This window comes from Saccharothrix sp. NBAS 001, from assembly GCF_056640475.1.
Genome location: NZ_CM153251.1, coordinates 171,481 through 226,904, shown reverse-complemented (window position 1 = coordinate 226,904; position 55,424 = coordinate 171,481). Strand labels below are relative to the sequence as shown.

General features: G+C 73.1%; 61 protein-coding genes (1 of these 61 running past the window's edge). 27 read left to right on the top strand and 34 right to left on the bottom strand.

Going from position 1 to position 55,424, the window contains the following annotated elements; genetic code table 11:
• The 5 genes from AC0HI0_RS01115 to AC0HI0_RS01095 all read right to left on the bottom strand — a co-directional run.
• A protein-coding gene (locus AC0HI0_RS01115) for a substrate-binding domain-containing protein (protein ID WP_480930333.1) crosses the window boundary here: on the bottom strand, positions 1 to 1,240 show its 5' portion. It extends 350 nt beyond the left edge of the window; the window shows 1,240 of its 1,590 coding nt (coding positions 1–1,240); it begins with the start codon at positions 1,238 to 1,240; its stop codon lies beyond the left edge, outside the window.
• On the bottom strand, positions 1,237 to 2,346 hold the full coding sequence (gene pstA / locus AC0HI0_RS01110; protein ID WP_480930332.1) for a phosphate ABC transporter permease PstA: 1,110 nt from the start codon (positions 2,344 to 2,346) through the stop codon (positions 1,237 to 1,239). The genes AC0HI0_RS01115 and pstA overlap by 4 nt, the downstream gene beginning before the upstream one ends.
• Before the next feature lie 10 nt (positions 2,347 to 2,356).
• A complete protein-coding gene (gene pstC / locus AC0HI0_RS01105) occupies positions 2,357 to 3,343 on the bottom strand; it encodes a phosphate ABC transporter permease subunit PstC (RefSeq protein ID WP_480930331.1) in 987 nt (328 codons plus the stop codon).
• Between the two features lie 98 nt (positions 3,344 to 3,441).
• A complete protein-coding gene (locus tag AC0HI0_RS01100; protein ID WP_480930330.1) occupies positions 3,442 to 3,834 on the bottom strand; it encodes a YegP family protein in 393 nt (130 codons plus the stop codon).
• A gap of 408 nt (positions 3,835 to 4,242) precedes the next feature.
• Positions 4,243 to 4,830 carry a LysE/ArgO family amino acid transporter gene (locus AC0HI0_RS01095; protein ID WP_480934229.1) on the bottom strand — a complete coding sequence of 196 codons (588 nt, stop codon included), beginning with the start codon at positions 4,828 to 4,830 and terminating at the stop codon, positions 4,243 to 4,245.
• A gap of 71 nt (positions 4,831 to 4,901) precedes the next feature.
• On the opposite strand from AC0HI0_RS01095, the gene AC0HI0_RS01090 reads away from it, so the two are divergent.
• Positions 4,902 to 5,762, top strand: coding sequence for a LysR family transcriptional regulator ArgP (locus AC0HI0_RS01090; protein WP_480934228.1), 861 nt, complete (start codon positions 4,902 to 4,904; stop codon positions 5,760 to 5,762).
• Here AC0HI0_RS01090 and AC0HI0_RS01085 read toward each other — a convergent pair whose 3' ends face one another.
• Positions 5,763 to 6,926 (bottom strand): saccharopine dehydrogenase family protein, encoded by a 1,164-nt coding sequence (locus AC0HI0_RS01085; RefSeq protein WP_480930329.1) that lies wholly within the window; start codon positions 6,924 to 6,926, stop codon positions 5,763 to 5,765.
• A 184-nt stretch (positions 6,927 to 7,110) separates the two neighbouring features.
• Here AC0HI0_RS01085 and AC0HI0_RS01080 point away from each other — a divergent pair, with 184 nt between their 5' ends.
• The 3 genes from AC0HI0_RS01080 to AC0HI0_RS01070 all read left to right on the top strand — a co-directional run bounded on the left by AC0HI0_RS01080 (position 7,111) and on the right by AC0HI0_RS01070 (position 10,752).
• Positions 7,111 to 8,511, top strand: coding sequence for a CBM96 family carbohydrate-binding protein (locus tag AC0HI0_RS01080; protein WP_480930328.1), 1,401 nt, complete (start codon positions 7,111 to 7,113; stop codon positions 8,509 to 8,511).
• 70 nt (positions 8,512 to 8,581) lie between these two features.
• A complete protein-coding gene (locus AC0HI0_RS01075) occupies positions 8,582 to 9,793 on the top strand; it encodes an MFS transporter (RefSeq protein ID WP_480930327.1) in 1,212 nt (403 codons plus the stop codon).
• Positions 9,790 to 10,752: a hypothetical protein gene (locus AC0HI0_RS01070; RefSeq protein ID WP_480930326.1), complete on the top strand. Its 963-nt coding sequence runs from the start codon at positions 9,790 to 9,792 to the stop codon at positions 10,750 to 10,752. The genes AC0HI0_RS01075 and AC0HI0_RS01070 overlap by 4 nt, the downstream gene beginning before the upstream one ends.
• A 26-nt stretch (positions 10,753 to 10,778) precedes the next feature.
• On the opposite strand, the gene AC0HI0_RS01065 is transcribed toward AC0HI0_RS01070, so the two are convergent.
• The 8 genes from AC0HI0_RS01065 to AC0HI0_RS01030 form a co-directional block, all read right to left on the bottom strand.
• Positions 10,779 to 11,180: a hypothetical protein gene (locus tag AC0HI0_RS01065; RefSeq protein WP_480930325.1), complete on the bottom strand. Its 402-nt coding sequence runs from the start codon at positions 11,178 to 11,180 to the stop codon at positions 10,779 to 10,781.
• Positions 11,180 to 11,719 carry an RNA polymerase sigma factor gene (locus AC0HI0_RS01060; RefSeq protein WP_480930324.1) on the bottom strand — a complete coding sequence of 180 codons (540 nt, stop codon included), beginning with the start codon at positions 11,717 to 11,719 and terminating at the stop codon, positions 11,180 to 11,182. The genes AC0HI0_RS01065 and AC0HI0_RS01060 overlap by 1 nt, the downstream gene beginning before the upstream one ends.
• A gap of 83 nt (positions 11,720 to 11,802) precedes the next feature.
• Positions 11,803 to 13,560, bottom strand: coding sequence for a DUF5107 domain-containing protein (locus tag AC0HI0_RS01055; protein ID WP_480930323.1), 1,758 nt, complete (start codon positions 13,558 to 13,560; stop codon positions 11,803 to 11,805).
• A gap of 63 nt (positions 13,561 to 13,623) precedes the next feature.
• The gene (locus AC0HI0_RS01050) at positions 13,624 to 14,409 is read right to left on the bottom strand and encodes a DeoR/GlpR family DNA-binding transcription regulator (RefSeq protein ID WP_480930322.1); all 786 of its coding nucleotides are present in this window, start codon (positions 14,407 to 14,409) and stop codon (positions 13,624 to 13,626) included.
• A 70-nt stretch (positions 14,410 to 14,479) separates the two neighbouring features.
• Positions 14,480 to 15,388: a 1-phosphofructokinase family hexose kinase gene (locus AC0HI0_RS01045; protein ID WP_480930321.1), complete on the bottom strand. Its 909-nt coding sequence runs from the start codon at positions 15,386 to 15,388 to the stop codon at positions 14,480 to 14,482.
• Entirely contained in the window at positions 15,385 to 16,233 is an 849-nt protein-coding gene (locus AC0HI0_RS01040) for a class II fructose-bisphosphate aldolase (protein ID WP_480930320.1), read from the bottom strand. The genes AC0HI0_RS01045 and AC0HI0_RS01040 overlap by 4 nt, the downstream gene beginning before the upstream one ends.
• On the bottom strand, positions 16,227 to 17,153 hold the full coding sequence (locus AC0HI0_RS01035; protein ID WP_480930319.1) for an ROK family protein: 927 nt from the start codon (positions 17,151 to 17,153) through the stop codon (positions 16,227 to 16,229). The genes AC0HI0_RS01040 and AC0HI0_RS01035 overlap by 7 nt, the downstream gene beginning before the upstream one ends.
• Positions 17,154 to 17,507: 354 nt before the next feature.
• Positions 17,508 to 18,677, bottom strand: a complete 1,170-nt coding sequence (locus AC0HI0_RS01030; RefSeq protein ID WP_480930318.1) for an NAD(P)/FAD-dependent oxidoreductase — start codon at positions 18,675 to 18,677, stop codon at positions 17,508 to 17,510.
• A gap of 78 nt (positions 18,678 to 18,755) precedes the next feature.
• Between AC0HI0_RS01030 and AC0HI0_RS01025 the strand changes: the two genes are divergently transcribed.
• The 3 genes from AC0HI0_RS01025 to AC0HI0_RS01015 are packed head-to-tail and all read left to right on the top strand — an operon-like array spanning position 18,756 to position 21,630.
• Entirely contained in the window at positions 18,756 to 19,520 is a 765-nt protein-coding gene (locus AC0HI0_RS01025; RefSeq protein WP_480930317.1) for a GntR family transcriptional regulator, read from the top strand.
• Positions 19,521 to 19,570: 50 nt separating this feature from the next.
• Positions 19,571 to 20,881, top strand: coding sequence for an MBL fold metallo-hydrolase (locus AC0HI0_RS01020; protein ID WP_480930316.1), 1,311 nt, complete (start codon positions 19,571 to 19,573; stop codon positions 20,879 to 20,881).
• Complete coding sequence (locus AC0HI0_RS01015) at positions 20,878 to 21,630, top strand: sulfite exporter TauE/SafE family protein (RefSeq protein WP_480930315.1); 753 nt, start codon at positions 20,878 to 20,880, stop codon at positions 21,628 to 21,630. Before AC0HI0_RS01020 ends, AC0HI0_RS01015 begins: the two co-directional genes overlap by 4 nt.
• A 4-nt stretch (positions 21,631 to 21,634) precedes the next feature.
• Here AC0HI0_RS01015 and AC0HI0_RS01010 read toward each other — a convergent pair whose 3' ends face one another.
• Positions 21,635 to 22,582 (bottom strand): NsdA family TPR-like regulatory protein, encoded by a 948-nt coding sequence (locus AC0HI0_RS01010; protein WP_480930314.1) that lies wholly within the window; start codon positions 22,580 to 22,582, stop codon positions 21,635 to 21,637.
• Between the two features lie 352 nt (positions 22,583 to 22,934).
• Here AC0HI0_RS01010 and AC0HI0_RS01005 point away from each other — a divergent pair, with 352 nt between their 5' ends.
• Positions 22,935 to 23,363, top strand: coding sequence for a nuclear transport factor 2 family protein (locus tag AC0HI0_RS01005; protein WP_480930313.1), 429 nt, complete (start codon positions 22,935 to 22,937; stop codon positions 23,361 to 23,363).
• Between the two features lie 74 nt (positions 23,364 to 23,437).
• Positions 23,438 to 23,698: a helix-turn-helix transcriptional regulator gene (locus tag AC0HI0_RS01000; protein WP_480930312.1), complete on the top strand. Its 261-nt coding sequence runs from the start codon at positions 23,438 to 23,440 to the stop codon at positions 23,696 to 23,698.
• An 86-nt stretch (positions 23,699 to 23,784) separates the two neighbouring features.
• Here the strand turns inward: AC0HI0_RS01000 and AC0HI0_RS00995 are convergent, their stop codons facing one another.
• Both AC0HI0_RS00995 and AC0HI0_RS00990 read right to left on the bottom strand, forming a co-directional pair.
• Complete coding sequence (locus AC0HI0_RS00995) at positions 23,785 to 23,991, bottom strand: ANTAR domain-containing protein (protein WP_480934227.1); 207 nt, start codon at positions 23,989 to 23,991, stop codon at positions 23,785 to 23,787.
• Between the two features lie 90 nt (positions 23,992 to 24,081).
• Positions 24,082 to 24,846, bottom strand: a complete 765-nt coding sequence (locus tag AC0HI0_RS00990; protein ID WP_480930311.1) for a GAF and ANTAR domain-containing protein — start codon at positions 24,844 to 24,846, stop codon at positions 24,082 to 24,084.
• Positions 24,847 to 24,906: 60 nt separating this feature from the next.
• Between AC0HI0_RS00990 and AC0HI0_RS00985 the strand changes: the two genes are divergently transcribed.
• Positions 24,907 to 25,503, top strand: coding sequence for a TetR family transcriptional regulator (locus tag AC0HI0_RS00985; protein WP_480930310.1), 597 nt, complete (start codon positions 24,907 to 24,909; stop codon positions 25,501 to 25,503).
• A 6-nt stretch (positions 25,504 to 25,509) separates the two neighbouring features.
• On the opposite strand, the gene AC0HI0_RS00980 is transcribed toward AC0HI0_RS00985, so the two are convergent.
• On the bottom strand, positions 25,510 to 26,130 hold the full coding sequence (locus AC0HI0_RS00980) for a hypothetical protein (RefSeq protein ID WP_480930309.1): 621 nt from the start codon (positions 26,128 to 26,130) through the stop codon (positions 25,510 to 25,512).
• Positions 26,131 to 26,271: 141 nt separating this feature from the next.
• Here AC0HI0_RS00980 and AC0HI0_RS00975 point away from each other — a divergent pair, with 141 nt between their 5' ends.
• Entirely contained in the window at positions 26,272 to 26,967 is a 696-nt protein-coding gene (locus tag AC0HI0_RS00975) for a TetR family transcriptional regulator (RefSeq protein ID WP_480930308.1), read from the top strand.
• Here AC0HI0_RS00975 and AC0HI0_RS00970 read toward each other — a convergent pair.
• The 4 genes from AC0HI0_RS00970 to AC0HI0_RS00955 are packed head-to-tail and all read right to left on the bottom strand — an operon-like array spanning position 26,888 to position 31,927.
• On the bottom strand, positions 26,888 to 28,132 hold the full coding sequence (locus tag AC0HI0_RS00970) for a cation:proton antiporter (protein WP_480930307.1): 1,245 nt from the start codon (positions 28,130 to 28,132) through the stop codon (positions 26,888 to 26,890). The genes AC0HI0_RS00975 and AC0HI0_RS00970 overlap by 80 nt on opposite strands.
• Entirely contained in the window at positions 28,123 to 29,385 is a 1,263-nt protein-coding gene (locus tag AC0HI0_RS00965) for a cytochrome P450 family protein (protein WP_480930306.1), read from the bottom strand. Before AC0HI0_RS00965 ends, AC0HI0_RS00970 begins: the two co-directional genes overlap by 10 nt.
• A complete protein-coding gene (locus tag AC0HI0_RS00960) occupies positions 29,379 to 30,404 on the bottom strand; it encodes an alpha-hydroxy acid oxidase (protein WP_480930305.1) in 1,026 nt (341 codons plus the stop codon). The genes AC0HI0_RS00965 and AC0HI0_RS00960 overlap by 7 nt, the downstream gene beginning before the upstream one ends.
• A complete protein-coding gene (locus AC0HI0_RS00955) occupies positions 30,401 to 31,927 on the bottom strand; it encodes an NAD(P)-binding domain-containing protein (RefSeq protein WP_480930304.1) in 1,527 nt (508 codons plus the stop codon). The genes AC0HI0_RS00960 and AC0HI0_RS00955 overlap by 4 nt, the downstream gene beginning before the upstream one ends.
• 85 nt (positions 31,928 to 32,012) lie before the next feature.
• Here AC0HI0_RS00955 and AC0HI0_RS00950 point away from each other — a divergent pair, with 85 nt between their 5' ends.
• Complete coding sequence (locus AC0HI0_RS00950) at positions 32,013 to 32,480, top strand: N-acetyltransferase family protein (RefSeq protein ID WP_480930303.1); 468 nt, start codon at positions 32,013 to 32,015, stop codon at positions 32,478 to 32,480.
• 30 nt (positions 32,481 to 32,510) lie between these two features.
• On the opposite strand, the gene AC0HI0_RS00945 is transcribed toward AC0HI0_RS00950, so the two are convergent.
• Both AC0HI0_RS00945 and AC0HI0_RS00940 read right to left on the bottom strand, forming a co-directional pair.
• Entirely contained in the window at positions 32,511 to 33,416 is a 906-nt protein-coding gene (locus AC0HI0_RS00945; protein ID WP_480930302.1) for a Scr1 family TA system antitoxin-like transcriptional regulator, read from the bottom strand.
• Entirely contained in the window at positions 33,413 to 33,655 is a 243-nt protein-coding gene (locus AC0HI0_RS00940) for an HC3 family zinc finger protein (RefSeq protein WP_480930301.1), read from the bottom strand. The genes AC0HI0_RS00945 and AC0HI0_RS00940 overlap by 4 nt, the downstream gene beginning before the upstream one ends.
• A gap of 147 nt (positions 33,656 to 33,802) precedes the next feature.
• Here AC0HI0_RS00940 and AC0HI0_RS00935 point away from each other — a divergent pair, with 147 nt between their 5' ends.
• Positions 33,803 to 34,654, top strand: a complete 852-nt coding sequence (locus AC0HI0_RS00935; RefSeq protein ID WP_480930300.1) for a helix-turn-helix domain-containing protein — start codon at positions 33,803 to 33,805, stop codon at positions 34,652 to 34,654.
• A gap of 24 nt (positions 34,655 to 34,678) precedes the next feature.
• Complete coding sequence (locus tag AC0HI0_RS00930) at positions 34,679 to 34,882, top strand: DUF397 domain-containing protein (RefSeq protein WP_480930299.1); 204 nt, start codon at positions 34,679 to 34,681, stop codon at positions 34,880 to 34,882.
• A 144-nt stretch (positions 34,883 to 35,026) separates the two neighbouring features.
• On the opposite strand, the gene AC0HI0_RS00925 is transcribed toward AC0HI0_RS00930, so the two are convergent.
• From AC0HI0_RS00925 to AC0HI0_RS00910, 4 genes are all read right to left on the bottom strand, one after another.
• A complete protein-coding gene (locus tag AC0HI0_RS00925; protein ID WP_480930298.1) occupies positions 35,027 to 35,446 on the bottom strand; it encodes a DnaJ family domain-containing protein in 420 nt (139 codons plus the stop codon).
• Between the two features lie 309 nt (positions 35,447 to 35,755).
• Positions 35,756 to 35,947 carry an nSTAND1 domain-containing NTPase gene (locus AC0HI0_RS00920; protein ID WP_480930297.1) on the bottom strand — a complete coding sequence of 64 codons (192 nt, stop codon included), beginning with the start codon at positions 35,945 to 35,947 and terminating at the stop codon, positions 35,756 to 35,758.
• A gap of 542 nt (positions 35,948 to 36,489) precedes the next feature.
• On the bottom strand, positions 36,490 to 37,692 hold the full coding sequence (locus AC0HI0_RS00915) for an RNA polymerase sigma factor (RefSeq protein WP_480930296.1): 1,203 nt from the start codon (positions 37,690 to 37,692) through the stop codon (positions 36,490 to 36,492).
• A complete protein-coding gene (locus AC0HI0_RS00910) occupies positions 37,689 to 38,093 on the bottom strand; it encodes a YciI family protein (protein WP_480930295.1) in 405 nt (134 codons plus the stop codon). Before AC0HI0_RS00910 ends, AC0HI0_RS00915 begins: the two co-directional genes overlap by 4 nt.
• 171 nt (positions 38,094 to 38,264) lie before the next feature.
• On the opposite strand from AC0HI0_RS00910, the gene AC0HI0_RS00905 reads away from it, so the two are divergent.
• The 5 genes from AC0HI0_RS00905 to AC0HI0_RS00885 all read left to right on the top strand — a co-directional run bounded on the left by AC0HI0_RS00905 (position 38,265) and on the right by AC0HI0_RS00885 (position 41,703).
• On the top strand, positions 38,265 to 38,594 hold the full coding sequence (locus AC0HI0_RS00905; RefSeq protein WP_480930294.1) for a hypothetical protein: 330 nt from the start codon (positions 38,265 to 38,267) through the stop codon (positions 38,592 to 38,594).
• 52 nt (positions 38,595 to 38,646) lie between these two features.
• Positions 38,647 to 39,171 (top strand): DUF305 domain-containing protein, encoded by a 525-nt coding sequence (locus tag AC0HI0_RS00900; RefSeq protein ID WP_480930293.1) that lies wholly within the window; start codon positions 38,647 to 38,649, stop codon positions 39,169 to 39,171.
• Positions 39,172 to 39,286: 115 nt separating this feature from the next.
• Entirely contained in the window at positions 39,287 to 40,285 is a 999-nt protein-coding gene (locus AC0HI0_RS00895) for a C40 family peptidase (protein WP_480930292.1), read from the top strand.
• A 67-nt stretch (positions 40,286 to 40,352) separates the two neighbouring features.
• Entirely contained in the window at positions 40,353 to 41,366 is a 1,014-nt protein-coding gene (locus tag AC0HI0_RS00890; protein WP_480930291.1) for a MerR family transcriptional regulator, read from the top strand.
• 49 nt (positions 41,367 to 41,415) lie between these two features.
• Positions 41,416 to 41,703: a WhiB family transcriptional regulator gene (locus tag AC0HI0_RS00885; RefSeq protein WP_480930290.1), complete on the top strand. Its 288-nt coding sequence runs from the start codon at positions 41,416 to 41,418 to the stop codon at positions 41,701 to 41,703.
• 82 nt (positions 41,704 to 41,785) lie between these two features.
• On the opposite strand, the gene AC0HI0_RS00880 is transcribed toward AC0HI0_RS00885, so the two are convergent.
• The 3 genes from AC0HI0_RS00880 to AC0HI0_RS00870 form a co-directional block, all read right to left on the bottom strand.
• A complete protein-coding gene (locus tag AC0HI0_RS00880) occupies positions 41,786 to 42,325 on the bottom strand; it encodes a sunset domain-containing protein (RefSeq protein ID WP_480930289.1) in 540 nt (179 codons plus the stop codon).
• 8 nt (positions 42,326 to 42,333) lie between these two features.
• Positions 42,334 to 43,116, bottom strand: coding sequence for an OmpA family protein (locus tag AC0HI0_RS00875; protein ID WP_480930288.1), 783 nt, complete (start codon positions 43,114 to 43,116; stop codon positions 42,334 to 42,336).
• Positions 43,117 to 43,626: 510 nt separating this feature from the next.
• Positions 43,627 to 44,277 (bottom strand): hypothetical protein, encoded by a 651-nt coding sequence (locus AC0HI0_RS00870; protein WP_480930287.1) that lies wholly within the window; start codon positions 44,275 to 44,277, stop codon positions 43,627 to 43,629.
• 117 nt (positions 44,278 to 44,394) lie between these two features.
• On the opposite strand from AC0HI0_RS00870, the gene AC0HI0_RS00865 reads away from it, so the two are divergent.
• The 3 genes from AC0HI0_RS00865 (at position 44,395) to AC0HI0_RS00855 (ending at position 45,766) form a co-directional block, all read left to right on the top strand.
• A complete protein-coding gene (locus AC0HI0_RS00865) occupies positions 44,395 to 44,739 on the top strand; it encodes an ArsR/SmtB family transcription factor (RefSeq protein ID WP_480934226.1) in 345 nt (114 codons plus the stop codon).
• On the top strand, positions 44,736 to 45,338 hold the full coding sequence (locus AC0HI0_RS00860; RefSeq protein WP_480930286.1) for an SRPBCC family protein: 603 nt from the start codon (positions 44,736 to 44,738) through the stop codon (positions 45,336 to 45,338). The genes AC0HI0_RS00865 and AC0HI0_RS00860 overlap by 4 nt, the downstream gene beginning before the upstream one ends.
• A 107-nt stretch (positions 45,339 to 45,445) precedes the next feature.
• Complete coding sequence (locus AC0HI0_RS00855) at positions 45,446 to 45,766, top strand: DUF3140 domain-containing protein (RefSeq protein ID WP_480930285.1); 321 nt, start codon at positions 45,446 to 45,448, stop codon at positions 45,764 to 45,766.
• A 49-nt stretch (positions 45,767 to 45,815) separates the two neighbouring features.
• On the opposite strand, the gene AC0HI0_RS00850 is transcribed toward AC0HI0_RS00855, so the two are convergent.
• Entirely contained in the window at positions 45,816 to 47,105 is a 1,290-nt protein-coding gene (locus AC0HI0_RS00850; RefSeq protein ID WP_480930284.1) for an NAD(P)/FAD-dependent oxidoreductase, read from the bottom strand.
• A 59-nt stretch (positions 47,106 to 47,164) separates the two neighbouring features.
• Between AC0HI0_RS00850 and AC0HI0_RS00845 the strand changes: the two genes are divergently transcribed.
• Together AC0HI0_RS00845 and AC0HI0_RS00840 are read left to right on the top strand one after the other, a co-directional pair.
• On the top strand, positions 47,165 to 47,878 hold the full coding sequence (locus tag AC0HI0_RS00845; RefSeq protein WP_480930283.1) for an HAD family hydrolase: 714 nt from the start codon (positions 47,165 to 47,167) through the stop codon (positions 47,876 to 47,878).
• A complete protein-coding gene (locus AC0HI0_RS00840) occupies positions 47,875 to 50,211 on the top strand; it encodes a glycoside hydrolase family 65 protein (RefSeq protein ID WP_480930282.1) in 2,337 nt (778 codons plus the stop codon). Before AC0HI0_RS00845 ends, AC0HI0_RS00840 begins: the two co-directional genes overlap by 4 nt.
• Positions 50,212 to 50,414: 203 nt before the next feature.
• On the opposite strand, the gene AC0HI0_RS00835 is transcribed toward AC0HI0_RS00840, so the two are convergent.
• Positions 50,415 to 52,397 carry an APC family permease gene (locus AC0HI0_RS00835; RefSeq protein ID WP_480930281.1) on the bottom strand — a complete coding sequence of 661 codons (1,983 nt, stop codon included), beginning with the start codon at positions 52,395 to 52,397 and terminating at the stop codon, positions 50,415 to 50,417.
• 175 nt (positions 52,398 to 52,572) lie between these two features.
• On the opposite strand from AC0HI0_RS00835, the gene AC0HI0_RS00830 reads away from it, so the two are divergent.
• From AC0HI0_RS00830 to AC0HI0_RS00820, 3 genes are all read left to right on the top strand, one after another.
• Positions 52,573 to 52,728, top strand: coding sequence for a hypothetical protein (locus AC0HI0_RS00830; RefSeq protein ID WP_480930280.1), 156 nt, complete (start codon positions 52,573 to 52,575; stop codon positions 52,726 to 52,728).
• 75 nt (positions 52,729 to 52,803) lie between these two features.
• Positions 52,804 to 54,036: an ABC transporter substrate-binding protein gene (locus tag AC0HI0_RS00825; RefSeq protein ID WP_480930279.1), complete on the top strand. Its 1,233-nt coding sequence runs from the start codon at positions 52,804 to 52,806 to the stop codon at positions 54,034 to 54,036.
• 318 nt (positions 54,037 to 54,354) lie between these two features.
• Positions 54,355 to 54,720, top strand: coding sequence for a hypothetical protein (locus AC0HI0_RS00820; protein WP_480930278.1), 366 nt, complete (start codon positions 54,355 to 54,357; stop codon positions 54,718 to 54,720).
• On the opposite strand, the gene AC0HI0_RS00815 is transcribed toward AC0HI0_RS00820, so the two are convergent.
• Complete coding sequence (locus AC0HI0_RS00815) at positions 54,630 to 55,388, bottom strand: hypothetical protein (protein WP_480930277.1); 759 nt, start codon at positions 55,386 to 55,388, stop codon at positions 54,630 to 54,632. The two genes, AC0HI0_RS00820 and AC0HI0_RS00815, sit on opposite strands and share 91 nt — an antisense overlap.
• Positions 55,389 to 55,424 lie beyond the last annotated feature (36 nt).

Sequence of the window (55,424 nt, the reverse complement as noted above, 5' to 3'; positions counted from 1 at the left end):
GGCCCTGGCCCGCCTTGTCGCAGTCCTTGGGCATCGGCGCGATCTTGGCCAGCCGGTTGCTGTCCGGGTCGTTCGGGTCGAAGGTCGGGTTGTTGCAGTCCTTCGGGGTCAGCGTGGCCTGTTCGGCGCCCGGCACCTTGGCCACCTGCTCGAAACCGGCGCGGACCAGGTTCAGCGGCAGCGGCGAGTAGCCGAGCTTGCCCATGTGCTGCTGGCCGCCGCAGAGGAAGTCGCGGGCGAACTTCGCCAGCGACCGGCCGGACTGCCGGGTGACCTTCCCGTCCTCGGAGGTCGGCAGGATCATGTACGAGTACGACGACAGCGGGTAGGTGCGGGCGTCGGCGCTGTTGTAGACGTCGTCCAGGATCTGGGTCAGGTAGGTCTGCTTGGTGGGGTCCTGCTCGATCCGGGCGTACTGGAGGGCGACCGCGACGTTGGTGTCGGTCGGCTCGGTGAAGAAGTCCGCGTTGTTCTTGATCTTCGCCACCGGGTAGTTGAGCGCGCGCGGGTAGGAGTACTCGACGTACCCGATCGCGCCCTCGCCGTACTCGGCGGAGATGTAGCCCGCCATCTGCGACGAGCCGACCTGGGCGACCGCGTTGCCGAACGTCGGGTAGTACGACGTGAGGCCGCACGGCTTGTTCGCGTCGACGTACTGCGCGAAGAACGGGCAGTACTGGCCGGAGTGCTGCTTGGACATCCACAGCGTGAACTGCGCGGTGGTGCCCGAGCCGTCCGACCGCACCACCGGCACGATCCGCTTGCCGGGCAGCCGGCGGCCGTTGTTGTCGGCGGTGATCTGGTCGTCGGACCAGTCGGTGATCGCGCCGGTGAAGATCTTGGCCACCGTCTCGCCGCGCAGCCGCAGGTTGCGCACCAGCTGGCCGTTGATCGTGATCTTGTACATGAACGAGGTGCCGCCGGCGACGATCGGCATGTAGGCGAACGGCCGGCCGCCGGAGTCGTCGGCGTTGCCGGTCGTCGGGTCGGTGCCCTGGAACGGGATCTCGGACACCGCGAAGTCGTTCATCTTCTGCGCGAAGTCCAGCCGGCCCGCGCTGGAACCCGAACCCGAGTAGCTGACCGGCAGACCGATCGTGCTGGCGTCGGCGATCCACTGCTTGATCGCGTTCTCGCTCCACGACGAACCCGATCCCCGGATCGGGTAATAGGATTCGGCCGCCTCGGCCGGCGCGGCCGACACCAACAGCACCAGCACCACGAGCAGCAGGCGCTTCACCGACGTCCCCCCTTGGTCGACCGCTGCGCGACCACGCGCGCGGTCACGAACAGCAGCAGCACGAGCGCGAGCAGGATCGACGCCGCGCCGAACGCGCGGATCTGGTCGACCTTCTCCGACGACCGGGCCAGCGTGTAGGTCACCAGCGGCAGCGAGACCATCGGACCGGATGTCGGGTCGGCGTTCAGGTAGGTGGTGTACCCGGCGGTGAGCAGCACCGGCGAGGTCTCCCCGACCCCGCGCGCGATGCCCAGGATCAGCGCGGTCGCCAGCGACGGCCGCGCGGTGGGCAGCACCACCCGCCACACCGTGCGCCACTGCGACGCGCCCAGCGCCAGGCTGGCCTCGCGCAACCCGTTGGGCACCACCCGGAGCACGACCTCGGCGGCGCGGGCGATGATCGGCAGCATCATCACGCTGATCGCCAGCGCGGCGGCCAGGCCGCTGCGCTGGAAGCCCGCGAACACCAGGACCGTGACGTAGATGAACAGGCCGGCCACGATGGACGGCAGGGCGGTCATCGCCTCCACGACCGTGCGCACCGGGCGGGCGAGCCGGCCGCCGACCTCGTTGAGGAACACCGCGCAGGCCACGCCCAGCGGCAGCGTGATGGCGGTGGCGATGGTGATCTGCACCAGCGACCCGATCAGGGCGTGCAGCACACCGCCCTCGGTCAGCGGGTCCAGCGGCCCGGCCCCGCTCAGGTCGGACACCCAGAAGTTGCTGTGCCCCAGGGCTTCCGCCCCGCGCACGAAGGTGAACCCGACCACCAGCACCAGGCCGAGGCCGAGCAGCCCGGCCAGCGCGTGCACCACCGCCGCGCCCAGCCGGTCGGCGATCACCGTGCGCGGGTGGCGCAGCGCCGTGACCCCGGCGTAGAACAGCAGGAACACCAGGTACCAGGACACCACGAAGCCGAGTTTCCCCGACGTGGGCAGCAGGTTCTCGTAGAGCACCCAGACCATGGCCAGCGCGCCGAACGCCGAGCCGGCCGCGGCCAGCACGTCGTCCAGGGTGCGTCCGCCGATCCGGCGCGGCACCTGCTCGGGCACCGGGTCCCGCCGGTCGGCCGTCACGGCGGGTTCGGGCTCGGCGAGCGTTGTCATCGACAAGTCCTCAGATCTCCGTCGAGGCGCCACTGCGGCTGCGCGCCACGACCGTCGAAGCCAGCACGTTGATCAGCAACGTGAACAGGAACAGCACCAGACCCGCGGCCAGCAGTGCGGAAAGCTGGAACGGGCTGGACTCACCGAACCGCAACGCGATCAGCTCGGAGATGGTGTTGCCGCCCTTCTCCAGGACGCGGAACTTCACGTCGAAGGCGGGCGAGATGATCAGCGCCACGGCGATGGTCTCGCCCAGCGCGCGCCCCAGGCCGAGCATGGTGCCGCCGATGATGCCGCCGCGCCCGAACGGCAGCACCACCGAGCGGACCACGCCCCAGCGGGTGGAACCCAGCGCCAGCGCGGCTTCCCGCTCGCCGGGCGGCGCGGAGGAGAACACCTCGCGCATCACCGACGCGGTGATCGGGACGACCATCATCGACACCACGACACCGCAGATGAACACCGACGAGGTGTAGGCGGACTTCTCCCACACCGCGGCGTCCAGGTTGGTGCGCACCTCGAAGAACGGCAGGAAGCCGAGGTAGGTCGACAACCACCGGGCGAGGTAGATGATCTCCTCCTGGAGGAAGAAGAACCCCCAGAGGCCGTACACGACGCTGGGCACCGCCGCCATCAGGTCCAGCAGGGCGACCAGCGTGCGCTTGAGCCTCAGCGGCGCGTACTCGGAGATGTAGAGCGCGGTGCCCAGGGCCACCGGCACCGCGATCACGATCGCCACCGTCGCCACCTGCAACGTGCCCAGCGCGATGGACAGGATGCCCAGCCGGTTGGACTCGGGCCGCCACAGGTTCTCGGTGAAGAAGCTCCAGCCCAGCACGCGCAGGGTCGGGATCGACTGGTAGGCCAGGAAGACGCCGATCCCGCCCATGATCAGCAGGACCAGCACGCCGCTGAACCGCACCGCGCCCCGGAACACCTTGTCGCCGACCGGCGTCGCGGGTGTGATGACGCGAGGCCGGTCGGGTGCGGCCGTCATGGGTCGGTTCTCCTTCGATCGCGGCGGAGGATCGCGTTCATCAAGCAGGGCAAGGGAAAACCCGCGCGATGACAGCGGTCCACCAGATGGGTGAACACTCAACCAACAGGTCGCTGCGGCCACACGTCCGCTCGACCCCGGCTGGACCGACCCCGCTTCCCGGGCTGGAACACGGCCAGCACCGGGTCGAGTTCGGCCAGCGCCACCCGGCCCCGGAACCGGCCGGCGGCCAGTTCCGCGTCCACCCGGCGGGCGAAGCCCTGCGCCGACCGGGCCAGCCCGGACAACCGCCACCACCACGACCCGTTGTCGGCGTGCTCGATCACGAACGCCGCCGAGGTCGCGCCGGCGCGGACCAGCTCGATCTCGGTCAGCGCGTCGAGGTGCTCGGGGTGCAGGCGGACCCCGACCCCGAGCACTCTGTTGTTACCGCCCAGCAAACGCCACCGGACACCGCTTTCCCCGGTGCGGTAGCACTGAAAACGCGCCACGAACGTCCTCCCAGTCGGACCCGGTCGCGACGGATGGACCGGTCCCCGTTCGGGACGAACCGCCCCCTCAAGCGGCTGCCCCTGAGGGGGGACCATCACGGCGTCAGAGCACGGAACGAAGGACGGGAGGTGAGCGCCACATGGTCGCTCGGTTAACGCCTGGCACATAGAGATTCTTGATCGGCAAACTGTCCACCGACCGGCGCAACGGTAGGTACTTTTGGTGCCGATACTTTCCGCCGCCTGCCGCACAGGCCGCAAAAAGGGCGACCAGGCCCGAATCCGGCGCTGTTCGTGATCCCCTGCGCGGCAAGGATTCCCGCCGACCAGGCCCGCCCGACGCGGGACGCCGCGCGATGCGCAGAAGTACACGCAGTCCTCCCGGACGCACGGCTCCGGCCGGTGCCCTCACGCGCCGAGCAGGAGGGACACCCCGGTCGCCGTCACGACGAGCGCCACCGCGCCGTCCAGCACCCGCCACGCGGACGGCCGCGCGAACACCCCGGACAGCCACCGCGCGCCGAACCCGAGCGCGCCGAACCACAGCACGCTCCCCGTCATCGCGCCGAGCCCGAACCACCACCGGTCGTCGCCGAACGACGTGGACGCGGTGCCGAGCAGCAGCACGGTGTCCAGGTAGACGTGCGGGTTCAGCCAGGTCAGCGCCAGGCACGTGAGGATCGCCGCCGACGCCGCGCCGCCGATCCGCAGCGCCGCCGGCCGCAGCACCCGGCGCACCGCGAGCACCCCGTAGCCGATCAGGAACGCGGCACCGACCCAGCGGACGGCGGTCAACGCCGGCGGCCACGCGGTCAGCACCGCGCCGACGCCGCCGACGCCCAGCGCGATGAGCAGCGCGTCCGAGACCGCGCAGATCGCCACGATCGCCGGAACCTGTTGGCGCAGAACGCCTTGCCGGAGCACGAGGGCGTTCTGGGCGCCGATGACGACGATCAGGGACAGTCCGGCACCGAGTCCGGCGAGCAGCGCGTACATCACGCCGCCACGCTACGAACCGCCTCTCGATAAGGCCAGCTACAGTTCCTCAAGTATCATTAGCAGCTGTGATGCTCGATCCGGAGTCGGTGCGCACCCTGCTGGCCGTGGTGGACGAGGGCACGTTCGACGCGGCGGCCAAGGCGTTGCACGTCACGCCCTCGGCGGTCAGCCAGCGCATCAAAGCCCTCGAACAACGCACCGGCCGGGTTCTCCTGGTCCGCGCGAAACCACCGCGCCTCACCGCGTCCGGCGCGGTCGTCGCCCGCTACGGCCGCCAACTCGCGCTGCTGGAACAGGACGCGTTCACCGGTCTGGGCCTGGTGGAGCGGCCGACGCCGGTCCAGGTCGCGGTCAACGCCGACTCGCTGTCGACGTGGTTCCGCGCCGTGGTCAAGGAACTCGCGCACGACGAGGACATCGTGCTCGGCCTGCTGCGCGACGACCAGGACCACACCGCCGAGGCCCTGCGCCGAGGTCTGGTGGTGGCGGCCGTGACGTCGACCCCGCAGCCCGTGCAGGGGTGCCGGGTCCGGCCGCTGGGCGGCATGCGGTACCACGCCGTGGCCGCCCCGGCGTTCGCGAAGCGGTGGCGGGGCCGGGACCTGGCCGACCTCCCGGTCGTGGTGTTCGACGAGAAGGACGACCTACAAGACGCGTTCTGCCGCTCGATGACCGGCCGGCCCGCGTCCGGCCACCGCCACCACCTGCCGGACGGCCCGGTGTTCGAGGACGCCGTGGCGGCGGGCGCGGGCTGGGCGCTGCTCAGCGAGCACCAGGTGAAGCGGCACCGCCGCCTGGTGCACCTGTACCCGGACGACCCGGTGGACGTGCCGCTGTACTGGCAGCAGTGGAAACTCGACTCACCGCCGCTGCAACGCGTCGCCGACGTGGTCTTCCGCGCGGCCCAGGCGGAGCTGCACCAACTGTAGTCACCACGGCCGGCGCACCTCGAACCGGATCCCCGCCCCGACCAGGCGGGAGGTCAGCGCGTCGCCCATCGCGACGGCCGTCGTCACCTGCCCGCGCGTCTCCGGCAGGTGGTCGAAAGCCAGGCACAGCGCGGATTCCCCGAGCATCTTCGCGGTCTCGCCGTACCCCGGGTCGCCGCCGGACACCTCGGTCGCCACCTGCTGCCCGCCGCCCTCGCCGAAGAACTCGACCCGGAACCACGACCGGGCGCGCTCCCGCGCCGACGGCCCCTCCCCCGGCTTCTTCCGCTCCAGCAACCACTTCCGGGCGGGCGGCAGCTGGGCCAGCGCCACCAGCCCGCCCACCGCGCCGACCAGGCCCGCCGCCACCGGCAGCGTGCGCACCGCGAGGTGGTGGCGGTAGCGGAACTCCGGGCCGTACCGGTCCAGCGCCGCCGCCGACCGCAGCACCACCTGCGGGTCGATGGTCGGCGCGGGCAGCACCCACGCCCCCACCCGGCGGTCGTACCGGGGTGCCCCGACCTGCCCGCGCACGATCCGCCCGACCGGCCGCCCCTCGACCCGCCGGCGCGCCCGGGCCGCCTCCGCCGAGGAGCGCAGCCGGGAGAACGCGGTGACCGCCGAGTGGAACGTGCCGCCGGAGAACGTCGCCGACGCGCTGACGAAACCCTCCAACGAGATCGGCACGCCCTCGGGCAGCCGCCGGACGGTGAAGTACGCGCCGAGGTCGTAAGGGATCGAGTCGAAGCCGCAGGAGTGCACGAGTCGCGCGCCGCTCTCCACGGCCGTCGCGTGGTGGCGCAGGTACGTGCGGTCCACGAACTCGGGCTCGCCGCACAGGTCGACGTAGTCCGTGCCGGCCCGCGCGCACGCCGCCACCAGCCCGTCGCCGTAGCGCGCGTACGGCCCGACCGTCGTGGCGACGACCCGCGCCGACTCGGCGACGGTCCGCAGCGACCGGTCGTCGGCGACGTCGGCGGTCAGCAGGTCGAGTTCCCCCGCCGCCGGGTCGATCGCGGCCAACCGGTCGCGCACCGCCGCGAGCTTCGCCGGGCTGCGCCCCGCCAACGCCCACCGAGTGCCCTCCGGCGCGTGCGCCGCCAGGTACGCCGCGGTCAGCCCGCCGGTGAACCCGGTGGCCCCGAACAGCACAACGTCGTACATCCGCCGCCTTCCCGAGACTCCGTCACGTTGTTCAACGACCGCACGTATGCGGAGTAACGCAGCGGGTAACGGCGTTTGTCCGCCGTTCACCGTCCTGCCGCCGCGCGATCACTCCACCGTGCTCACGCGTCCCTACCGTTCGCCAAGCCCTTGTCCCGAACACACGCAAGCGAAGGGTTACGGCATGCCAGGTCGCAGGGCCCCCATCGCGGTGGTCGCCGTCGGCGTCTTCATCGCGACGACCCTCACCATCGTTGCCTCGTCCGACAACGCACCCGCCGCGTCGGCCGCCACCACCACCTTCACCCCGTCCGCGGACACCTACGTCGACAACTCCGCGACCGGCACGAACTACGGTTCGTCCGGCCAGCTCGGCGTGGACAACTCGCCGGTCAAGCGCCTGTTCCTCAAGTTCGGCGTCTCGGGCGTCTCCGGTGCGGTCACCAGCGCCAAGCTGCGCCTGCACACCGACGACGTCTCGGGCTCGCAGAGCCCCAGCGGGGGCACGGTCAAGTCGACGGCCGACACCACGTGGTCGGAGACCGGTGTCACCTGGAACAACCAGCCCGCGATCGACGGGGCCACGCTCGGCTCGCTCGGCTCGGTGTCCCGCAACGCCTGGTACGAGGTCGACGTGACCTCCTACGTCACCGGCAACGGCACGTTCGGGTTCGGCGTCACCTCGGCCGACAGCGACGGTGCCGACTACGACTCGCGGGAGACCGGCGCGACCGCCCCGCAGCTCGTGGTCACCACCGGCACGACGACCACCACGACCACCACGACGCCGCCGCAGTCGGCCGACCCGGTGTTCGTCGGCGCGGGCGACATCTCGAACTCCGGTTCGGGCGACAGCGCGACCGCCGCGCTGCTCGACAACATCGCCGGCACCGTGTGGACCACCGGTGACAACGTCTACGACAACGGCACCACCACCGAGTTCAACAACTACTACAACCCGACCTGGGGCAGGCACAAGGCCCGCACCAGGCCGTCGCCGGGCAACCACGACTACAACACCAGCGGCGCGACCGGCTACTACGGGTACTTCGGCGCGCAGGCCGGGCCGTCCGGCCAGGGCTACTACTCGTTCGACCTGGGCAACTGGCACATCGTCTCGCTGAACTCCAACATCAGCACGTCGGCGGGCTCGGCGCAGGAGACCTGGCTGCGCAACGACCTGGCGGCCAACACCAAGCCGTGCACCGCGGCGTACTGGCACCACCCGCTGTTCACGTCGGGCGCGAACCACGCCCCGTCGACGTCGACGCGCCCGCTGTTCCAGGCGCTCTACGACAACAACGCGGACCTGGTGCTGTGGGGCCACAACCACCAGTACGAGCGCTTCGCCCCGCAGAACCCGAGCGGCGCGCTCGACACCACCCGGGGCATCCGCTCCTTCGTCGCGGGCATGGGCGGTGCCAGCCACTACAGCTTCGGCACCATCAAGCCCAACAGCGAGGTGCGCAACAGCGACACCTACGGCGTGCTGAAGCTGACGTTGCACAGCAACAGCTTCGACTGGCAGTTCGTGCCCGAGGCGGGCAAGTCCTTCACCGACAGCGGCACCACCGCCTGTCACTGATCCCGGCCGCCGCACCCGGTCCCCTCGGCCGGGTGCGGCACCCCTCGCGCCTGGAAAGGAAGGTCCTGCCGTGTACCTGTCCACCATCGACCGCCCGAAGACCGGCGGCTGGAAAGGCGTCGGCGCCAACGTCTTCGCGCTCGGCGCGGTCAGCCTGGTCACCGACGTCTCCTCGGAGATGGTCACCGCCGTCCTGCCGCTCTACCTGGTCGTCGGCCTCCAGCTCAGCCCCGCCGCGTACGGCGTGATCGACGGCGTCTACACCGGGGCGACCACGCTGCTGCGGCTGGTCGGCGGCTACCTGGCCGACCGCACGACCAAGCGCAAAGCGGTGGCGGGCCTGGGTTACGGGCTGTCCGCGGTCGCCAAGCTCGGCCTGCTGGCGGCCGGCACGTCCACCGCGCTGCTGGGCGCGGTGATCACCGCCGACCGGGCGGGCAAGGGGTTGCGCACCGCGCCCCGGGACGCGCTGATCACGCTGTCCACCCCGGCGGGCGACCTCGGGCGGGCGTTCGGGGTGCACCGGGCGATGGACGGGATCGGCGCGTTCATCGGGCCGCTGGTGGCGCTGGCCGTGCTCGCGGCGGCGGCCGAGTCGTTCGACGCCGTGTTCGTCACGAGCTTCTGCGTCGCCGCGCTGGGCGTGGTGATCCTGGTGATGTTCGTGCGCGACCACCGGTCGTCGGTGCCGAGCACGCCGATCCGGCCGGCGGCCGTCGCGGACCTGTTGCGGGACAAGGGCGTCCGGCGGCTGGTGCTGGCCGCGTCGGTGCTGGGCCTGGCCACCATCGGCGACGGGTTCGTCTACCTGCTGCTGCAGAAGCGGGAGGGGCTGGCGATCGGCTGGTTCCCGCTGCTGGCGGTCGGCACCAGCCTGGTCTACCTGCTGCTGGCCGCGCCGCTGGGCGCGCTGGCCGACCGGGTGGGCCGGCTGCCCGTGGTGCTCGGCGGCTACGGCGCGCTGATCGCGGTGTACCTGCTGATCTTCGGCCCGTTCGGCGGGTGGCCGCTGGTGGCCTCGGTGCTGCTGCTGTACGGCGTCTTCTACGCCGCGACGGACGGCGTGCTGATGGCCCTGGCCGGTCCGCTGCTGCCGGAGCGGTTGCGCACCACCGGGATCGCGCTGGTCCAGAGCGGGCAGGCGCTGGCGTACCTCGGGTCGTCGGTGCTGTTCGGCCTCGCCTGGCAGTTCTGGGGCCCCGAGACCGCCACCCGCCTGGCCGCCTTCGGGGTGGCCCTCGCCCTCGCCGCCACCGCCGCACTGTTGGGACGCCGCCCGTGACCACGTTGTCGACCCGTGCCCGAATCGCCGTGACCGCCGCCGCGGCCCTCCTGCTGGGCGGGGTCGCGGTCGGCTACACCGCGCTGTCCGCCGCGCCCGAACCCGACATCGAGTCCGGCACGGTGACCGGTCCGCGCGTGCAGGTGCTCAGCAACGGCCGGCTGTCGGCGGTGTCGCGCACCGACCCGTCCGGGCCGCGCGAGGTGACCGAGGAGCGGTGCGACCGCGCGTACACCGCCGGTGGCACGACCGCGTGCCTGCGGCCGGTGAGCGCGTTGAAGGCCGGCGAGCTGGCCGTGCTGGACGCGGCGCGACGGGAGCTGAAGACCGTGCCGCTGATCGGGTTCCCGAACCGGGCGCGGGTGTCGGCGAGCGGCCGGATGGTGGCGTGGACGCTGTTCGTGGACGGCCATTCCTACGCGGCCAACGGGTTCTCCACCAGCACCGGCATCCTGGACACGAAATCCGGCGCGCTGGTGACCTCGCTGGAGGAGTTCCAGTCCATTGTGGACGGCATCCCGGTGCGCGCGGCGGACCGCAACTACTGGGGCGTCACCTTCGCCGCCGACGACAACAGGTTCTACGCCACGATGTCGACCGGTGGACACCGGTACCTGATGGAGGGCGATTTCGCGGCCCGGACCGTGAAGGCGCTGGCGGAGAACGTCGAGTGCCCCTCGCTGTCGCCGGACGGCAAGCGGATCGCGTACAAGGCGGCGGTCAACGGCGACCCGCAGCAGGGGTGGCGGCTGTCGACCATGGACCTGGCGACGCTCGCGGTCACGCCGCTGGCCGAGACGCGGAGCGTGGACGACCAGCCGGCGTGGCTGGACGAGAACACCATCGCGTACGGGATGCAGCGCAGCGACGGCGTGAACGACGTCTGGACCGTGCCCGCCGACGCCACCGGCACGCCGGGCGTCCTGGTCCAGGAGGCCAACTCGCCCGCGCCGCTGTGAACCCGGAACCGCCGCGACCCGCGCCGTCAGGCGGAGAACCAGCGGGTGACGACGGTCCGGCCGTCGTCACCGGTCACCCGCAGCCGGACGGTCCGGTGCGGCAGGGGCGCGGACACCCAGCCGTCCGGCCCGATCGGCACGGTGACCCGGCCGTCCGGGCTCTCCACCACCAGGTCGCCGGACGCGCCGGTGACCAGCACCCGCAGGTCGGTGTCGACCTGCACGTCCAGCGCCACGTCACCGTGCTCGAAGGTGAGCACCCGGACGCCGTCGCCGGCGCGGACGAGTTCCGGCGCGTCGTGGGTGAGTTCGGCCAACTCCTCGTCCAGCCGCCGGGTGGCCAGCGCCGCCCGTGCGGCGAGCCGCACGTGCTCCGGCACGGGTTCGGCCAGCGCGCGCAGCCGCTCGACCAGCTCGTCGTCGTCCATCACAGCTCCCCGGTGAACGCGCGCAGTTGCTCCAGGCAGCGGCCCCGCGACGGGCCGATGCTGCCGATCGGCATGTCCAGCACGGCGGCCACCTCCAGGTAGGTCAACGGCGGCGTGACCATCAGCACCCGGAGCAGCTCCCGGCACTTGTCCGACAGCCGCTCCACCGCCTGCCGCAGCGCGTCGTCGCGTTCGGCGACCAGCAGGCCCTCGTCCACCGGCGGCGCGTCGTCGGGCACGTCCGGCGGCGGCTGGTCCACCAGCCTGCGCCGGTCGGCGCGGCGCAGCAACTGGAGGCACTCGCGCCGGACTGTGGTGCCCAGCCACCCCGCGAGCCGGTCCGGGTCGGCGACCCGGTCCAGGTTCTCGACCAGCTTGAGCCAGGTGTTCTGCACGACGTCCGCGCAGTCGGCCCCGCCGAGCCGGAAGCCCCGCGCGATCGACCACAGCAGCGCTTCGTAGCGCGTGACGAGTTCGTTCCACGCCGCCTGGTCGCCCCGCGCGGCCGCCGCGAGCAGCGACGCGTTGTCCTCGGTCACGGGCGTGGATTGTTCCGCACAAACACCCATGACAACCAGATGCGCCACCCGACCGTGGTGATGCGGTGACCTTCGGGCCGTTGCTAGACCGGCTTCATCCGGTAGTCGTAGCGCGCCGGCAGGGGTTCTCCCGGGCACGCCGCCCACCACAGCTCGTCCAGGCTGGCCTCGCCCTCGCGCAGGTCGGCGACCTCGATGCCGTCCCGGAGCAGCCGCGCGGCGCGGTCCCGGTCGCCGGCCGCGAGCGCCGCCCGCGCCTCGGCCAAGCGCACCCGGCCGCGTTCCCGCACGGCCAGCGGCAGCCCGTCGACCAGCTCCAGCGCCGCGGTCGGACGCTGCTTCAACGCCTCGACCGCCTCGACGGCCAGTTGCCACAGGTGCGGTGCCAGGCGGTGTGCCGCGACCAGCAGGTCGGGATCGTCGTCCAGCAGCCCCAACGCCCGCAGCGCCCACAGCGTCTCCCTGTGCTCCAACGATTCCCGGTAGCGTCGGCGCGCACCGGCCACGTCGCCCGCAGCGTGCGCCAGGACGCCGAGGTGGTACGCGGTCGCCCAGGAGGCGGGTGCGGACGCCAGCAGCGGGGCCCACTCGGCGGTCACGTACGACACCGGGTCCGTCTCGGGGAATCCGCCGGTCAGCAGCGCCTGCCAGGGTGCCTGTTCCGGGCCGAGACCGGTGAACTCCAGGGGCAGCGGGGGTTCGCCGGCCGACGCGCGGCGCAGGTTCTCCAGGGCGCCCCAGCCGCTGCCGACCGACACCACCTCGTCCACCGGGCCGTCCAGGCCCCGGTCGAACGCGGCCAACCGGTCGGCGAGGTCCGCCGCGCCGACCGGACCGTACGACTCGACCCACGTCCAGTCGCCGGGCGGCAGCGGCAGGTGCTCGTACTGCGTGGCCGCGAGGCCCGCCTGCACCTCGCAGTACCGGCCGCCGCCGAGCCAGTCCTGCCAGCGGTGCCCGCCCGCGCTCTCGCCCCAGCAGAACAGCTTGCGCCCGCGCAGCCGCCCGGTCGACCGCTGCACCAGGCCCGCCGAGATCCACGGCTCGGGCACGTCGTCCGGCACGTCGTAGAAGTAGTCCGCCGCCACCGCGCTGCTCCCGGGCACCAGGTCGACCGCCGGCACGCGCTCCAACCGCCCCGAGTAGGACGTGCGGAACGCCGAGGTCGCCGGCGCGCGCACGACCAGGCCGGGGGTCTGCGGCACGGCCGCGTTCGACCACCAGTACAGCGGCACGGGCGCGGTGCGCGGGTTGTGCACCCGGACCCCGACGTACAGCGCGCGCGAGCCCTCGGGGAGCCACGCGTCGACCTGGAAGACCAGCCCGCGCATCCGTTCGTACTCCCACATCCGCAGCACGCGCTCGCCGTCCGCCCTGGTGGCGAAGCCGGCGTGCAGCCGATCGCAGGTGAACGGGCAGTGGCCCCGGGTGCCGATGTTCCACTCGACGCCGCCGGCGAACCACGCGCCGCGCAGCCCGAGGTTCGCGGGCTGGAGCACCTCGGGCTGGAACAGCAGTTCGCGATCGTCCACCAGGTCCCGCAACGACCACAGCCGGCCGCCGAGTCCGGGCAGGAACGTGGCGCGCAGCAAGCCGTTGTCCAGCACGACGGTGTCCACAGTGGACTCTTCGGCGGCGCGGCCGTAGCCGTCCTGGACCAGGTACGGCAGCACGGTGGACACCCCGCCGTACGCCGCGCCCCCGGCGATCGACGGGGGCGCGGCGGACAGGTCGAGGTCGTACGGCGGGTCGAGCAGCCCGGCCAGCGGCGGGAGCGGGTTGACCGGGCCGATCGCGGCCATCCGCAGGCGCAGGGAGTCACGACGCGGCCCGTTCGACATGCGGCACTCCCTAGGGATGAGCAGTAATGTTCATACTGCGCACCCTGTGAGCACTAGTCAACATCAAACCTGAACGACCTCGACACCGCGCTCCCGGAACCGGCGGACGTCCTCCTCGCGCGCCTCGGTGTCGGTGACCAGCACGTGCACCTGGCTGATCGCGCAGATGGACGCGAACGCGCGGGCACCGATCTTCGAGGAGTCCGCCACCACGACCACCTTGCGCGCGCGCTCGGCGAGCATCCGGTTGATGTCGGCTTCCCCTTCGTGGTGGGCGGAAGCGCCCGCGTCGGGATCGATGGCGTCCACCCCGAGGAAGGTCACGTCGAGGCTGAGTCCACTCAGGATCCGACCCGCCAGCGGGCTCATCAGCTCGTAGGACTGCGGCCGCGCGACGCCTCCGGTCACCACCAGCTTCACCTGCGGGCGCACCGCGAGTTCGTTCGCGATGTTCAACGCGTTGGTGACCACGGTGATCACCCCGTCGCCCTCCGCGCCGCCGACGTCCGCGCTGGTCATCAACGCGCGGGCGACCTCGGTGGTGGTGGTGCCGCCGTTCATGCCGACCACCGCGCCGCGCGCCACCTGCTCGGCCGCCGCACGCCCGATGCGCTGCTTCTCCCCGGCCCGCCGCACCGTCTTGTACCGCAGCGGCAGGTCGTAGGCCACCGAGTGGGCCACGGCACCGCCCCTGGTCCTGGTGAGCAACTGCTGCTCGGCGAGGTGGTCGAGGTCGCGCCGGATGGTCGCCCCGGAGACGTCCAACTCCTCGGCGATGTCGTCAACCTCGATCTTGCCGCGCTCGGCCAAGAGTTCCAGCAGCGCGTTCAACCGCTCGTACCGATTCACCGGCTACCTCCTGCGTCCGAACAATAATGCACATTACAGATGCGCAGAAGTGTTCCGGACGCGCATGTCCTCAGAACGCCTCGACGGTCACGTCGTCGTACAACCGGCGCACCAGCGCGATGTCCACGCTGCCCGCGACCGGCGCGGCCACCGCCGCCGCCGACCAGGACACCGCCGCGCGCAACCGCATCGGCCACGACGACTGCTCCACCAGCCCGTTCGCCAGCGCCGCCACGGCCGCGTCGCCCGCGCCGGTCGGGTTCCCGCGCACCGGGAACGGCGGCCGGGCCCGCCACCGGCCCTCGCCGGTCACCGCGACCAGGCCGGCCGGTCCGAGCGACAGCACGACCGCGCCCGCCCCCTCCGCGCGCAGCGCCTCCGCGCCGGCCACCGGGTCGTCGCCCGGGAGCACCTCGCGCAGTTCGGCGGCGTTCGGCTTGAGCACGTCGGCCCCGGCCCGCGCGGCGGCCAGCAGCGCCGGGCCGCTGGTGTCCACGACGACCGGGACGCGCGCCTCGCGGGCGATCCCGACGACCCGCGCGCACGTGTCGCGCGGCGAGCCCTGCGGCAGGCTGCCCGAGCACACCACGGCGTCCGCGCCGGCCAGCCGGGACCGCACGAGGTCGAGCAGCCGGTCCCACTCGGTGTCCAGCAGCGCCGCGCCGGCCTCGGTGAACACCGTGGCGTCCGCGTCGTCCACGACGGCCACCGTCATCCGGGTCGGCGCGTCGACGCCGAGCAGGGCGTGCGGCAGCCCGGCGGCCAGCAGGTCGGTGCGGACCGATTCGCCGAGCACCCCGCCGACCGGGCCGATCGCGAGCGTCGGCACGCCGAGTTCGTGCAGCACGCGGCTGACGTTGAAACCCTTGCCACCGGCCCGTTCCCGGACCGAGCGGACCCGGTGCGTGGTGCCCGGTTCGAGCCTGCCGACCCGGTAGCTGACGTCCAGGGCCGGGTTGGGCGTGACGGTGACGATCACCGGACGGCCCCGGCCGGCACCGCGTCCAGCACGCCGAGCAGCCGGGCCACCTCGCCCGCCACCTTCTCCCGCGCCGGCCCGAGGTACTTGCGGGTGTCCACGAGCTTCGCGTCACCCAGCCGTTCCCGCACCTCGTCGGTGAACACCCTGTTGAGGTGGGTGGAGATGTTCACCTTGGTGATGCCCGAGCGGACCGCGCGCGACAGGTCGCCGTCGGACACCCCGGACGAGCCGTGCAGCACCAGGGGAATGTCTACAGTGGACTTGAGAGCGGCGATCAGCGCGAAGTCCAGCCGGGCGTCACGGGTGGTCATGGCGTGCGAACTGCCGACCGCGACGGCCAACGCGTCCACGCCCGTGGCCGTGACGAACTCCCTGGCCTCGAACGGATCCGTGCGCACGCCGGGCGCGTGCACGCCGTCCTTGCCGCCGACCTCGCCCAGCTCCGCCTCCACCCAGATCCCGCGCGCGTGGCAGAACTCGGCGATTTCCCTCGTGGTGGCCACGTTCTCCGCGTAGGGGGCGGTGGAGGCGTCGAACATCACCGAGCCGATCCGGTGCGCCGAGCCGCTGCGCACCAGCGAAACCGACTCGACGTGGTCCAGGTGGACGGCCACCGGCACGGCGGATTCGGCCGCCACGGCCAGCGTCGCCTCCAGCAGCGGGGCCAGGGAGCGGTGGTAGCGCACGCAGTTCTCACTGATCTGGAGCAGCACGGCGGTGCCCGCCCGTTCCGCGCCCGCGACGATCGCGGAGGCGTGTTCGAGCTGGACGACGTTGAACGCCCCGACCCCGTGCCCGCCGTCGACGGCGGCGGACACGATCGCGGCAGTGGGCCTCAGCACGGTGTACTCCTCGACGGTGTCCGGTCGGCCAGCAGCGCCGCGCCTCGGCACCCGGCGAGCCCGCCGAGTTCGGCGGCCACCAGGCGCGGGCGGCGGTGGAAGGTCAGGCGCTTCGCCAGGGCGTCGCCCAGCGGCCCGAGCAGCAGGTCCCCGGCAGCGGACAGCCCGCCGCCGACCACCACGACCTCCGGCGCGAGCACGCCCGCCACCCACGCCAGGGCGAAGGCGAGGGCGTCCACGGCGTCGCGCCACACCGCGCGGGCGTCCGGGTCGCCGGCCGCGACGAGCCGGGCCACGTCCACGGCGTCGGCCGGGCGGCCGGTGCGCGCGGTGAAGCGACGGGCGATCGCCGCGGCGGAGGCGATCGCTTCCAGGCAGCCGGCCGCCCCGCAGGCGCAGGGCTCGCCGTGGCCGACGTCGGTGTGCCCGATCTCGCCCGCGTACCCGCCGGCGTCGTACACGTGGCCACCGGTGACGAGAGCCGCCGCGACACCCGTGCCCAGCGGGAGGAACAGCACGTCACGCGCGCCCCGACCGCCGCCCAGGGCGGCCTCGGCGAGCCCGCCGGCGCGCACGTCGTGCCCGAAGGCGACGGCCCGGCCGAGCCGGTCGGCGAGCAGGTCGGCGTAGGGGACGTCCCGCCACCCCAGGTTCTCCGACCACACGGCCACACCGCGCGCCTCGTCCACGATGCCCGGCACGACCACGCCGACCGGCGGCCCGGCGTGGCCCGCCGAACTCCGGGCCGGATCCCCCGTCAACTCGCCGACCAGGTCGGCGACCACGGCCAAGACCCGCTCGACCACGTCCGGCCCGGGGCGCGGGGTGGGGCGGGCGGCGTGCGCGACGACGTGCCGGCCATCGGTGAGCACGGCTTTGGTGCCCGTACCCCCGACATCCACGCCCACCACGAGCCCCACGCGCACCACCTGTTCACGACTGCACCCAAGTTGACACAACTATGCACTTTTGGTCAAAGAGTGTGCAAGAGGTGCGCACAGCAAGCCGCGCCACACCCCGCGACCACGCCGACCCAGGTCCCGGCAAATGATCATCTTCAGGCGATCGGCAGCGCGGCGACGTCAGCGGACCAGATCCCCAGCGCGACGACGGGCACGAAGCCGGGCAGCATCCCGCGCCCGCCCGAACCCTTGGCAGGACGGCGTTCGGCCGGCCGGGCCGCCGCCTCCACCCGCCCGTCGGGGGTCAGCCGGTAAAAGCGACGGCGGGGGCCGTTTCCGTCAGCGGCCAGTTCTTGCCGCGGAGGTGAACCCTCAGAACAGGCCGCGCAGCATCAGGTTCCAGTACAGGAACGGCAGCACCCGTCGTTTGACCAGGTTGTGGTCCGTCCGCTCGCGCGAGGTGTCCACGAACGGCACGGTGGGGCGAGGCCGTCCGGTGTAGTCGAACTCGGCCAGCAGCAACGTCCGCCGCCCGGTCGTGATCGGGCACGACGCGTACCCGTCGTAGGACCCGGTCTGCTCCCGCCCGGCCAGCGCCGCCAGCAGGTTCGCCACCACGACCGGTGCCTGCTTGCGCACCGCCGCCCCCGTCTTGGAGTTCGGCGTCGACCCGCAGTCGCCCAACCCGTACACGTCCGGGAAGCGCACGTGCCGCAACGTGTGCGGATCGACGTCCAGGTACCCCGACGGCCCGGCCAACGGCGACGCCTTGACCCAGTCCGGCGCGCTCTGCGGCGGCACCAGGTGCGCCACGTCGTAGGGCAGCGGCCGTTCCCCGTCCGGCCCGCGCACCACCACTTCCCGCGCGGCAGGCCGCACCCGCACGACCTCGCTGCCCAGGTGCACGTGGATCCCGTACCGCCGCGCGACCGACTCCAGCACCGCCGCGTACTCCGGCACCGCGAACATCGTCGCGCCGGGCAGCACCAGGTGGACGTCGATCCGCCCGAGCACCCCGCGCTCCCGCCAGTGGTCCGCAGCCAGGTAGGCGATCTTCTGCGGCGCGCCGCCGCACTTGATCGGCCCGGACGGCATGGCGAACACCGCCGACCCCGACCGGGTCTCCCGGATGAACCGCCACATCTCGACGGCGTGCGCCCCGGTGTAGTTGCTGGACACCCCGTCGTGCCCGACCGCCGCCGGCAACCCGTCGAGCCGGTGCCAGTCCAACTGGAGGCCGGGGCAGACCACGAGCTTGCGGTAGCCGATCCCGCCGTCGCGCAGCAGCACCCGCCGGGCGAACGGGTCGACCCCGACCGCCGCCGAGCGCACCCACCGGACCCCGCGCGGCAGCACGGACCGCATCGGCCGCGCCGACGCGGCCACCGGGGCGCGACCGCCGCCGACCAACGTCCACAGCGGTTGGTAGTGGTGCACCTCCGACGGTTCCACCACGGTCACGTCCCGCCGCCCGGCGCGGCGTAATCGGGCGGCTACGGAGATGCCGGCCGCGCCGCCCCCGATGATCACGATGCCGTCCACCCATGACCTCCCGAAATGTCCGTACATCCACGCTAGCGCCGCGCCCGACACCGGACAAGGCAGTGCGAAACTGCCGGGGTGACACTGCGAGCACTGGACCGGTCCGGAGCGCTGCCGCTGTGGCGGCAACTCCAGGACGACCTCGTCGCACGGCTGCGCGCGGGCGAGTTCGACAGCGGCTTCCCCGGCGAACTGGCCCTGGTGGACGAGTACGGCGTCAGCCGCTACACCGTGCGCCAGGCCCTGCAACGGCTGCGCGCGGACGGCCTGGTGGTCGCCGAGCGCGGCCGGCAGCCCCGGGTCAGCCCGGCCGCCGACGTGGAGCAGCCGCTGGACACCCTCTACAGCCTGTTCGCCTCGGTCGAGGCGGCCGGGTTGGAGCAGCGCAGCGTGGTCCGGGCGCTCGACGTGCGGGCGGACGGGGTCGTCGCCGACCGCCTCGACCTCGAAGGATCCACCCCGCTGGTCTACCTGGAGCGGCTGCGGCTGGCGGACGGCGCGCCGTTCGCGATCGACCGGGTGTGGCTGCCCGCCGACCTGGCGCGGCCGATCCTGACCGCGGACTTCACCCACACCAGCCTCTACGCGGTGCTGACCGAGCGGACCGGGGTCCGGCTGGACACCAGCCACGAGGACATCCGGGCCGTGGTGCCGACCGCCGCCGAGCGGGCGCTGCTGCAGTGCGGGCCCGACGTCGCGTGCCTGTCGGTGCACCGGCAGGGCCGCGCGGGCGGCCGTCCGGTGGAGTGGCGGCACACGGTGGTGCGCGGCGACCGGTTCGCGGTGACCGCCGAGTTCACCGCGGGCGACCGCCGACCCACCCGCGCTGTGACGGCCCGCTGACACCGACACCTCTCGTCCGTCGTAATGTACGGACATATGGAGGTGCGGACATGAATGTCGAGACGATCGACACCGCCGCGCTCGGCGACCGGAGCTACCTGGTGCACGACGGCACGGCGGCGCTCGTGGTCGACCCGCAGCGCGACGTCGACCGGGTGGAGGTGGTGGCCGCCCGGCTGGGCGTGCGGATCACGCACGTCGCCGAGACCCACGTGCACAACGACTACCTGACCGGCGGCCTGGAGCTGGCCCGCCGGCACCACGCCGAGTACCTCGTCGCCGCCGCCGAAGACGTCTCCTACCAGCGCCGACCGGTGCGCCCCGGCGACACCCTGGCGGTCGGCGCGATGACCGTCACGGCGGTGGCCACGCCCGGCCACACCGAGCACCACCTGGCCTACGTGGTCACCCACGACGGCCGGCAGGCGGTGTTCTCCGGCGGCAGCCTGCTGTTCGGCTCGGTCGGCCGCACGGACCTGGTCGGGCCGGACCACACCGTGCCGCTCACCCGCGCCCAGTACCGCTCGGCCCGCGACCTGGCCGACCGGGTCGACCCCGCCGCGACCCTGCACCCGACGCACGGTTTCGGCAGCTTCTGCTCGTCCGGCCCGACGACCGGCGCGGGCTCGTCCACCGTCGGCGAGCAGCGCACCGCCAACCACGCGCTCACCGACCACGACGAACAGCACTTCGTGGACACCTTGATCGCGAACCTCACCGCCTACCCGTCGTACTACGCGCACATGGCCCCGCTGAACCGCGCCGGACCGGCCGCGCCGGACCTGACCGTGCCGGCACCCCTGCGCCCCGAGGCGGTGCAGGGCCTGCTCGACGCCGGCGGGTGGGTGGTCGACCTGCGCTCGCGGGTCGCGTTCGCCGCCGGGCACGTGCGGGGCACCGTCAGCATCGAGTACGGCGCGGGCTTCACCACCCACCTCGGCTGGACCTTGCCGTGGGGCGAGCCGATCACCCTGGTCGGCGCGGCGGACGAGGTGCGCGCGGCGATCCGCGACCTGTCCCGGATCGGCGTCGACCGGCCCGGCGTCGGCCGCACCGACGGCCTGCCCACCACCTCCTACCGCCGGGCGGGCTGGGCGGACCTGGCCCGCGCCGGGCGACCGGTCGTGCTGGACGTGCGGCGGGCCGACGAGCACCGCGCCGGGCACCTCGCGGGCGCGGTGCACGTCCCGCTGCACGACCTGGTGCGCCGGATCGACGAGGTGCCGCCGGGCGAGGTGTGGGTGCACTGCGCGTCCGGCTACCGGGCGGGCATCGCGGCGAGCCTGCTGCACCGCGCCGGCCGCGACGTCGTGCACCTGGACGACGAGTGGGCCCGCGCGGCGGACCACGGCCTGTCGTGACACCGGTCGTGCTCGCGCTCGCGGCCGGGGCCGTGGTCGGGCTGGCGCTGGGCGCGCTGGGCGGCGGCGGCAGCGTGCTGACCGTGCCCGCGCTGATCTACCTGCTGGGGTTCAGCCCCGCGCAGGCCACCACGGCGAGCCTGGTGGTCGTCACCGCCACGTCGGCCACCGCGTTGTTCGCGCACGCGCGGGCGGGCGCGGTGCGGTGGCGGCTGGGCGCGGTGTTCGCGGCGGCCGGCGTGGTGCCGGCGGCGGTCGCGGGGCTGCTCACCCGCCGCGTGCCCGACGCCGTGCTGACCGGGGCGTTCGCCGCGGTGGCGGTGGTCGCGGCGGTGGTGATGCTGCGCCGCCGACCGCCGGGGGGCGGTTCGACCCGGCCGGCGCGCGCGGCCGGCGTGGGTGCCGGGTTGGGTGCGCTGACCGGGTTCCTGGGCGTGGGCGGCGGTTTCCTCACCGTGCCCGCGCTGGTCGGGGTGCTGGCGGTGCCGATGTCGGCGGCGGTGGGCACCAGCCTGCTGGTGATCACGGTCAACGCGGCGGCGGCGTTCGCGGGCCGGTTCGGCGCGGTCGGGGCGGTGGACTGGGCGCTGGTCGGGCCGTTCGCGGCGACCGCGCTGCTGGGCGCGTGGGACGGCCGCCGGCTGGCCGCCAAGGTGGGCACGACGGCGTTGCGCCGGGTGTTCGCCGCCGGTCTGATCGCCGTCGCCGGGGTGATGGCGGTCGACGCGTTGATCGTCCACAGTGGATAGTGCGTCAGAGGTTCGGGGTGAACGCGGCGACCCGGGCCGCCAGGTGCCGGGCGTGCGGGTCGCCCCGGTAGCGGTCGGCCAGGTGGCGCAACGGCTGGAGCCGGTCGGCCACCCGGATCGAGCCGACCCCGGCGGCCATCGCCAGGGCCCGCTGCCCGACCAGGTCGGCGTGGTCGAAGTCGTTGTCCAGCAGGTGGTTCGTGGTCAGCGCGATCAGGCTCAGCGCGCGGCTGCGGGCCATCGCGTCCGGGTAGCCCAGGACGGCCGCGGTCAACGCCGGGATCGCGGTGGCGGTGTGGCCCGGGTCCACGGTGCGGGCCAGCTCGGTGTGCACCAGGCCGGTGAGCGCGGACAGGTCCGTCTCGTCGAAGAACCGCGCCCAGCCGGGGACCGCCCCGCCCCGGGACCGGGCGAACTCCTCGTACGCCTGCCCCAGCCGGATCCCGGCCATGCCCCGGTCGCCCAGCCCGGCGTGCGCCCACGCCTCGTTCGCGCGCAGCAGCGCGGTGGCGTGGTGCGAGCCGGCCCGGGTCGCCGCGAGCACGCCCAGTTCGAAGATCTCCAACGCCTCCCGCCGCCGGCCGTGGTGCAGCCGCAGCCGGCCCGACCGGTAGCGCACGTTGGCGATCAGGTCCAGGTCGCCCGCCTCGGTGGCCAGGCCCAGCGCGCGTTCCCAGTGCACCTGCGCGGCCCGCTCCAGCCCGGTGTCGAAGCACGTCCAGCCGGCCAGGTTGTGCATGTCCGCCAAGGCCACCTGCAGGCGCGCCCGGATGGAGGCGGTCGAGCTGGACCGCAGGAGCTGGTCGCTCCACGCGGCGCTCACGATCACCGAGTCCCGGCAGGCTCCCCCGCCGAGGAGGTAATCCACCCCGCGTAGACGCCCGGTCTCGGTTTCCACCTGGTTCACGTCGTCCGCGCCGATGCGCGCCGGCACCCGTCTCCGCTCCGCCATCGCCGCACCTCACCATGGGAATCGAAGGTCTCGGACCCGATCGAACCGCGCTGTGGGACGGGGTTACCCGGGCACCACCGGTACCACTCCCCCGGACTCCGCCGTTGGGGAACGACATTGGCCCCTGTGTCCGGGCCAGTGGTCCGTACCAGGGTTGAGGAGTGATCACTTGCGGGCCGCTGCGGCGTGGCTGCGCACGGCCGGCGCGCGGAGGAGTACCCATGTACCGACAGGCGTTCGCCACCGCGACACGGCCGGGAGGTGCCTCTGGTGCCGCGAAGATCCGATCGCTGCGCCCGCCGACCGGACCACCCGGGCGGGAGCCGGCGTCCGGTCGTGACGTGGACGGCGAATGACGCGCAACCGCGCTGACGTCACGATGGTGGTGGAGAAGCTGATCGCCCGCTGGGCCGCGAAGGACACCGCCGGGTTGAGCAGGCTGTTCGCCGACGGGGTGCGCTGGTGGACCGCGCCGGTGCCGGGCGCGCCGTGGCCGGTGGAGGCCCGCAACCCGCGCGAGGTCGAGTCGTTCTTCCTGGCGTTCCGGGCGGTCCTGGAACTGACCGGCATCACCACGCGGGGCCTGGCGGTGGACGGACCGGACGCCGTGCTGACCGGCCGGCTGCACGCGCGGGTCCAGACCACCGGGGCGGCGCTGTCCTACGATTTCGCCATGGCCGTGAGCGTGCACGGCGGACTTGTCACCGAGTTCCGCATGTATGCGGACACGCTGGCAATTGCACGTGCACTCGCACAGGATGTTCCACCGGTATCACCGTGATGCTTTGCCGTTCCCCTCCCCCGCGCTGGAAGAATGGCCGGCGAACCGCCGGAGAGAACAGGAAGGGCACCGCCGTGCGACTGTCTGGACCGATCAGCGAAATCCTCGCCGAGCTGAGACGCGGACGGGGGCTGACGCAGGACGACTTGGCCGAGCGGCTGCACGCCGCCTCCGGGAACACCAGCGTCACCAGGGAAGAGGTGTCCCGCTGGGAACGCGGCAAACGGATCCCCGGACCGTACTGGCGGAGTTGGCTGGGCCAAGTGCTGGAGACCCCGCAGCACGAATTGGAACGCGCCGCGGCAATCGAACGGGCGGCCCGCCGCCGGCATTGACCCCGGCACAATCGGCGCATTCTGCCCACCCCGGCCATTACCGGTCGCCGGTCCGACCATCGCATTAGCCGATCAATGGGTGCATATCACCCCTCGACGGGGAGTCGACCGACCACCTCGCGATCACCATCGACTCCCCGCGCCACATCTGCCACCGGGCGGTGCTCCGCCCACGCCCGCAGCGCCGTGCACGCCTCGGCGACCGTCGCCTGCCGCCGTTGCGCGAGCACGCCCTCGGCCTGCTCCACCGTGCTCCGGTCGTGCGGGGCGCTGCGCCCCTGCTCGGCGGGCAGTTCGTCGTAGGAGCGCGACCGGCAGCGTTGCGGTGGGGTGGGTCGGCGAGCGGCACGGCGGCCCCGCCGCCGGTTCGCCCGACACGTGGTTCACCCCGGTTCCGCTTCGGGTTTCGTGTCGGGCTCGACGTCGGGATCGACGTGGAAGCGCAGGTTCCGCGCCAGCACGTCGGCCGCCACGTCGGCCAACCGCCGCCCGGTGCGGTAGGCGTGCGCCCGTAACCGGACGAACGCCGTCGTCAGGTCGCTGTTCATCTGCACGGCCACCACGCCGGTCGCCTGGTGCACGGTGGCCCAGCGCGCCTCCACGGCGTCCGCGAACGGGTCGCTGCCCATCGGCGGCGGTTCGGCCCGCAGCAGCAGGAGCATCGCCGCGTCGGCCAGCAGCAGGCCGTCCACCATCTCGTCGTCGGTGCACGGCGCGACCACCGGCCGCAGCGCCTCCAGGCAGCCCACCACGATCGCGCCCATCATGAGCGGGAACGCGAAAATCCCGACCACGCCCTCGGATCGGGCGAACGGCGCGAACACCGGCCACCGCGCCGCGCTGCCGGGCCCGGCGAGGTCGGTCGCCACCACCGGGTACTCCTCGCGCAGGCAGTCGACGGCGGGCCCCTCCCCGAACGTGATCTCCGCTTCGCTCAGCCGGTCGCCGAGCGGGCCGGTGACGCACGCGGGTTCGCTCTGGCCGGCTCCGACTGACTGGTAGAGCACGACATCCGTGGCGCCGAGCACCTCGGCGGCGGCCAGGCAGACGTGCCGGACCCCGGTCGCCAGGCCCTCCTCCGCCGCGAGTCCGCGCACCCTGCTCCACAGCCAAGCGCGCCGTTCGTCGTCGGGCCGTCGGCGATCCACCCCGCCCATGCTCGCAGACAGCGGTTGTGGCAGGCGGGACGAGACGCGAAAATCGGCCGGGTGTCCACCACCAGGGACGGTCTGCTCAGCGCGGCCGCGGCCGCGTTCGACCGCGACGGCTACGTCCGCGCGACCATCGACGACGTGTGCGACCTGGCGGGCGTCACCAAAGGCGCGCTGTACGGGCACTTCAGCTCCAAGAAGGCGCTCGCCGTGGCGGTGCTGGACCGGCAGGCGGTGGAGTGGACCCGGACCCGGGAACGCCTCCAGCGCGCGCACCGCAGCCCGTTGCAGGTGCTGGTGGACCTCGGCTACGCGGTCAACCAGGACCGCGCGGTGGCGCAGCGGTTGCTGTTCCAGGCCCCGATCTGCGACGACGTGGCGGACCGCCAGATCGCGCAGTGGACGGCGACCGTGCGGGACCTGTTGCGCACCGCCGGGTTCCGCGGCGAGCTGCGCGACGGCGTGGACGTGGAGGCGTGCGCGGACGCCGTGGTCTCGGCGCTGGTCGGCGTGCACCTGATGTCGATGGCCGTGGACGACCCGGACGGCGTGGCGCGCCAGGTCGCGCGGCTGTGGCGGACGTGGCTGCCCACCCTGGCCCGGCCCGAGGTGTGCGCGACGCTGCGGGTCGAGCCGCCGCGCCGGCGCTCCTGAGGGCGCTCAGACGTCCAGGACGGCCCACACCAGCGTGCCGTCGGACCAGGTGGTGGACCAGCCGCACCGGCTCGCGCCGATCGCCGCGTACCGCAGGGCTCGCGGGTCGCACGGCACCACGACGTCCTCGCCCGCCCCGACCACGAACCTCCCGTGCCACCACTCGAAGACCACGGTCGGCCGCACGCCCCGCGCGGCCAGGGCGACCAAGGCGTCCGCCACGTCCGCAGCGTCCTCGGCCAGCTCGCCCAGCCCCCACATCCGGCAGGTCTCCTCGGCCGCCAGCCGCGCGAACCCGGCGCTGCCGCGCAGCGGCAACGGCATCCGGACCACCCAGCGCCGGGGCGGCTCGCCGACCGCGGCCAGCGCCTCGCCGACCGACGGGAAGCCGGGCAGCGGCCAGTCGACCCGGTCGGTCGCGGCCAGCAGGATCGGCACGCCCGGCCAGTCGGCCACCTGGTTCCACACCGCGCGGAACACCGCCACGGCGGTCTGCCGGTCGAACGCCAGTCGGCCGAGGTCCACCACCACCGCCGTCGGCTGGGCGAGCACGGTCTTCAACAGCAGGTCGCGCATCCGGGTGTAGGTGGCCTGGCTCAGGTACCCGAACAGGGACAGGACCGCCACTCCGTCCGACCCGGAAAGCTCTACGTCCAGTGTTTCTTCGCGCACCACGCGCCTCAGCTACCCCCGGAGGTGTTAACCTGATAGTGCACGGACAAGTACCCTATGTGACATAGAGGCTCGGTCCGTCGAGATGAGGACTCCTTGAACGACCTGGCGCAGGGTGCCCGCACCAGAGCCGGACTGGTCGCCGCGAGCATCGAGCTGTTCGACCGCGACGGGTACGAGGGCACCTCCCTGGACTCCGTCTGCCGGGCCATCTCGGTCACGAAAGGCGCGCTGTACCGGCACTTCCCGTCCAAACAGGCCCTCGCGGTCGCCGTCGTGGAGGAGCACTTCAAGCTCTGGCACGAGGTTCGCGCCGAGGTCGAGGACTCCGGCGCGGGACCGCTGCAGACGTTGATCGACCTGACCCACCGGATGGGCGCGCTGACCTTGACCGACCGGACCGCCCGGGTCGGCGTGCGGCTGCTGTTCACCAGCGAGCTGTTCGAACTGCTCGCCGGCGTGCACTTCGTCAGCCTGGTGGTGATGGTGCGAGACCTGCTCGGGCACGCCGTGGCGACCGGTGAGGTGCGGCCCGGCCTGGACACCCGCGAGGAGGCCGACGGCATCGCCGCCGCCGTCATCGGGTCGCAGGCGCTGACCGTGATCACGAGCCGGGGCGACCCGGCGGACCGGCTGGCCACCATGTGGCGGCACCGCCTGGAACACCTGGTCGCCCCGGGCCACGAGGTCCGCGTCCGGGCGACCGCCCCGGTCAGCCGACCGGAGCCGCCGCCCGTGCCGCCGACCGCCGGTCGAGCCACCCGAGCCACGGCGCGGTCATCACCGTCGTGACGACGGCGACCAGCACCAGGACGCTGAACAGCTCCTCGGTCACGATCCCGGCGGACAGCCCCACGTTGAGCGCGATCAACTGCATGAGGCCGCGCGCGTTCATCAGCACCCCGACCCGCAACGCGTCGGCACCGCTTTCGCCCGCCAACCGTCCCGCAAGCCAACACGCACCGAACTTGCCCGCGACGGCCACCGCGGCGCAAGCCCCCGCGAGGGCGAGCAGCGACGGCGTGAACAGCAGGCCGAACCGCGTGTTGAGGCCCGAGTAGGCGAAGAACAGCGGTAAGAACACCACCCGCGTCACCGGCGTGATCGCCGCGATCACCCGATCGGACGGCTCTCCCCGGGGGAACACGAATCCCACGCAGAACCCGCCGAACACCGAGTAGAGCCCGATCGAGTCGGTGAACCACGCGGCGGCGAACAGCACCACCGCCGTCACCGCCACCAGCTGCTCGGTCGACGCGCCCGGCCGGCGCAGCGCGAAGTCCAAGCCGCGCCGCCCGACCGTGCCGAGCACGAGCAGGAACACCACCGCGCCGCCGGCGGTCACCAGCACACCGCCGGGCTCGCCGGTGGCCAGTCCGAGCACCAGTGCCAGCAGGATCCACGCCACCCCGTCGTCCAGCGCACCGCCGGCCAGCGCCAGCGAACCGAGCCGGGTGTCCGTCAGCCCGCGCTCGGTGATGATCCGGGCGAGCATCGGGAACGCTGTGATGGCCAGCGTAACGCCGACGAACAGGGCCGAAACGGACACCGGCACGTCCGGCACGAGCACGTCGACCTGGCCGTGCACCAACAGGATCAACCCCGCGCCGCCGAGCAGCGGCGCGGTCACCCCGGCCGCCGAGATGGCCACCGCCGACCGGCCCAGCCCGCCCGCGCGGCGCGCCGCGAACTCGTGGCCCACCTCGAACATGAAGGCCACCAGCCCGATGTGGCTGACCACGTACAGCATCGGCCGCACGCTCGGCGGGAACAGCGCCTCCTGCACGCCGGGCAGCGCGAACCCCAGCGCGGACGGTCCCAGGAGGACACCGGCGATCATCTCGCCGACCACCGGCGGCTGCCCGATCCGCCCCACCGCCGAGCCGACCACCCGGCACACCACCAGCACGACCGCCGCGGCCAGGAAGAACCTCGCCGCGGTGCCCGCTACGTCCACGGCCGTCCCTCCTCCCGCTCCGCGAAGTACCTCTGGCACAGCCGTTGGCGCCGCGCGTCCCACACCATGTAGGTGCCCAGCACCAGCTGCACGACCCCGCGCCAGACGTCCTCCCAGCGGTCCCTGACCCGCACGAGAGCCAGCAGCGCCACCGGTCTGCGGGCGTCCGGCGCGGTCAGCACGCACGGCCCCCGACTCGGCAGGGACCGGGTGTGCGCGCACGACGACCACACCGCGTGCCGGGTGAGCACCGCCCGCGCCACGGCCCGCATGGTGATCGGCGCGACGACCCGCGCCGGGCACGGCCGGTTGCCCGGCACGCCGAACGGGATGAACCCGCCCGACTCGTGGAACGCCGGGTAGTTGAAGCACAGCACCGAGTCCTTCGGGATCGTGCGCCCGCCGACCTCGATGTCCGCCGAGGTGATCCGGTGCGCGATGCCGAACAGCGGGTAGCGCCGCAGCGCCTCGTCCATCACCTCGCCCAGCAGCGCGTCGTCACCGGCCGCGATCCGCTGCCGCGCGGCGGGCTGCTCGGCCAGCACCAGGACCAGGTGCGACATCGCTTCGGCCGACTGGACCACGGCGGTGTTGAAGAACGTGCCCTGGAGGTACCAGGCCCGCTCCTCGTCGGTGAGCAGCTCGGGCAGCGGGTGCACCACCCGGTGCAGGTTCTCCCGCAGGTACGCGGTCAGCCGCTCCCGCCGGTCCATGTGCCGCAGGCCGGTGCACTTGATGGAGGACACGACGTCGTTCGCGTTGCCCACGATCAGGTCCCGCGCGTGCCTCGGGCACCGCTCGCCGAACACCAGCTCGTAGTTGAACTCCGCCCAGATCGGCATCATCAGGTCGCGCAGCCGGACCAGCCCGCCGGACCGCTCGGCCAGCACCCGGTTCGCGCACTCCGCCGCCAGCCGCTCGGCGTCGGCCGTGGTCGAGGCCAGCACGCGCCGGGTGGCGCGGGCGACGTCCTGGTAGCGCGGCCCCGGTTCGAGGTGTTCCTGGTGCACCTGGGGCCCCGGCGCGAGCCAGTACCAGAACAGGTCCGACAGCACCGCGCCGCGACTGCGGCCGTCCGCCGCCGGATCCTCGTAGACGCGCCGGAAATCGGCCACGCCGACCAGCTCGCCGGGCACCGCGATGCCCTCGTCCCCGTTGATCCGGGCGAAGATCCGGGTCCGCGCGGCGACCACGGTCCGGGGCAGCCAGTAGGGGAGACTGCCCAGCACCACGAGCACCGCGAGGATCACCACCGGACCACGTCCCCGGTCGCCTCGCGCGGGCCGGCCAGCCCGCACAGCGCCAGCGCCCGGTCCAGCTCCTCGCGCAACCGGTCCAGCACCAGCTCCACCCCGGCCTGCCCGCCGGCCGCCAGACCCCACAGGACGGGTCTGCCGATGCCGACCGCCGTCGCGCCCAGCGCGCACGCCTTGAGGATGTCGGTGCCCCGCCGGACACCGCCGTCCACCAGCACCGGGACCCGGCCGCCGACCGCCCGCGCCACCGCCGGGAGCAGGTCGGCGGTGGCCGGCACGGTGTCCAGCTGCCGGCCGCCGTGGTTGGACACCACCACGGCGGACGCGCCGTGGTCGACCGCCAGCCGGGCGTCGTCCGGGTGCACGATCCCCTTGAGCAGCAACGGCAACCGCGTGCGTTCGCGCAACCAGTCGATGTCCGACCAGTCCAGCCCGGCACCGAACTCGACCCGCCGCGGCACGCCGTCCGCGTCGACCATGTTCTCGCAGCGCAAGCCCTCCGGCAGGTCGGTGAACCCGTTGCGCCGGTCGCGTTCCCGGTTGCCGAACACCGCCGTGTCCACGGTGACGACGAACGCCCGGCAGCCCGCCTTCTCCGCACGTGCCACCTGGAACTCGGTGAACGCCCGGTCCGGTTGGATGTCGAGCTGGAACCACACCTGCGCGCCGGTCGCCGTGATGTCCTCGATCGGCGTGGTCGCGACGATGCTGCACATCATCACGGTCCCCGCCGTCACCGCCGCCCGAGCCGTCGCCACCTCGCCGTCGGGGTGGGCCAGCCGGTGGAACGCGGTGGGCGAGAGCACCAGCGGGAACGCCAGGTCCGCGTCCAGCAGCCGGGTGGCCAGGCTCCGGGTGCCGCCGCCGCGCAGCACCCGGGGCACCAGACCGATCCTGGCGTAGGCGGACTCGTTGGCCCGCACGGTGTGCTCGTCGTCCGCCCCGCCGTCGAAGAAGTCGAAGACCTCGCGCGGCAGCCGCCGGCGAGCCTCCTCGCGCAGCTCCGCGATGCTCATCGAACCGGTTGCGCGGCCAGGAACGCGCGCAGCGGCGCGCGGTGCGTCCGCTCGCCGGTCCACTCGTTCTCCAGGTTCTCGGCCAGGTGGTGCTCGGCGAGGACCTCGCCGCCCCGCACGTGCCGGACGACGGGGTGCAGGTAGGCCGCGTCCAACGCCTGCTCGGGCGCGTTCTGCGCGACCCGGCGCACGGAGATGTCGAACGGGTCGACCTTGTCGTGGTCCGGCCCGTACTCCAGGGTGATCACGTAGCACTCGTCGGCGAACTCCGGCACGTAGGCCACCGGCAGCTCCTCGTGGTACCGGACCCGGTCGCCGTCGACCACCGCGACGTCGCCGAGGTGCCCGAACTGCTGCCACAGCGCGGAAGTCCGGTTCACCCGGGCCACGATCGCGTCCGCCAGGCCGTCGAGCGCGACCTCGGTGTGCGGCCACTCGACGCCGTGGTACTTGCGTTCGAGGACGTGGTGCAGGGCCCGGACGCTGTACCGGAACCCGTGGATGAAACCGCTGGTGGACTTCTTGAAATCGCGGACCTGCATGAGCGTGCCCGCGACGTACAGGTCCGGCACGTTCACCGACTCCCACTGCGGGGTCAGCGCGGCGAACCGGTCGTCGATCACCAGCTCCGGCGAGCACTCCGGCCCGAAGTACGACGGGTCGAAGCGGAACCCGGTCGCCACGATCACCCGGTCGTAGCGGATGTCCTTGGTGACCTCGTCGGCCCGCGCGAAGCCGACCGTGACCAGGTAGCCCTCGCCGTCGCGGCGGATGTCCAGGACGTTGCCGTCCAGCACCGCGTTCTGCGACTTGAGCTGGTAGGTGTCGAGGAAGTTGTTGTTCACCGCGCGCAGGTGGCCGACGAAGTGCGTCTGCCAGGACATCCGGACCGAGCGCGGCCCGGCCACGTGGATCACCGCCGCGGTCTCGACCAGGTTGTCCGCGGTCTCGAACGCCGAGTTGCCCTTGCCGATGATCAGCACCCGCTGGTCGGTGAAGTCCGCCGGGTCGGTGCTGACCGTGCCGTAGTGCTCGGCGGTCTCGATGCCGGGGATCGGCGGCAGGTGGGGCTTGGACGGTCCGGTGGCGACGACGAGCCGGTGCGCCGTGTGCACCCGGCCCTGCTCGTCGCGCACCTCGAAGTGCCCGTTGCGGCGCACCTCGACCACGCGCGAGTCGTAGTGGACCTCCAGGCCGGTCTTCTCCGCGAAGTCCGCCAGGTAGCGCACCAGGTCGTCGGCGGCCGGGAAGTACCGGGCGCTGTACTTGGTGAACAGCAGGTCGGGGTCGTCGGAGAGCAGGGAGTTCCAGTCCATCCGCAGGTTCAGCTCCGGGTCGGTGGAGCCGGTGTGCGGCTTGTTGATCGAGATGAGCTTGCGGTGCCGGGGAAAGGTCCGGAAGAACGTGCCGGGTTCGGACCCGGCCTCCAGGATCCGGTGGCTCCGCCCGGCCCGCCGCAGGAAGTAGCCGAGTTGCAGACCGGCCGGTCCCGCACCGATCACCAGGTAGTCGACGTCGGTCAACGCGCACCTCCGAGGGGTGACTGCACAGCGAGCATTACGCCCTCGTTCACAGTTCCGGTTCAGGGGCTCCTGGCATAGTGCGCCAATGGACGTACGACCGGTTCGGAAAGGCGAAGCGGACCGCCTGCGCGCGCTGCGCCTGCAAGCCCTGGACGACGCGCCGCACGCCTACTTCTGGCCCAGGGAGGTGGAACAGGCGCAGGACTGGACGCCGTGGACGGTGTCCGACGACCGGGTGATGTTCGTGGTCGAACAGGACGACGCGTGGCTCGGCATGGCGGGCTGCTCGCTGCGCGGCGACGGAGTGCTGGACGCCACCGGCATGTGGGTCGCGCCGGCCGTGCGCGGCAGGGCGTTGGGCGAGCGCCTGGTCGACGCGATCGTCGAGTGGGGCCGGGCGCGCGGGGCGACGGTGATGGAGTTCGCGGTGACCGAGACGAACGCCGCCGCCATCGCCCTCTACACACGGCTCGGGTTCACCCCCACCGGCCGTCGCCGCGCCCTCGCCTCGGACCCGACTTCGACCGGGATGTTCATGGCCAAGCAGATCTGACCCCCGAACGGCCCACCGCCACCCCACCGGTCAGGTCAGCCGCCGGTAGTCGGCGCGCACGATCGCCAGCACGCGGCGGAACGCGTCACCGAAGACCGCCGCGTCGTGCAGCCGCCGGAAGGTCTTGAGGTGGCCGCGCACGTCGTCCTGGTCGGTGATGACCACGTTGCCGGACAGCAGGTCGAACACCACCATGGTCTCGTCCAGCACGACGAAACCCGCGTCCGGCAAGGTGATCGGGGTGTACCAGGGGATCACGCCGATCTCCACGTCGGGCCGCAGGCTCAACGCCCCCAGGTGCTCCCAGTGGTCCGGCGCGGCCCGCAGCGCGCCCTCGGACAGCACCGCGACCACCCGGCGGCCGGGCGTCGGCTCGCCCAGCAGCCGGCGCGGCACGGCGCTGGTCGCGTACGCCCGCACGGTCGACGCCCCGGCCTCCGTGCGGGCGATCACGACCTGGCGGCGCGCGACGCCCCGGTGCAGCACCGCCCGGCGGTGCTCGGCGTCGCGCGACACCTTGTCCGCCAACGAGAGCAGCCTGCGCCGCACCTCGGGCGACGCGCCGTAGACGTCGGCCAGCCGCTGGACGTCCACGACCTTGGGCAGCAGTCGACCGGTCTCCACCTTGGACACCTTGGACTGGCTGATGCCCGCCCGCCGCCCCGCCGCCGCGCCCGTCAGCCCCGAAGCCAGTCGGGCGCGCAGCAGTTCGGCGGACAGCTCTTCGCGCCGGGCCCGCGCGTCCGCCACCGCCATCATCGTGGTGGCCGGGCGGTGGCCGCGCTTGCGCAGCCGGACGCCGCCGGCGACCAGCGCGCTGCGGACCGTGCCGTAGGACCGGCCGGAGGCGTCGGCCAGCGCGCGGATCGTCGCGCCGTCGGTGTAGGCCCGGACGACGAACTCGGCGAAGGTCGGCGGGCCGTGCTCCGCGCTCATGGCGCGAACACCGGGGCGTGCGCCGGACGCTGCCGGGGAAAGGCCGATATGCCCTCGTGCGCCCGCCACGCCGCGTCGCAGTCCGGGCAGGTCGGCCAGCACCAGTGCACGTAGGGCTGGGCGGGCGGGACGGTCAGCGGCAGGCCGCACAGGGTCGCGGCGGACTCGCCGGTCGCGAGTTCGCGGCGGACGGCGTGGCGGCGGCCGGCGTGCGGCATCCAGCGGAAAGCGCGGGTCATCTCGGTTCCTCCCCTGGCCTGAACGGGCAGGGAAAAACTAAAGCCTGCAAGTGCAGGTTGGGCAGTACACCATCGTGTGAACCCCGATTCCGGGCATCTGCGGCAGACTGATCAGCACCGCGGAAGACGAGGAAAGCTGAGGTGGTCATGGCCGGCAGCGGCGCGAGCCCGACGGTCTACAAGCGACAGTTGGGTATGGCGCTCACGTCCCTGCGCGAGAGCGTGGGCAGGACGCAGGACAACGCGGCCGAGGTGCTGGAGTGCTCGCCCGCCAAGATCCGCCGGATCGAGGTCGGCGACGTGGCGATCCGCAGCGCGGAGTTGAAGGTGCTGCTGGACTTCTACGGCGCGACCAGGCAGGCCCGCAAGCCGATCGAGGAGCTGGCGCGGGAAGCGCGCAAGCGCCGCCCGCGCACCCCGTACGGCACGGCACTGCCCGATTTCTTCCGGAGGTTCTTCAACCTGGAGCAGATCGCCACGGAGGTCCTCCGCTACCACGCCGAACTGGTCCCGGGGCAACTCCAGACTTCCGACTACACCCGGGCGCTGATCGACGCGAACCCGGCCCACCACCAAGAGGACGAGGTCGATCGGCTGGTGGAGGCGCGGCAGGCCAGGCAGGCGCTCTTGGTGCGGGGTGGGCAACGGCTGCACCTCGTGCTGCACGAAGCCGCGATCCGCACGGTGGTCGGCGGGCCCGACGTGATGAAGGCCCAACTGCAACACCTGCGCAAGCTCGCGGGCCTCGGGAACGTCACGCTCCAGGTGGTCCCGTTCGGCGCCGGAGCGCACGCCGCGACCAACTACCCGTTCGCCATGCTGCGGTTCGCCGACAACCAACGGCCGATCGTCTACCTGGAGAACCTGACGACCGCGAGTTCCGTCGAAGACCCGTCCCACGTCGCCCAGTACGACCTGGTCTTCCGCCACCTGGCCGCGGCGGCGCTGTCACCCGCCAAGAGTTCCGCCCTGCTGGCTACAGTGGCGGGCGAACTGTAACCCCCGGCAAGGAGGCACAGGCTCATGCCCCAGGTCCCCATCGAGTGGCGCAAGTCGAGCCACAGCGGCGGAAACGGCGGCGACTGCGTGGAACTCGCGCACTCCCCCGCCACCCTGCTCGTCCGTGATTCGAAGAACCCAGACGGTCCGGTGCTCGCCTTCACCGCCACGGGCTTCACCGGCTTCCTCCGCACCCTCAAGGAGAACTCGGCCGCGCAACACGGCTGAGGTGCACGCTGACGTGTCGCTGCGGAGGATGAGAAGCGGTCTCCGGCCGATGGATTGACGGCCGGGCTCGTCGCCGTCGTCGGGTGGATTCGTGCGTCCCTCCCGGCGACGGCCGGCCGAGCCCGGCGGCAGTCGGCCGGAGGCTCACCCGGCAGTGCGCCCGTCCGCTTGCCGCTGGGCTCGCCACTGCGCGACCACGTGCTCCACGTCGAACGGCATCAGGTTCAACGGTGGCCCGGACATCGGCTTGCGGATGGCGTCGGAGATGCGTGCGTTGATCTCGCCGAGGATCCGCCGCACCTCCGCCTCCGAGGACGCCCGGCCGGCCGCCTCCCGCGCCGTCGCCGCGTCCTTGCGGAGCTGGAGGGTGGGCGGCAGGGCGGTCCCCTCCTCGCGCCGGATCTTCTCCTTGACCCACCACAGTTCGTCGTGCGCCCCGGACAACCCCGCCAACGGCTTGCCGGCTCCCGGCAGGTTGTCGAACTCGCCCCGGTCCTGCGCCTCCCGGATCTGCCGATCGATCCACGACTCGAAGCTCAGACCAGCGGGTTTCCGCTCCGTCACGGCAACCACCCCCAGCCCATCCTACCGGCCGCACGGCCACGGAGCCGGCACGCCGGCCACCGGCATCCGCGTCCGCTCCTCCCTCGGTGAACTCCCGGTCGGCCACCCGGCACAACTCCCCGAACGCCCCGAGCCGGGGTGGATCCGGCTGCCCTCCACGTCTCCCGACCGCTCCGGCATGCCTCCGCCGGAACGAGTCGGCGACCGTGCCGGCGTCCGAGCGTCAGCGGATGAACCGGCGTCTCCAGCGCCCGCTGACCGTCCACTTCGGACACGTGCGCTCGGCGCCTGGCGTAGCCGCCGGTGCCGTCAGGCCGGGCCGGGCAGCAGGCCCGCGCGGACCAGGGATGACTTGCCGCTCTCGGACAGGCCCACCACCAGTACCAGCTCCCGGTCGGCCAGGTGCGCTCGCAGCCGGGCGACGTCGTGGTCACGGCCGAAGGAGAACGGTTCGTCGGCCTCGCCGAACGCCTCCAGACCGCGAAACGGGTTGGGCAGCACGGACCCGACGCCCCAGGTCGTCGACGGGCACCGGGAACGCGGTGCGGTCGCCGGTGCGGGCGACCAGCATCCCGACCACGCCGCCGGTCTCGTCCCACACCGGCGCGCCGCTGAACCCGGAGTGGACCGGGCCGTCGAGTTCGACCTGGAGCCGACCGGTGCCCTGCCGGCCGCGCAACGCGCCGGACAGCCGGCGGCCGTCCTCGGCCCCCGGCAGGGAGGCCGGACACCCGGACCAGGTGACCCCAGACGTCGTCGCCGGGCGCGAGCAGCGGGCCGCGCGGCCTCCGGCGGGCGCAGCCGCAGCACGGCGAGGTCGCCGGTGCCATCCGGACCGAGCGGCTGCCGCGCGGGCACCGCGGGGAACGCCACCGGGACCGCGTCGGCCGGCGGTGGCGTCGGACGTGGCGACGTGCGCGCAGGTCACGGTCGGCGACGGGGTCATCAGGAAGCCTGCACCGACCACCTCGCCACCGACCCGCTCCCGCAGCAGCGCCGGGCCGATCAGGTCACCGTTGGTCGCGAATCGTGACTGTGGCGGGTCAGTGCGCGAGCCGAGCGGCTTGGGCGAGCAGGTAGTGCCGTTCCGGCGTGCTGGTGGTGCGCGCGGCGGCGGCGCGGTAGTGCTCGACCGCCTTGACCGGGTCGCCCGCCTTCTCGTGCAGGTGGGCGCGCACGGCGGCCAGCCGGTAGTGGCCGGGCAGCCTCGGCTCCAGCTCGGCTACCTGCGCCAGGCCGGTCTCCGGGCCGTGCACCATGGCGGCGGCGACGGCCCGGTTGAGCGACACCACGGGGTTGTCCGTCATGCGTTCCAGCAGCCGGTACATGGCCAGGATCTGCGGCCAGTCGGTGTCCTCGGCGCGCAGCGCGTCGTCGTGGATGGCCGCGATGGACGCCTGGAGCTGGTACTCGCCGATCGCGCCGCGCGCGGTGGCCGCCATGATCAGGTCGACGCCCTCGGTGATCAAACCCTTGTCCCACAACGACCGGTCCTGCCGTTCCAGCGGGACCAGGTCGCCCTCGGGGCCGGTGCGGGCGGGGCGGCGGGCGTCGGTGAGCAGCATCAGCGCGAGCAGGCCGGCGACCTCGCCGTCCTCGGGCAGCAGCGCGTGCACGGCGCGGGTCAGCCGGATCGCCTCGCCGGACAGCTCGGTGCGGTGCAGCTCGCCGCCGACGCTGACGGTGTAGCCCTCGTTGAAGATCAGGTACAGCACGTGCAGCACGGAGCGCAGGCGGTCGACCCACTCGTCCGGGCCGGGCGGGGCGAACGTCGACCCGGCCTTCTTCACGGTCTGCTTGGCGCGGCTGATCCGCTGCGCCATCGTGGCCTCCGGCACCAGGAAGGCGTTCGCGATCTCGGCGGTGGTGAGGCCGCCGACCGCGCGCAGCGTCAGCGCGATCGCCGAGGCGGGCGTGAGCGCCGGGTGGCAGCACAGGAACAGCACGATCAGCGTGTCGTCCTGTTCGGACACCTCGCCGGGCCTCGGTTCGACCGCGGCGGCGTCCTCGCGCCGACGTCGGGCCACCTCGCTGCGCAGCTGGTCGGTGAGCTTGCGGGTGGCGACCTGGATCAGCCAGCCGCGCGGGTTGTCCGGCACGCCGTCCTCGGGCCAGTGCACGGCCGCCGCGAGCAGCGCCTCCTGCACCGCGTCCTCGGCCGACGCGAAATCGCCGGACCGGCGCGCCAGCACCCCGAGGACCTGCGGCGCGAGGTCGCGCAGCAGGTCCTCGACGGGTGCGGTCACAGGTCCGACACGGCCGGCGCGCTCATCAGCTCGCGGACCTCGATCCGCTGGCCGATCGGCACGCCGCCCGGCCCGGGTGCGGCGGACGCCCGGGCGGCGATCTCCAGCGCGCGCTCCAGCGTGGTGTCGACCATCCAGTAGCCGGCCAGGAGTTCCTTGGACTCGGCGAACGGGCCGTCGGTCACGACCGGCGCGCCGGTGCCCGTGAAGACGACGTACTTGGCCAGTTCGGGACCGGCCAGGCCCTGGGCGTCGACCAGTTCGCCGTTGCCCTTCAGCTCCTCGCCCAAGGCGTGCTGGAACTCGATGTGGGCCTTGAGGTCCTCGGGAGCCCACTGGTCGATCGGGGTGTCGCAGTTCGTGACGCCGCCGTAGTTCATCAGCAGCAGGAACTTCGCCATGTCGGACTCCTCGGTCTGCGGTCGCGCCCATCTTGGCGCTTTTACCCCTGGGACGGAGCCGCGCGGACGTTCTCGACACCCTCGATCGTGACCTGCGTCACCATACCTCCCGGGGCGGGCCGGCACCCCGTGCGCGGTCGGGCGAAACCCCCACCGGGTATGGTGACCGCCGTGATCACCCGCCGGCGCTCCCTCTGGTGGGTACTGGTGTGCGCGGTCGCGTTCGCGCTGGTCGGCATGCACCACATCGCCCAGGAGCCGGTGGCGCCCACCGCCGTGGTGGCGTCCGAGAGCCACGACGTGCCGCAGCCGCACGGGGATCACGACATCCTGCACCTGTGCCTGGTGGTGCTGGCCGTGCTGATCGCGCTCGGGCTGCTGCTGGTCCGGCGGGTCACCGCCGCCGAGTGGCTGCGGTCCGCGCCGCGCCGGGAGAGCACCCCGCGCGCGCCGCCGCCGTCCGGTTCGCTGCTCGATTCCCTCTGCGTCCTGAGGTTGTGAGTCGCCCGCGCCCCGCGCAGAGCACTCACCTCCGACAAAGGACCTTCCGACGATGATCAGGAAAACCCTGGTCGGGGCGCTGGCCGCCCTGACCTCCTTCGTGCTGGCCGCGTGCGGTGCCGAAGCACCCGCCGCGCAGGCCCCCGTCCACAACGACGCGGACGTGACGTTCGCGCGCGAGATGATCCCCCACCACCAGGGCGCGCTGGACATGGCGAAGCTCGCCGCCGGACGCACCGGGAACCCCGAACTGCTGGCGCTGGCCGGCCGCATCGAGAAGGCGCAGGAGCCCGAGATCCGGGCGTTGACCGGGTGGCTGGCGGAGTGGAAGGCGGGTTCGCCCGCCGGCCACGGCGCGCACGGTGGCGGCTCCGACCTGGAACCGCTGACCGGCGACCGGTTCGACCGCAAGTTCCTGGAGCTGATGATCGTGCACCACCAAGACGCCGTCGAGATGGCCCGCACCGAGCTGGCCGAGGGCCGCCACCAGCCCGCCAAGGACCTGGCGCAGCGGATCGTGGACGGCCAGGAAGCCGAGATCGGCGAGATGCAGGGCATGCTGAAGGTCGCCGGCTGACCGGCGGAACGGGGACCCCTGATAGACGAACGGGTCCCCGTTCCGTAACCTGTCCGAGACCTGGATGGGGGTAACCCGTTCGGGCTACCCGGTTTCAAGGGAGGACCGCGCGACCGTGGCGTCGTACCCCGTTCAGCGCACCGTCCGCGCGGCACTGGCGGCCTCCGCCGTGTTCGCGCTGGTGGGAGGACTGTCCCTGCCGCAGGCCGCGGCCGACCCGGTACCTCCCAACGCCTCCGAGGCGTTGAAGAAGTACAACGACCTCGCCATGGAGGCGGAGAAGCTCAACGAGGAGCACCTGCGCGCCCAGGACGCCCTGACCAAGGCGCAGGGCGACCTCGACCAGGCCCACCGCGACCTGGACACCGCACAGCGGGCCCAGACCGAGCTGCGCGGCCACGTCGACCTGATCACCGAGGCGTCGTTCGAGGGCGCGCGGTTCAACCAGCTCTCCGCGATCCTGGTCAGCGACTCGCAGCAGGACTTCCTCAACCGGATGTCCGCGCTCGGCGTGCTGGCCGGCGAGAACGCCGAGGCGATGGACGGCCTGGGCAAGGCCGTCGACAGCGCCAACGACGCCGCCCGCCGCGCCACCGACGCCGCCGCGAACGCCGACAAGGCGATCACCGACATCGACCAGCGCAAGTCGGCCCTCGACCAGCAGATCACCGAGGCGCGCAACGCCTACCGGGCGCTGCCCAGGTCCGAGCGGGACGCGCTCGGGGCCGACGGCTACATGGGCGAGGTGCCGCTGCCGCCGGGTCAGGTCGGCCAGGCGATGGCGTTCGCGCTCGCGCAGCGCGGCAAGCCGTACGTGTTCGGCTCCAACGGCCCGAACACCTGGGACTGCTCCAGCCTGATGCAGGCCGCGTACCGCGAGGCGGGCATCGCGATCCCGCGCACCACCTACGGGCAGGCGACCATCGGGCGCGAGGTGTCGCTCAACGAGGTCAAGCCCGGCGACCTGGTCATCTACTACTCGGGCCAGACCCACGTGTCGATGGCGATCGACGGCATCCGCGCGGTGCACGCGTCCACCGAGGGCGTGCCGGTGAAGATCCAGGACATCGAGTCGATCGGCCCGATCAGCACCATCCGCCGGGTCGTCGGCTGACCCCCGGCGTTCGCCGGCCGACCTGATCCGGGGTTCCTCGCTACCATTCCCGCCGGCGTTATTCCCGGTGGACGGCGGTGGGACGGTGCACTGGAGTGCCGGTGCGGTCGCACGGATGCTCGGCATCTCCCCCGTCACGCTGCGCACGTGGGACCGTCGGTACGGGCTGGGGCCCGGCACCCGCGAGGAGGGACGGCACCGCCGCTACGACGAGCGCGACGTGGACCGCCTGCGGCTGATGGTGTCGCTCACCGGTCGCGGCGTCACCCCGGCCTCGGCCGCTGCCGCCGCGCTGGCGGAAGTGCCGACGACGGGTGCCGGCGACTCGCGGACGACGACCCCGGGCGACCCACCGGCCCTCGGCGACGTGCTGCCCGGCGGTTCGGGCGGGGCACGGGGTTCGGGCGGGTCCCGACCGCCGTCCGGCCGCACGCGGGCCGGTGCGGCGCGACGGGCGCGGTTCGGTGGCGGGCCGCACGCGACGGGCGTCGAGTCGGACGAGGCCCGGGGGTTCGCGCACGCCGCGTCGCGCCTGGACCTGCCGCTGATGGCGACGCTCGCGGCGGCGTTGATCCGGCGGGACGGCGTGGTCGGCGCGTGGGAGGGCGTGCTCGCGCCGTACCTGATCGCGTTGGGGGAACGGGTTTCCGCGTCCGGGAGCGGGGTCGAGGTCGAGCACCTGGCGTCGGCGGCGATCGCCGGGGCGCTGCGGGCGGGGCCGGTGCCGGCGGACGGGCGGTTGCCCGCGCTGCTCGCGTGCGCGCCGGACGAGCAGCACAGCCTGCCGCTGGACGCGCTGGCCGCCGCGCTCACCGAACGTGACTGCGCCTCGCGGAACCTCGGTGCGCGCGTACCGGCTGCGGCGTTACTCGATGCGGTGAATCTGTTGTCGCCACAGGTGATCGTGCTGTGGGCGCACGCGGAGCGGTACGCCCGCCAGGCCCCCGTTCCTGAGCTGCTGGAACGCGGGGGCGCGGTGTTGCTGGGCGGGGCCGGGTGGACCGCGGTGCACCCTGGCGCGCGTCGGTTGGAATCGCTTTCAGGGGCCGTCGAGGCCATCCTTGAGTTGAACCGATTCTGAATCGAATTTAGGCTGTGCAGGGTCACCCCGACCACAGGACGTGATCACCATGCCTGAACTCTCCCGCCTGCCCCAGCCGGTCGCCGAGTCGTGGGACTGGCAGCTCAGGGGCCTGTGCCGGGGCATGGACAGCACGCTGTTCTTCCACCGGCCCAACGAGCGCGGCGTGGCGCGCGAGCAGCGGGAGGCGCGCGCGAAGGAGGTCTGCGCCAGGTGCCCCGTGCTGACCGAGTGCCGGACCCACGCGCTGACCGTCGAGGAGACCTACGGCATCTGGGGCGGGCTCGGCGAGAGCGAACTGCGCAAACTCATCTCCCGCAACCACAAGCGCGACTGACACCCGCGCGCGACCTCGCCCGGCGTCGGTCGCGCGCCCCGGGGTCGGTCACGGTCGTCGCGGTACGGGCCGCGATGCGCGGTCAGCGCGTGGCGGAGGCCGCGCTCTTGGGACGCCACTGGGTGTAGCCCGCCCGCTCGGCCTCCTCGACCGACCGGAACGTGACATCGCCCTTCATCCGCCGGAAGTACGGCGATTCGGGGGTGTGGAAGATCATCGACTTCGAGCTGCCCTTGACCTCGAACCCGGCTTCCTCGGGGATCGCCTGCGCGGCAACGGTGTTCGCGGCCCCCGGCAACGCGTGCGCCGGCGACACCTCGCGCTCGTCCGCCGTCTCGCGCGCCGGCGGCACCGCGGCCGCGGCGGCCGGGCCTTCGGTGGACCCGGCCTCGACGGTGTGCGGCCGGCCGTTGCGGATCTGGCCGTTGTGGCCCTGGCCGGTCCGCAGGTGCTGTTCCGGGATGATCACCGCCGTCGCGGACAGGGCCGGGCGCACGACGGGGTGGGCGCGTTCGGCGCGCAGGTCGCGGATCGTGGCGCGCAGGGGCAGCCACGTGAGCACCGCCCCGGCGAGGAACGCGAACGCGCACAGGACGAACATCTGGGCGAACAACCAGAACACTGCCACTCCTAGCTAATCAGGACGTCTACCTGGCGCGCGGCGGGGCTCGAACCCTCCGGTCCGGCGTCGATGGTGGCGGTCGTCCGGATCCGCTCCGGCCGCACGCCTTGGGCCACGAACAGGTCGCGCACGAGACCCGCCCGCTGGTGCGCGAGTCCGCGCGGGTCGGGGTGTTCGGGAGAGGCGTGGCCGTTGAGCGTGATGGTCGCCCTGGGCGCGGCCAGCAGCAGCCGGCCCACCCGGTCGATCAGCACCGGGCCGTGCCCCTGCCACTCGGTGGACACCGGTTCGAACCGGAAGCCGCCGTTGTTCTGCACCATCGCGGTGATCGAGCGCTGCAACGCCGCCAGGTCGAGGTCCGACGCCGCCACCGCGACCACCTGGTCGCGCACGCCCGCCCGGTCCAGCGCCTGGCGCAGCGCCGTCGCGCGGGGCTCGTCGGCGGCCGTGGCGCGGGCGGTCCGGGTCGTGCCGGCGAGGACGGCGGTGAAGTCCGCCGCGCCCGCGTCGACGGCGGCGGCGGCCAGGTCGGCGGCCGCGCTCACGGGGACGGGGAGCCGATCACCGTTCGGGGTGAGGAGGTCCGTCACCCGGAGGGAGGTGATCTTGGACTGGACGGCGGCCACGAGGGACCGCCGCTCGCCCTCGTCCGCCGCGTCGCCGGCCAGCACGACCTCGTCGGCCCGGACCGCGAGGGTGAGCCGGCCCGGCGGGGGCGGCGGGACGGCCGCGGCTTCGTCCGCCAGCCGTGCACGAGCGAAAACCCCTGACGCCGCAAGGAGAGCGGGCACGAGGAGGGCGCCGACGAGCCAAACTCGCCACGCTCGGGATCTCAACACCGGGCGTTCGTACCGGAAGTGCCGTGCCGGATGCCACCAGTTCCGGCTGTACACGCAGGAACGTGCACGGCATTTCACCTGACCAGGTGACACCGACCCGGGGACACCGGGCGGACCGCTGCCGTGCGCCCGGCGGGCCGGAACGACGCCGGGGGTCGGCGGGCGGACCGGTGCCGTGCCGCAGGTGTGCCCCGGCGCACACCGCGGAAGTCGCCGGGGTAGGGTGTGGACTCCATGCCAGGACGGGCGGAATCCGCGGTCGTCCGGGCAGCACGGGGTTGCGCAGCACGGAGTTCCGTCGCACGGTACGACGGGTCCGCGGCGCGAGCGCCGAGGAGCGCGGAGAGCACGGCAGGGCGCACGAGGGCAGCACGAAATCACGCGTCCGCAACGGATCGCGATCAGCCGGCGAGGGTCACGCCCCGCACAGCGCCTTGCGGCACACCTCCTGCCGGATCACTTTCAAGCCGCCTGGGACAACACCCCCGTCCGACAGCCGCACCGCCGGCACACCGGGTGCGCGGGCACCTGGACGACCTCCGCCAGCAGCCTGCGCGAGTCCTCGAACGTCGGCGCGCGCTGCCCCGGCACCAACAGGCCGTCCAACGCCTCCTGCCACCGCCGGGCCCGCGCCCTCGACCGCTCCACCGGGTCCGCCAGCCGGGCCCGCACCCGCTCGCGCGACTGCTCCTGGGCCAGCCGGCCCGCCTCGCCCAACGGCCGGCGCGGCCGGGGCTGGACGAGCCGGGCGTTGCGGCGGTTGACCCGCCACCACTGGCCCAGCGTCATGCCGGCGACCGGGGGGCGCGCCCGCTGCGCGCCCCCCTGCCACCACGACCAGAGCCGCGCGCGGAGGAAGTCGTGCGCAACCTGGTCGCGGTTCCTGGGACGGCCCTGCCTGCTGCCATCCGGCTTGTTGTCCACGGCCGCGAGCAGGGCGTCGACGCTCCACCCCTCGGCGAACCACGGGGCCACGACCGCGCGCACACCGGCGCGGTCCGCGTCACCCCAGTTCGCGCGCAGGCAGAACGCCTCCACGGCCGTGTCGATCTCGACGTCGGTCTCGGGGATGACACGGCCCGGCCACTGCCGTGGATCCAGCTGTACGCGCATCCCAAGCTCCCTTCCGAACGCGTACCGAACACCTGTTCGACATAGTGCCAGGGGGGTCCGACAATTTCGATGCCTCAAGGGTTGACTTATATAAGCTGAACCTTAAAGATGCTGGTCGTGCACGCGTTCGACGTTCTCGGCGACCCGGTGCGCCGCCGCCTGCTGGAGCTGCTGGCCGACGGCGAGCGGACCTCCGGCGACCTCACCGCGGTGATCCGGGGCGAGTTCGGCATCTCCCAGCCCGCGGTCTCCCAGCACCTGCGCGTGCTCCGGGACAACGGCTTCGCGCGCGTCCGCCCGGAGGGGACCCGGCGGCTCTACGCCGTCGACGAGCGGGGGCTGCGCGAGGTGGACGAGTGGTTGGAGCGGTTCCGCCGGTTCTGGAGCCACCACCTCGACGCGCTGGCCACCGAACTCGCCCGCGGCAAGCGCGAGCGACGACTCAAGGAGGAAGACCCGTGACCGACATCGCCGACCAGCTCAAGGCCGTCCACCGCGCCGTGCGGCGGGGCGAGACCATGGGCGTGCTGCTCAGCCGCACCTACGACGCGCGGGCCGACGACGTGTGGGACGCGCTGACCGACCCGGAGCGGCTCAGGCGCTGGTTCCTGCCGATCAGCGGCGAACTGGCGGTCGGCGGCACGTTCCAGCTGGAGGGCAACGCGGGCGGCGACATCCTCGCCTGCGAACGGCCGGCGCTGCTGCGGGTCACCTTCGGCAGCCCGGACAGCGTCGTGGAACTGCGGCTGACCGCCCAGCAGGAGCGGACGCTGGTCGAGCTGGAGCACACCGTGCCGCTGGACTTCGCGCCCAACGGCAGCGGCGCGCTGTGGGTGGGGCCCGGCTGGGACGGCGGTTTCCTCGCGCTCGGCCTGTACCTCGCGGGCGAGTCGCACGGCGACCCGGTGGAGGCCGCCAACTCCCCCGAGGTCCAGCGGTTCAACCTGGAGTCCATCGCCGTGTGGGAGGCCGTGATCCGGGAGTCCGGGACGGCGACGGAGGAGGAGCTGGCCGAGGCGGTCGGGGTGTCCAAGGCGCAGTTCGCCCCCGACGTGATCTAGCGGGCGGGCCGGGCCGGCGCGGCCCGCCTGCCGCGCCACCCCGGCCCGGTCCGGTCGCGCGAAAACCGGGGGTTTCGACCGGTTCCGGAACGGCAACCCTGGCCCCCATGAGCAATACCCTGTGGGACGAGTTCCACCGAGTCGTGAACATGACTTCCCACGAGCTGGAGGACTGGCTGCGCACCCGTTCGGCGGACGAGGAGTCCGAGTCCCTGCCGGACCAGGCCGGCACCCCGACCGGCCAGGACGTGCTCCGGGTGCTGCGCAAGCGCAGGACCGACCTGACCACCGAGGACGTCCGGGTGATGCGCAGGGTGGTGGACCGGGTGGAGGCCCAGCGCCGCGACGACCTGGAGCCCACCGCCGGCGAGGCCCACTGGCGGCACCGCCTGATGTCCATCGGGCACGACCCGTTGAAGCCCGCCTGACGCACCGCGCCGGGCAGTGACCGCCGACGTCCGCAGTGGGGACGTCGGTTCAGCCGTGCCCGGGTCCGGCGTCCACCCGGTCCGCGTCCGCCAACCGCACGCCCGCCGCCGGGACCAGCCCGAACCGCACGACCTGCCGGCGGGTGAGCAGGCCGGTCAGCCAGTCCGCCGCCACCCGCACCCGGTTGCCCGGCATCGCGAGCAGGTGGTAGCCGCGGGCGACCGCCTTCGCGGGCCACCCGGTCAACGGCACGTGCAGCGGGTTCGCCACGGCTTGACCACCCGCCAGGTCGACCACGAACCCCAGGTCGCGGTGGCGGTACTCGCGGGGCGCGCCGAAACCCAGCGACGCGGCCACGTTGTGCGCGGCGAGCCGGCCCTGGCGCTGGGCGTGCTGGGCGGTCATCGGGGTCGGGTCGCCGCCGTGGAACACGTCCGGCACGGCCGCCAGGTCGCCCGCCGCGAACACGTCCGGCCGGCCGGGTACGGCCAGGTCCGCCCCGACCGCGAGCCGGCCCCGCACCGCGGGCAGGCCGACCGACTCGACCAGCGGGTCGGGCCGCACGCCGACGCACCACACGACGGTCCGGGTCGGGATCTCGGTGCCGTCGGAGAGCCTCGCGCAGGTGGCCGTGACCTCGGCCACGGTCGTCTTGAGCCGCACGTCCACCCCGCGTCGCCGCAGCACCTTCAAGGCGGGCCCGGAGAGCCGTTCGTCCAGACCGGGCAGCACCCTGGGCGCCTGGTCGACCAGCACCCACCGGATGGGCGGCACGTTGCGGCGGCGGGCCGCCGCAGCGGCCAACCGCTGCCCCTGGGCGACGAGTTCGGTGCCCGTGTACCCGGCGCCGACCACGACGAACGTGGTGCGCGCGGCGTCGCCGTCCCGCTCGGCCGACTCGACCTGGCCCAGCACGTGGTCGCGCAGGTAGACCGCCTCGGCCACGGACTTGAACCCCACCGCGTGCTCGGCCACCCCCGGCACGGACAGCAGCCGGGTCACGCTGCCGGCGGTGAGCACGATCCGGTCCCAGCCGATCACCTGTGAGCGGCCTTCCACGTCGATTGCCGTGCACGTGCGGGCGTCCGGGTCCACGCTGGTGGCATGTGCCAGCACGAGCCGGGTCCGGGGCAGTCCGGGCCGCAGCGGTACCGCGACCCGGCGGGGGTCGAGCGTGCCGCCGGCCACCTCGGGCAGCAGCGGCACGTAGAGCATGTGGTCGGCCGGGTTGACCGCGACCAGGTCGGCGGCGCGCGGCGGCAGCGCCTTCTCCAGCGCCCGCAGGCAGTGGTAGCCCGCGAAGCCCGTGCCGACGACCAGCACCCTCGGCTTGCCCATGGTGCGACCACCTCCCGGATCTCCGGGTACCCCACGAAGGGAACGGGTAGACACCGATCATGAACCTCGGTTTGCCGGACGGCACCACCGCCTGCCTCTTCGACCTGGACGGCGTGCTGACCAGCACGGCCGTCCTGCACCGCCGCGCCTGGCGGCGCACGTTCGACGACCTCCTCGGCCCGCGCGGCGAGCCGCCGTTCACCGAGGAGGACTACATCCGGTACGTGGACGGCAGGCCGCGCTACGACGGCGTGCGGTCGTTCCTGGCCTCACGGGGCATCACGCTGGCCGAGGGCTCGCCGGACGACCCGCCGGACGCGGACACCGTGCAGGGCGTCGGCAACCGCAAGAACGACCTGATCGACGCGATCATCACCGAGGAGGGCGTCACGCCCTACCCCGGCTCGGTCCGCTACCTGGAGGCCGCCGCCGGGCGGTTCCGGATCGGCGTGGTGACGTCGTCGGCGAACGCCACCCGCGTGCTCGACGCGGCCGGCCTGACGAAGTTCGTGCAGGCGCTGGTGGACGGCGTGGTGATCACCCGGGACGGGTTGGCGGGCAAGCCCGCGCCCGACTCGTTCCTGGCGGGCGCGCGGATGCTCGGCGTCGAGCCGGGCGCGGCGGCGGTGTTCGAGGACGCGCTCGCGGGGGTGCGGGCGGGACGTGCGGGCGGGTTCGGCCACGTGGTGGGCGTGGACCGGGCCGGGCAGGCGGAACAACTGCGGCGCGACGGCGCGGACGTGGTGGTCGAGGACTTGGCGGAGCTGCTGTGACGGGGTACGACGTCGAGCCGTGGCTGCTGCGGTGGCGCGGGCTGTCCGTGCCGGACCTGCGGCGGACGGAATCGACCTTCGCGCTGGCCAACGGCCACATCGGGATGCGCGGCACGCTGGACGAGGGCGAGCCGCGCGGCCTGCCGGGCACGTACCTCAACGGGTTCTACGAGGAGCACGCGCTGCCCTACGGCGAGGCCGGCTACGGCTACCCCGAGGCCGGGCAGACGGTCGTGAACGTGACCGACGGCAAGGTGATCCGGCTACTGGTGGAGGACGCGCCGCTGGACATGCGGTACGGCCGGGCGCTGGAGCACGAGCGGGAACTGGACTTCCGGACCGGCACGCTGCGCCGCCGCACGGTGTGGGAGTCGCCCACCGGCCGCAAGATCACCGTGCGCAGCGAGCGGCTGGTGTCGTTCACCCAGCGCGCGGTCGCCGCGATCCACTACGTCGTGGAGCCCGAGGAAGACCTCCAGCTGGTGGTGCAGTCCGACCTGCTGGCCAACGAGCCGGTGGAGCACCGGTCCGGCGACCCCCGGGTGGCCGCCGCCCTCGACGCGCCGCTGGTGGCCGAGTTCTCCTGGGCGGAGGGCAGGCGGGCGGTGCTGGCGCACCACACCCGCAACTCCGGGCTGCGGATCGCCGCCGGGATGGACCACGAACTCGACACCGTCGACGGCGTGCGCAGCCGGATCCACGCCGAGGACGACCTGGCGCGGTTCACCGCCGCCGTGGACGTGCCGGCCGGGAACGCGCTGCGGCTGACCAAGTACCTGGGCTACGGGTGGTCGGCGCAGCGGTCCGTGCCCGCGCTGCGGGCGCAGGTCGACGCGGCGCTGGCGGGCGCGCGGCAGACCGGCTGGGCGGGCCTGCTGGCCGAGCAGAAGGCGTTCCTGGACGACTTCTGGGAGGTCGCCGACATCGAGGTGGACGGCGACGACGAGCTGCAGCAGGCGATGCGGTTCGCGCTGTTCCACATCCTGCAGGCCGGGGCGCGCGGCGAGACCCGGGCCATCCCCGGCAAGGGGCTCACCGGGCCCGGCTACGACGGGCACGCGTTCTGGGACAGCGAGATGTTCGTCCTGCCGGTGCTCACCTACACCGTGCCCGACGCGGCGCGGGACGCCCTGCGCTGGCGGCACTCCACCGTGGACAAGGCGCGGGAGCGCGCGCAGGTGCTGGGGCAGCACGGGGCGGCGTTCCCGTGGCGGTCCATCAACGGCGCGGAGTGCTCGGCGTACTGGCCGGCCGGCACGGCGGCGTTCCACGTGTCCGGGGGCATCGCGCACGCCGTCGCGCAGTACCACGCGGCCACCGGCGACGCGGACTTCGACCGGGAGTGCGGCACCGAGCTGCTGGTGGAGACCGCGCGGCTGTGGATGTCGTTGGGGCACCACGACAAGCACGGCGGGTTCCGGGTGGACGGGGTCACCGGGCCGGACGAGTACTCGGCGATCGTGGACAACAACGTCTACACCAACCTGGTCGCGCAGAAGAACCTGCGCGAGGCGGCCGAGGCGTGCGAGCGCAACCCCGGCTCGGCCTCCGCGCTGGCCGTGCACCCCGACGAGCGCGCGGGCTGGCTGGAAGCCGCGATGCGGATGCGGATCCCGTTCGACGCGCTGCTGGGCGTGCACCAGCAGGCCGAGGGGTTCACCGCGCACGCCGAGTGGGATTTCGAGGGCACCAAGAGCGAGGACTACCCGCTGCTGCTCAGCAAGCCGTACTTCGACCTGTACCGCAAGCAGGTGATCAAGCAGGCCGACCTGGTGCTGGCCATGCACGTCCGGGGCGACGCGTTCACCGCCGCCGAGAAGGCCGCGAACTTCGCCTACTACGAGGCGCGGACCGTGCGCGACTCGTCACTGTCCGCCGGCACGCAGTCCGTGCTGGCGGCCGAGGTCGGGGCGCTCCAGCTCGCCTACGACTACCTGGCCGAGGCCGCGTTCACCGACCTGCACGACCTGCACGACAACGTCCACAACGGACTGCACATGGCGTCGCTGGCGGGCGCGTGGATCGGCGTGGTGGCCGGGTTCGGCGGGATGCGCGACCACAGCGGGCTCACCTTCGCGCCGCGGCTGCCACCGGGGCTGGACCGGCTGGCGTTCCGGATGTGCTTCCAGGGCACCAGGTTCTCCGTCGCGATCACCCGGGACGAGGCGACCTACCGGATCGTCTCCGGCGGGCCGCTGCGCACCGCGCACCACGGCGAACCCGTCGTGGTCGAGCCCGGCGCACCGGTCACCCTGCCGGTGCCGGAACCGCCCACGCCGCCCGAGGTGCACCAGCCGGTGCACCGCGAGCCCGCCCGGCGGGTGCCGCGATGACCACGTACGCGATCTCTCACCGGGTGAAACTTCCCACCGCCTGACGGAGTCCCGGTGTGGACACCGCGTCCACACCGGTCCGCGAGGGCGCCCGGCCGAGGCTCCTGGGGGGAGTGGAGCCCCGGCCGGGTCTTGCCGGCGGCCTAGGGGGGCGGTGGCCGCCTACGCCATCATCGTGCGGACGGGTGACCCCGTTACCGCGATCAGCCTCCGACGTGGATCCCCGGACGGCGATCGGGGTCCTCCTCGCTGCCGCGCAGGATCTCCCGCACGACCGGCGCGGTGTCACCCTGGCCCAGGATCAGGTAGCGGAACAGGTGTGCCAGCGGGTTTCCCTCGGACCATTCGAAATAGCAATGGGGGCGCACGTCCGTCGTATCGCGCAGCGCGAGCAGCACGGCGGCGATCGCGTTGGGCACCGCCGGGCTGCCCACCCGCAGCACCCGGAAGCCGTCGACGTCCACGCCGCGCACCTGGAGCACGTCGCTGAACTCCGACGGGTCGACCACGTCGACCTCCAGGAACAGCACGTCCGCCCGGCCCGGGACCGGGTTCATGCCGCGCTGCGCGGCCTCCTTGAGCCGGTACTCGGTGGCGTCGCCGGCCTGCCGCTTGTTCGCGATCACGTTCAGCGCGCCGTCGTGCGCCAGCGAGTCGGTGACGAACCGCCGGGCCGGTTCGTCGAACTCGATCCGGTCCGCGCGCAGCTCCGTCGTCCGGGACACCCGCGACACCAGCGAGACGGCCACGATGCCGAGGATGAACAGCGCCGAGATCGCGATGCCGTCCGGCTTCTCCCGGACGTTCTCCACCAGCGCGTAGAGCAGCACGAGGGTGAGCACGGCGAACCCGACGCCCGCGCCGCGCTGCCCCCGCCGCCACGCCGAGATGGTGACCGCGACCGAGCCGGACACCATCATCGCCAGGATGCCGGTCGCGTACGCGCCCGCCTGGGCGTTCACGTCGGCCCCGAACGCGATGGTGATCGCGACGCTGATGACCGTGTAGACGATCACCACCGGCCGGACCGCGCGGCCCCACTCGGGCGCCATGCCGTACGCGGGCAGGTAGCGCGGCACGATGTTGATCAGCCCGGCCATCGCGGACGCGCCGGCGAACCAGAGGATCAGCACGCTGCTGAGGTCGTAGGCGGTCCCGAAGGCCGCGCCCAGGTGTTCGTGGGCCAGGTAGGCCAGCGCGCGCCCGTTGGCCGCGCCGCCGGGCTCGAACGCCTCGGCGGGGATCAGCACGGTGGTGATGAAGCTGGTGGCGATCAGGTAGACCGACATGATCACGGCGGCGGTGGTGAGCAGCTTGCGGGTGTTGCGCACGCGCGACTCAAGCCGTTGTTCGGCGGTCTTCCCGTCGGCGGCGACCAGGGGCATCATGCTCACGCCGGTCTCGAACCCGGACAGGCCCAGCACGAGCAGCGGGAAGGCCAGCACGGCAGGGCCGAGCACGCCGAAGAACCCGCCGCCGTGCGTGGTCAGCGCGTCCACCCAGCGCTGCACGGCGACCGGCTCGGCGATCAGCTCGACCACCCCGGCGCCCACCACGACCGCGTTGAGCAGCAGGAAGACGGCCACCAGCGGGATGGCCACGCCCACGGCCTCGCTGAACCCGAGCAGGAACACCCCGCCGAGCACCAGCAGCAGGACCACGGTGATCAGCACCTCGTGGCCGTGCAGGAAGCCGGGTGCCAGCGGGTTCTCCAGCAGGTGCACGGTCGCGTCGGCGGAGGACAGCGTGATGGTGATGATCCACGACGTGGCCACGAACCCGAGCAGGACCAGCACGAAGATCTTGCCGCGCCAGAACGGCAGCAGGTTCTCCAGCATCGCCACCGAGCCCTGGCCGCGCGGGCTCTCCCGGGCCACCCGCCGGTACATCGGCAGCATCCCGAGCAGGGTCAGCGCCACGATCAGCAGGGTGGCCAGCGGCGAGAGCGCGCCGGCCGCGAGGGCGGCGATGCCGGGCAGGTAGGACAGCGTGGAGAAGTAGTCCACGCCGGTCAGGCACATCACCTTCCACCAGGACTGCGGCTCGACGTGGGCCTCGGCGCTCTCCGGCCCGACCGGGGCGACCCGGTTGCGCAGCAGCCACCGGCCGGTGCGCGATCGGGGCGTCAGGGGACGAACCGGACTATCCACTGTGGCCGGGATGGCGTACTCGGGCGCAGCGCTCATGCGACGAACTCCCCCGGTGGGTCCGAAAGCCGGCCGCGCCAGGATGCAGCACGCCGCCGGACCGCCGCACAGCGGGGATGGTTTCCGCAAAAATGCGGCTTCGAGGGCCGAATGGGTAACCCACACAGGTGAGATGGGCAGCGCTGGAGCGCTGCGCCGGACAGTATCCCGAAATGTGAGTTCAACACCGATCTACGACGAGTTGGCCGCCACGTACCTCGTCGACGTCGAGCCGACCGGCCGCGAACACCCCGAACCCGAGGTCAAGGGGCAGAACCGGCCGCCCGCGACCGACTCCCAGCCGCGTGAACGGACCAAGACCCGATCTTGACACCCCCTCCCGCGCCGGGGTAGGACGGCTTGACGTCCGATTGACGAGGCCGCCGCCTGTGTCGAAAGGTGCGGCATGAACGTGCGGGCCCGGAAGTACCCCCTGCTCGCGGCGGTCCTGATGCTGGCCGTCGCGGCGTGCGGCGGTGGCGGCGGCCCCGAGCCGGGCGGCAAGGTGACGCTGACCTGGTGGGACTACCTGGACCACTCCCCGATGGCCGACCAGGCGGTCGGCCAGTTGGTCAAGCGCTACCAGGACGCCCACCCCGAGGTGGAGATCCGGCGGACCGCGATCCCCCGGGCCGAGTTCGACGCGAAGCTGGCGCAGGCCGTCGCGGCGGGCACGTTCCCGGACATCGCCGCCGTGGACGTGGCCGCGCTGCCGAGGCTGGCCGGGCAGGACGTGCTGGCCGACCTGACGCCCCGGTACTCGTCGTGGGAGGTGCGCGACCGGTTCCTGGAGCCGGTGCGCGACAGCGTCCGGTACCGGGACAAGTTCTACGGGGTGCCGCTGCGCACCAGCACCACCGCCCTGCTCTACAACCGCGACCTGTTCGCGGCCGGCGGCGTGGCGAACCCGCCCCGGACGTGGGAGGAGTTGCGCGCGACGGCCCAGGCGCTGACCGTGTCCGGGCAGTGGGGGCTGTGCTTCGCGGCGGGCGGGGGCGGGGCCGCCACGACCTTCCTGCCGCTGCTGTGGCAGGCCGGCGGGAAGGTCGAGGACGTCGGCGCGGAGCCGTCCGTGCGCGCCCTGTCCTTTGTGGACGGACTGCTGAACGTGGACCGGAGCGCGCCGCCGGACGTGGTGCGGTGGAACGACTCCGACGTCGAGCGCGAGTTCGCGGCGGGGCGGTGCGCGATGATGATCGACGGACCGTGGAGCGCGCCCGCGCTGAACTCCGCCGGGCTCGACTGGGCTTCCGCGCCGCTGCCGACCGGGTCCGCCGGCGGCGGGTCGCTGCTGGGCGGCGAGGCGTGGGTGCTGGGGCGGGCCGGGAAGCACGCCGACCAGGCGTGGGACGTGCTGCGGTGGCTGGCCGAGGAGAAGGACAACGTGACCGAGTTCGGCGCGGCGCTCAACGCCCTGCCCAACCGCTCGGACACCGTGGACGACCTGGCGTGGCGGTGGGACCCGAACGTGCCCGCGTTCATCGGGCAGCTCGCCGGGGCGCGGGTGGCCTACGGGCCCCGGTACCCGGAGGTGTCGGCGGCGCTGTCGACCATGGTGCGCCAGGTGCTGGGGCGCGAGCGCACCCCGGCGCAGGCCGCGCAGGACGGCCGGGCGGCGCTGGAGCCGCTGCTGCGCTGAAACATCCGCAGTTCACGCCTGGCCGTCCCGCACGACTCGTCCGCCGACGCCGGGTGCCCGCCGCGCGGTTCCGGACGACCCGGCCGCCGGCGCACCACAACGGACCGCCGCGTGCGGGACGCGTGGCGGGCGGCCACCCGGTCGGGGCGGGCCGGGCGGCCGTTCGCCTTACCCCCGGCAGGCCGCTCGCACCGCCGTACCCCACCGCGCGCCGGCCACACCACCCGATGGGGCGGACAACAAGCCCGGCCAGGAGGAACGTGCCAGGTCCGGGCGTGGGCGCGGGGACGCCCCGGGTATCCGGGAACCATGCGAAAAGTGGCGACGGTGAAGAACACCGCGCCCGGCGACGCCAGGCCGTGGCCGAGCCGGGCGCAACTGCTCGCGCTCGTCGTGGGCGTGCTCCAGATCGTGGTGGCGCTGGTACCCGTGCTGCCGCTGGGCACCGGCGACCAGACCCTGCACGTGTGCACCGGGCTGGTCGGCGTGCTGCTCGCGGGCAAGCACGAGTACGCCCGCCTCTACGGCATCGCGCTCCTCCTGGTCTACGGCAAGCTCCTGGTCGCCGACATGGCGTCGTCGACCCAGTGGCTTCAGCTGCCGACGCTGGAGACCGTCGCGTACGGACGGGCCGCGCTCGCCGGACTGGCCATCACGTTCGTGCCCGCGTTCACCCGCCGGTAGTCGCCGGCGGTCATCGTGCCGTCCGGGTGGAACCTGAGCTTGGGGCTCGAACTGCGCGCGATGGACTCGAACATGGACACGTCCGAGGGCGTGGTGGGCCGCCAGTACATGTGGGCTCCGTGGGTGACTCCCATGTCCAGGTCGATCATCGTGGCCACCGCGCGGTCGTAGCGCCCGGTGGTGAGTGGACGTCCGCCGGACGCCCGGATGTCGAAGACGTCGTGGTCCCCGGTCAGCGGTTGCAGCCGGCCGCGGCGGTCGTAGCCGTGCACCACGCCGTCGCGCACCAGGTATTCATCGCGCCGTTCCAGCAGCGCCATCTTCGCGCCGAGCGCGTCGAACTCGTCGCACCGCTGGGTGAACCGGCTCCACAGCCGTTCCGTGACGCCGTGCCGGGGTAACAGCGGCCGGAAGAAGCCGACCAGGCCGCGGTGCCGGGACCGGGCGCCCAGCCGGACGTCCAGGTCGTCGATCGTCTTGGCCTTCACCGGCTCGGGCTTGGGCAACGCGCCGTCCCGCAGCCACGACACCGCGTGCGGGTTGGTGCCCCGCACGTCGATGACGAGGTCCTGCTCCGCGGCCACCTGCTGGAACTTGCGGGCGTGCTCGGTGGGCATGCCGAAAACGGGCTCCACCGACGCCAGGGGGAAGAGGTGATCAGTGCGCACGGGTATTAAGGTCCGCCCCTAATGGGCGTGCACCGG

Bases quoted from the DNA above. Each gene is read 5' to 3' on its own strand.
- AC0HI0_RS01005 (WP_480930313.1), top strand. From the start codon at position 22,935: ATGACGCGCAACCGCGCTGACGTCACGATGGTGGTGGAGAAGCTGATC.
- AC0HI0_RS01090 (WP_480934228.1), top strand. From the start codon at position 4,902: ATGCTCGATCCGGAGTCGGTGCGCACCCTGCTGGCCGTGGTGGACGAG.
- AC0HI0_RS00885 (WP_480930290.1), top strand. From the start codon at position 41,416: ATGCCTGAACTCTCCCGCCTGCCCCAGCCGGTCGCCGAGTCGTGGGAC.
- AC0HI0_RS01085 (WP_480930329.1), bottom strand. From the start codon at position 6,926: ATGTACGACGTTGTGCTGTTCGGGGCCACCGGGTTCACCGGCGGGCTG.
- AC0HI0_RS00935 (WP_480930300.1), top strand. From the start codon at position 33,803: ATGGCCGGCAGCGGCGCGAGCCCGACGGTCTACAAGCGACAGTTGGGT.
- AC0HI0_RS00850 (WP_480930284.1), bottom strand. From the start codon at position 47,105: ATGGGCAAGCCGAGGGTGCTGGTCGTCGGCACGGGCTTCGCGGGCTAC.
- AC0HI0_RS01065 (WP_480930325.1), bottom strand. From the start codon at position 11,180: ATGGACGACGACGAGCTGGTCGAGCGGCTGCGCGCGCTGGCCGAACCC.
- AC0HI0_RS00960 (WP_480930305.1), bottom strand. From the start codon at position 30,404: ATGAGCATCGCGGAGCTGCGCGAGGAGGCTCGCCGGCGGCTGCCGCGC.
- AC0HI0_RS01010 (WP_480930314.1), bottom strand. From the start codon at position 22,582: ATGGCGGAGCGGAGACGGGTGCCGGCGCGCATCGGCGCGGACGACGTG.
- AC0HI0_RS00900 (WP_480930293.1), top strand. From the start codon at position 38,647: ATGATCAGGAAAACCCTGGTCGGGGCGCTGGCCGCCCTGACCTCCTTC.
- AC0HI0_RS01020 (WP_480930316.1), top strand. From the start codon at position 19,571: ATGAATGTCGAGACGATCGACACCGCCGCGCTCGGCGACCGGAGCTAC.
- AC0HI0_RS01095 (WP_480934229.1), bottom strand. From the start codon at position 4,830: ATGTACGCGCTGCTCGCCGGACTCGGTGCCGGACTGTCCCTGATCGTC.
- pstA (WP_480930332.1), bottom strand. From the start codon at position 2,346: ATGACAACGCTCGCCGAGCCCGAACCCGCCGTGACGGCCGACCGGCGG.
- AC0HI0_RS01055 (WP_480930323.1), bottom strand. From the start codon at position 13,560: ATGTCGAACGGGCCGCGTCGTGACTCCCTGCGCCTGCGGATGGCCGCG.
- pstC (WP_480930331.1), bottom strand. From the start codon at position 3,343: ATGACGGCCGCACCCGACCGGCCTCGCGTCATCACACCCGCGACGCCG.
- AC0HI0_RS00835 (WP_480930281.1), bottom strand. From the start codon at position 52,397: ATGAGCGCTGCGCCCGAGTACGCCATCCCGGCCACAGTGGATAGTCCG.
- AC0HI0_RS00825 (WP_480930279.1), top strand. From the start codon at position 52,804: ATGAACGTGCGGGCCCGGAAGTACCCCCTGCTCGCGGCGGTCCTGATG.
- AC0HI0_RS00910 (WP_480930295.1), bottom strand. From the start codon at position 38,093: ATGGCGAAGTTCCTGCTGCTGATGAACTACGGCGGCGTCACGAACTGC.
- AC0HI0_RS00870 (WP_480930287.1), bottom strand. From the start codon at position 44,277: ATGCGCGTACAGCTGGATCCACGGCAGTGGCCGGGCCGTGTCATCCCC.
- AC0HI0_RS00950 (WP_480930303.1), top strand. From the start codon at position 32,013: ATGGACGTACGACCGGTTCGGAAAGGCGAAGCGGACCGCCTGCGCGCG.
- AC0HI0_RS00845 (WP_480930283.1), top strand. From the start codon at position 47,165: ATGAACCTCGGTTTGCCGGACGGCACCACCGCCTGCCTCTTCGACCTG.
- AC0HI0_RS01080 (WP_480930328.1), top strand. From the start codon at position 7,111: ATGCCAGGTCGCAGGGCCCCCATCGCGGTGGTCGCCGTCGGCGTCTTC.
- AC0HI0_RS00930 (WP_480930299.1), top strand. From the start codon at position 34,679: ATGCCCCAGGTCCCCATCGAGTGGCGCAAGTCGAGCCACAGCGGCGGA.
- AC0HI0_RS00940 (WP_480930301.1), bottom strand. From the start codon at position 33,655: ATGACCCGCGCTTTCCGCTGGATGCCGCACGCCGGCCGCCGCCACGCC.
- AC0HI0_RS00945 (WP_480930302.1), bottom strand. From the start codon at position 33,416: ATGAGCGCGGAGCACGGCCCGCCGACCTTCGCCGAGTTCGTCGTCCGG.
- AC0HI0_RS00855 (WP_480930285.1), top strand. From the start codon at position 45,446: ATGAGCAATACCCTGTGGGACGAGTTCCACCGAGTCGTGAACATGACT.